Annotated in this window: 53 protein-coding genes (1 of these 53 running past the window's edge); 19 read left to right on the top strand and 34 right to left on the bottom strand. The window is 55.0% G+C overall.

Annotated features, from left to right (window positions below; all coding sequences use genetic code 11):
• Positions 1–198 carry the 5' portion of a zinc-dependent alcohol dehydrogenase family protein gene (locus E0L16_RS15550; protein WP_131637294.1) on the bottom strand. It extends 828 nt beyond the left edge of the window, so the window shows 198 of its 1026 coding nt (coding positions 1–198); its start codon is at positions 196–198; the stop codon falls past the left edge of the window.
• Between the two features lie 113 nt (positions 199–311).
• Here E0L16_RS15550 and E0L16_RS15545 point away from each other — a divergent pair, with 113 nt between their 5' ends.
• A complete protein-coding gene (locus tag E0L16_RS15545) occupies positions 312–1247 on the top strand; it encodes a LysR family transcriptional regulator (protein ID WP_131637292.1) in 936 nt (311 codons plus the stop codon).
• A gap of 33 nt (positions 1248–1280) precedes the next feature.
• Here the strand turns inward: E0L16_RS15545 and gyrB are convergent, their stop codons facing one another.
• The 4 genes from gyrB to dnaA are packed head-to-tail and all read right to left on the bottom strand — an operon-like array spanning position 1281 to position 7293.
• Positions 1281–3692, bottom strand: coding sequence for a DNA topoisomerase (ATP-hydrolyzing) subunit B (gyrB, locus tag E0L16_RS15540; RefSeq protein ID WP_063452049.1), 2412 nt, complete (start codon positions 3690–3692; stop codon positions 1281–1283).
• 28 nt (positions 3693–3720) lie between these two features.
• A complete protein-coding gene (gene recF, locus E0L16_RS15535) occupies positions 3721–4794 on the bottom strand; it encodes a DNA replication/repair protein RecF (protein ID WP_059294145.1) in 1074 nt (357 codons plus the stop codon).
• A complete protein-coding gene (gene dnaN / locus E0L16_RS15530; protein ID WP_003861122.1) occupies positions 4794–5894 on the bottom strand; it encodes a DNA polymerase III subunit beta in 1101 nt (366 codons plus the stop codon). The genes recF and dnaN overlap by 1 nt, the downstream gene beginning before the upstream one ends.
• A gap of 4 nt (positions 5895–5898) precedes the next feature.
• The gene (gene dnaA / locus E0L16_RS15525) at positions 5899–7293 is read right to left on the bottom strand and encodes a chromosomal replication initiator protein DnaA (protein ID WP_131637290.1); all 1395 of its coding nucleotides are present in this window, start codon (positions 7291–7293) and stop codon (positions 5899–5901) included.
• A gap of 637 nt (positions 7294–7930) precedes the next feature.
• Between dnaA and rpmH the strand changes: the two genes are divergently transcribed.
• From rpmH to E0L16_RS15480, 9 genes are all read left to right on the top strand, one after another.
• Positions 7931–8071 carry a 50S ribosomal protein L34 gene (gene rpmH, locus E0L16_RS15520; protein WP_000831330.1) on the top strand — a complete coding sequence of 47 codons (141 nt, stop codon included), beginning with the start codon at positions 7931–7933 and terminating at the stop codon, positions 8069–8071.
• A 16-nt stretch (positions 8072–8087) separates the two neighbouring features.
• The gene (gene rnpA / locus E0L16_RS15515; RefSeq protein ID WP_006808764.1) at positions 8088–8447 is read left to right on the top strand and encodes a ribonuclease P protein component; all 360 of its coding nucleotides are present in this window, start codon (positions 8088–8090) and stop codon (positions 8445–8447) included.
• Positions 8411–8668: a membrane protein insertion efficiency factor YidD gene (gene yidD, locus E0L16_RS15510; RefSeq protein ID WP_001307474.1), complete on the top strand. Its 258-nt coding sequence runs from the start codon at positions 8411–8413 to the stop codon at positions 8666–8668. The genes rnpA and yidD overlap by 37 nt, the downstream gene beginning before the upstream one ends.
• A 2-nt stretch (positions 8669–8670) precedes the next feature.
• Positions 8671–10314: a membrane protein insertase YidC gene (yidC, locus tag E0L16_RS15505; protein WP_003861138.1), complete on the top strand. Its 1644-nt coding sequence runs from the start codon at positions 8671–8673 to the stop codon at positions 10312–10314.
• A gap of 72 nt (positions 10315–10386) precedes the next feature.
• Positions 10387–11751 carry a tRNA uridine-5-carboxymethylaminomethyl(34) synthesis GTPase MnmE gene (gene mnmE / locus E0L16_RS15500; protein WP_063868610.1) on the top strand — a complete coding sequence of 455 codons (1365 nt, stop codon included), beginning with the start codon at positions 10387–10389 and terminating at the stop codon, positions 11749–11751.
• A gap of 112 nt (positions 11752–11863) precedes the next feature.
• On the top strand, positions 11864–13039 hold the full coding sequence (locus E0L16_RS15495; protein ID WP_063868608.1) for an MFS transporter: 1176 nt from the start codon (positions 11864–11866) through the stop codon (positions 13037–13039).
• Complete coding sequence (gene yidZ / locus E0L16_RS15490) at positions 13008–13979, top strand: HTH-type transcriptional regulator YidZ (RefSeq protein ID WP_063868605.1); 972 nt, start codon at positions 13008–13010, stop codon at positions 13977–13979. The genes E0L16_RS15495 and yidZ overlap by 32 nt, the downstream gene beginning before the upstream one ends.
• A gap of 122 nt (positions 13980–14101) precedes the next feature.
• The gene (locus tag E0L16_RS15485) at positions 14102–14848 is read left to right on the top strand and encodes a 4'-phosphopantetheinyl transferase family protein (protein ID WP_131637288.1); all 747 of its coding nucleotides are present in this window, start codon (positions 14102–14104) and stop codon (positions 14846–14848) included.
• Between the two features lie 36 nt (positions 14849–14884).
• A complete protein-coding gene (locus E0L16_RS15480; RefSeq protein ID WP_131637286.1) occupies positions 14885–15451 on the top strand; it encodes an NADPH-dependent FMN reductase in 567 nt (188 codons plus the stop codon).
• A 91-nt stretch (positions 15452–15542) separates the two neighbouring features.
• Here the strand turns inward: E0L16_RS15480 and adeP are convergent, their stop codons facing one another.
• A complete protein-coding gene (gene adeP, locus E0L16_RS15475) occupies positions 15543–16880 on the bottom strand; it encodes an adenine permease AdeP (RefSeq protein WP_139152660.1) in 1338 nt (445 codons plus the stop codon).
• 165 nt (positions 16881–17045) lie between these two features.
• On the opposite strand from adeP, the gene yieH reads away from it, so the two are divergent.
• Positions 17046–17711, top strand: a complete 666-nt coding sequence (gene yieH / locus E0L16_RS15470; RefSeq protein ID WP_131637284.1) for a 6-phosphogluconate phosphatase — start codon at positions 17046–17048, stop codon at positions 17709–17711.
• A 45-nt stretch (positions 17712–17756) separates the two neighbouring features.
• On the opposite strand, the gene phoU is transcribed toward yieH, so the two are convergent.
• The 24 genes from phoU to asnC form a co-directional block, all read right to left on the bottom strand.
• Complete coding sequence (gene phoU / locus E0L16_RS15465) at positions 17757–18482, bottom strand: phosphate signaling complex protein PhoU (RefSeq protein WP_003861153.1); 726 nt, start codon at positions 18480–18482, stop codon at positions 17757–17759.
• A 26-nt stretch (positions 18483–18508) separates the two neighbouring features.
• The gene (gene pstB / locus E0L16_RS15460) at positions 18509–19282 is read right to left on the bottom strand and encodes a phosphate ABC transporter ATP-binding protein PstB (protein WP_003861154.1); all 774 of its coding nucleotides are present in this window, start codon (positions 19280–19282) and stop codon (positions 18509–18511) included.
• 47 nt (positions 19283–19329) lie between these two features.
• A complete protein-coding gene (gene pstA, locus E0L16_RS15455; protein ID WP_003861156.1) occupies positions 19330–20220 on the bottom strand; it encodes a phosphate ABC transporter permease PstA in 891 nt (296 codons plus the stop codon).
• Positions 20220–21179 (bottom strand): phosphate ABC transporter permease PstC, encoded by a 960-nt coding sequence (gene pstC, locus E0L16_RS15450; RefSeq protein WP_022649877.1) that lies wholly within the window; start codon positions 21177–21179, stop codon positions 20220–20222. Before pstC ends, pstA begins: the two co-directional genes overlap by 1 nt.
• A gap of 127 nt (positions 21180–21306) precedes the next feature.
• The gene (gene pstS / locus E0L16_RS15445) at positions 21307–22347 is read right to left on the bottom strand and encodes a phosphate ABC transporter substrate-binding protein PstS (RefSeq protein ID WP_063452042.1); all 1041 of its coding nucleotides are present in this window, start codon (positions 22345–22347) and stop codon (positions 21307–21309) included.
• A gap of 245 nt (positions 22348–22592) precedes the next feature.
• On the bottom strand, positions 22593–23666 hold the full coding sequence (stgD, locus tag E0L16_RS15440; RefSeq protein ID WP_242672230.1) for a fimbrial protein StgD: 1074 nt from the start codon (positions 23664–23666) through the stop codon (positions 22593–22595).
• 9 nt (positions 23667–23675) lie between these two features.
• Complete coding sequence (locus tag E0L16_RS15435; protein WP_131637282.1) at positions 23676–26198, bottom strand: fimbria/pilus outer membrane usher protein; 2523 nt, start codon at positions 26196–26198, stop codon at positions 23676–23678.
• A 17-nt stretch (positions 26199–26215) separates the two neighbouring features.
• Positions 26216–26902: a fimbrial chaperone gene (locus E0L16_RS15430; protein WP_131637280.1), complete on the bottom strand. Its 687-nt coding sequence runs from the start codon at positions 26900–26902 to the stop codon at positions 26216–26218.
• A gap of 68 nt (positions 26903–26970) precedes the next feature.
• Positions 26971–27552, bottom strand: coding sequence for a chaperone-usher fimbrial major subunit (locus tag E0L16_RS15425; protein WP_107534301.1), 582 nt, complete (start codon positions 27550–27552; stop codon positions 26971–26973).
• A 443-nt stretch (positions 27553–27995) separates the two neighbouring features.
• Positions 27996–29825, bottom strand: a complete 1830-nt coding sequence (gene glmS, locus E0L16_RS15420; protein WP_063452041.1) for a glutamine--fructose-6-phosphate transaminase (isomerizing) — start codon at positions 29823–29825, stop codon at positions 27996–27998.
• A 348-nt stretch (positions 29826–30173) separates the two neighbouring features.
• Positions 30174–31544 (bottom strand): bifunctional UDP-N-acetylglucosamine diphosphorylase/glucosamine-1-phosphate N-acetyltransferase GlmU, encoded by a 1371-nt coding sequence (gene glmU, locus E0L16_RS15415; protein WP_063868585.1) that lies wholly within the window; start codon positions 31542–31544, stop codon positions 30174–30176.
• Positions 31545–31682: 138 nt separating this feature from the next.
• Positions 31683–32102, bottom strand: a complete 420-nt coding sequence (locus tag E0L16_RS15410; RefSeq protein ID WP_003862360.1) for a F0F1 ATP synthase subunit epsilon — start codon at positions 32100–32102, stop codon at positions 31683–31685.
• 20 nt (positions 32103–32122) lie between these two features.
• Positions 32123–33505: a F0F1 ATP synthase subunit beta gene (atpD, locus tag E0L16_RS15405; protein WP_015570150.1), complete on the bottom strand. Its 1383-nt coding sequence runs from the start codon at positions 33503–33505 to the stop codon at positions 32123–32125.
• A gap of 31 nt (positions 33506–33536) precedes the next feature.
• Positions 33537–34400: a F0F1 ATP synthase subunit gamma gene (atpG, locus tag E0L16_RS15400; protein WP_063452039.1), complete on the bottom strand. Its 864-nt coding sequence runs from the start codon at positions 34398–34400 to the stop codon at positions 33537–33539.
• 51 nt (positions 34401–34451) lie between these two features.
• The gene (gene atpA, locus E0L16_RS15395) at positions 34452–35993 is read right to left on the bottom strand and encodes a F0F1 ATP synthase subunit alpha (RefSeq protein ID WP_063452038.1); all 1542 of its coding nucleotides are present in this window, start codon (positions 35991–35993) and stop codon (positions 34452–34454) included.
• A gap of 12 nt (positions 35994–36005) precedes the next feature.
• Positions 36006–36539, bottom strand: coding sequence for a F0F1 ATP synthase subunit delta (gene atpH, locus E0L16_RS15390; protein ID WP_003862369.1), 534 nt, complete (start codon positions 36537–36539; stop codon positions 36006–36008).
• 14 nt (positions 36540–36553) lie between these two features.
• On the bottom strand, positions 36554–37024 hold the full coding sequence (gene atpF / locus E0L16_RS15385; RefSeq protein WP_003862370.1) for a F0F1 ATP synthase subunit B: 471 nt from the start codon (positions 37022–37024) through the stop codon (positions 36554–36556).
• Between the two features lie 48 nt (positions 37025–37072).
• Entirely contained in the window at positions 37073–37312 is a 240-nt protein-coding gene (gene atpE / locus E0L16_RS15380) for a F0F1 ATP synthase subunit C (RefSeq protein WP_000429386.1), read from the bottom strand.
• Positions 37313–37361: 49 nt separating this feature from the next.
• Positions 37362–38177: a F0F1 ATP synthase subunit A gene (atpB, locus tag E0L16_RS15375; RefSeq protein ID WP_014881883.1), complete on the bottom strand. Its 816-nt coding sequence runs from the start codon at positions 38175–38177 to the stop codon at positions 37362–37364.
• A gap of 8 nt (positions 38178–38185) precedes the next feature.
• Positions 38186–38566, bottom strand: a complete 381-nt coding sequence (gene atpI, locus E0L16_RS15370) for a F0F1 ATP synthase subunit I (protein WP_003862375.1) — start codon at positions 38564–38566, stop codon at positions 38186–38188.
• 616 nt (positions 38567–39182) lie between these two features.
• Positions 39183–39806: a 16S rRNA (guanine(527)-N(7))-methyltransferase RsmG gene (rsmG, locus tag E0L16_RS15365; protein ID WP_063452037.1), complete on the bottom strand. Its 624-nt coding sequence runs from the start codon at positions 39804–39806 to the stop codon at positions 39183–39185.
• A 106-nt stretch (positions 39807–39912) separates the two neighbouring features.
• Positions 39913–41802 carry a tRNA uridine-5-carboxymethylaminomethyl(34) synthesis enzyme MnmG gene (gene mnmG, locus E0L16_RS15360; protein WP_107534297.1) on the bottom strand — a complete coding sequence of 630 codons (1890 nt, stop codon included), beginning with the start codon at positions 41800–41802 and terminating at the stop codon, positions 39913–39915.
• 374 nt (positions 41803–42176) lie between these two features.
• Positions 42177–42626: an FMN-binding protein MioC gene (mioC, locus tag E0L16_RS15355; protein WP_063452035.1), complete on the bottom strand. Its 450-nt coding sequence runs from the start codon at positions 42624–42626 to the stop codon at positions 42177–42179.
• A gap of 90 nt (positions 42627–42716) precedes the next feature.
• Positions 42717–43175, bottom strand: a complete 459-nt coding sequence (asnC, locus tag E0L16_RS15350; RefSeq protein WP_003862383.1) for a transcriptional regulator AsnC — start codon at positions 43173–43175, stop codon at positions 42717–42719.
• A 151-nt stretch (positions 43176–43326) separates the two neighbouring features.
• Between asnC and asnA the strand changes: the two genes are divergently transcribed.
• Positions 43327–44319: an aspartate--ammonia ligase gene (gene asnA / locus E0L16_RS15345; RefSeq protein WP_107534295.1), complete on the top strand. Its 993-nt coding sequence runs from the start codon at positions 43327–43329 to the stop codon at positions 44317–44319.
• On the opposite strand, the gene viaA is transcribed toward asnA, so the two are convergent.
• On the bottom strand, positions 44320–45771 hold the full coding sequence (gene viaA, locus E0L16_RS15340; RefSeq protein ID WP_107534293.1) for an ATPase RavA stimulator ViaA: 1452 nt from the start codon (positions 45769–45771) through the stop codon (positions 44320–44322).
• Positions 45765–47261 (bottom strand): ATPase RavA, encoded by a 1497-nt coding sequence (gene ravA / locus E0L16_RS15335; protein WP_131637278.1) that lies wholly within the window; start codon positions 47259–47261, stop codon positions 45765–45767. Before ravA ends, viaA begins: the two co-directional genes overlap by 7 nt.
• 222 nt (positions 47262–47483) lie before the next feature.
• Here ravA and kup point away from each other — a divergent pair, with 222 nt between their 5' ends.
• From kup to rbsR, 7 genes are all read left to right on the top strand, one after another.
• Positions 47484–49352, top strand: coding sequence for a low affinity potassium transporter Kup (gene kup / locus E0L16_RS15330; RefSeq protein ID WP_006808744.1), 1869 nt, complete (start codon positions 47484–47486; stop codon positions 49350–49352).
• A gap of 196 nt (positions 49353–49548) precedes the next feature.
• Entirely contained in the window at positions 49549–49968 is a 420-nt protein-coding gene (rbsD, locus tag E0L16_RS15325; protein ID WP_063868573.1) for a D-ribose pyranase, read from the top strand.
• A 7-nt stretch (positions 49969–49975) separates the two neighbouring features.
• Positions 49976–51481: a ribose ABC transporter ATP-binding protein RbsA gene (gene rbsA, locus E0L16_RS15320; protein ID WP_131637276.1), complete on the top strand. Its 1506-nt coding sequence runs from the start codon at positions 49976–49978 to the stop codon at positions 51479–51481.
• Positions 51482–51485: 4 nt separating this feature from the next.
• Positions 51486–52451, top strand: coding sequence for a ribose ABC transporter permease (rbsC, locus tag E0L16_RS15315; RefSeq protein ID WP_131637274.1), 966 nt, complete (start codon positions 51486–51488; stop codon positions 52449–52451).
• Positions 52452–52478: 27 nt separating this feature from the next.
• On the top strand, positions 52479–53369 hold the full coding sequence (rbsB, locus tag E0L16_RS15310; RefSeq protein ID WP_003862397.1) for a ribose ABC transporter substrate-binding protein RbsB: 891 nt from the start codon (positions 52479–52481) through the stop codon (positions 53367–53369).
• Between the two features lie 108 nt (positions 53370–53477).
• A complete protein-coding gene (gene rbsK, locus E0L16_RS15305) occupies positions 53478–54407 on the top strand; it encodes a ribokinase (RefSeq protein WP_112792440.1) in 930 nt (309 codons plus the stop codon).
• A gap of 3 nt (positions 54408–54410) precedes the next feature.
• Positions 54411–55403 (top strand): ribose operon transcriptional repressor RbsR, encoded by a 993-nt coding sequence (gene rbsR, locus E0L16_RS15300; protein ID WP_003862402.1) that lies wholly within the window; start codon positions 54411–54413, stop codon positions 55401–55403.
• On the opposite strand, the gene mdtD is transcribed toward rbsR, so the two are convergent.
• Complete coding sequence (mdtD, locus tag E0L16_RS15295) at positions 55369–56802, bottom strand: multidrug transporter subunit MdtD (RefSeq protein WP_063452027.1); 1434 nt, start codon at positions 56800–56802, stop codon at positions 55369–55371. The genes rbsR and mdtD overlap by 35 nt on opposite strands.
• Positions 56799–57506: a FadR/GntR family transcriptional regulator gene (locus E0L16_RS15290; protein WP_064910073.1), complete on the bottom strand. Its 708-nt coding sequence runs from the start codon at positions 57504–57506 to the stop codon at positions 56799–56801. Before E0L16_RS15290 ends, mdtD begins: the two co-directional genes overlap by 4 nt.
• Positions 57507–57671: the final 165 nt, after the last annotated feature.

The following is a 57671-nucleotide window of genomic DNA, read 5'->3' as shown; positions in this document are numbered from 1 at the left end:
AGACGCCGGGGTAAACGGGAAGGAAAGCGGAATCGGCATCGTGCCTTCGATAACCATTTTATCCCGGTAGTTGAGCGCAACGGCATTTACCCGTACGCGGACCTCACCCGGGCCTGGCTGTGGAACAGGCTCCTGAACAAGCTGAAGGCTCTCGCGCCCAAGGGCGTTCATTGACCAGCGCTGCATTGTTTCTGTCATTTTTTTCTCCTGTCATCAGATGATTTTCAGTTCTGACAGTCTACCGTTGACACTGTGTCGCCAGTGGCGATAAGTTTTCCCACTATTGATGACCAAAAAGATACAATCAGTTCATGACCGATACGCTGAAAGATATTCCCGTTTTCGTTGCCTCCGTAGAAGCAGGAAGTTTTGCGCAGGCCGCCGTCCGTCTGCATTTGTCGCGCTCGGCGGTAGGAAAAAGTATTGCTCGTCTTGAAGAGAGGCTGGGGGTTCGTCTGTTTCATCGGACCACGCGCAGTCAGAGGCTGACCGATAACGGCGCGCTTTTTTATGAACGCTGCCTGCGCGCGCTGGAGGAGATTCGTGGCGCTGAATCGCTGCTTGAAACCGGAAATCATCAGGTCAGCGGACGGCTGCGGGTTGCCATGCCGGTGCTGTTTGGTCGTCAGTGTATCGCCCCGCTACTCACAGAGCTGACGCAGGAACACCCCGGACTTGAGCTTGAAATGTCCTTCAGCGACCGCATCGTGGATCTCGTAGAAGAAGGGTTTGATATGGCGGTGCGCAATGGCACCCTGGCTGACAGCGCCGTGCTGGTCGCCAGAAGGCTGGGTGAGCACCGAATGGTTCTGTGTGCCGCGCCGGATTATCTGCATAAGAATGGCCAGCCGCAGGCCGTTGATGATTTACGCCAGCATACGGCCATTAACTACACGCGTGCGGGCAGAGTCTTACCCTGGCAGCTGATGGATTATGATGGCACGTCGCGCACGTTTATTCCCCGCTCATCACTCAATATGGATGATTTACAGGCGATCTGCGACGCGGCGCTGGCCGGCCACGGCCTTGCGTGGTTACCCTGCTGGATGGTCATCAAAGAAATTCAGCAGGGGAACCTTGTCCCGCTCTTAAATCAGGCCCCGGATGTACGCTTCGACGTTCATGCCGTCTGGCAGCAGACGCCGCACCTGCCGCTAAGGGTTAGAATTGCCATAGATAAGCTGGCGAGCCGTTTACCGGCAGTGATGTCGCTGGACTTTCCTGCGTCCATAAAAAAGCCGCGCTAAAGCGCGGCCAGTTATGTTGCCGTAAAGCGACGATTAGATATCGATATTCGCCGCCTTCAGGGCGTTCTCTTCGATGAACGCACGACGTGGTTCAACCGCATCGCCCATCAGGGTGGTGAACAGCTGATCCGCTGCAATCGCGTCTTTAACGGTGACGCGCAGCATGCGACGGCTTTCCGGATCCATGGTGGTTTCCCACAGCTGATCCGGGTTCATTTCGCCCAGACCTTTATAACGCTGAATAGAGAGGCCACGACGGGATTCTTTCACCAGCCATTCCAGCGCCTGCTCGAAGCTGGCTACCGGCTGACGACGCTCGCCACGTTCGATAAACGCATCTTCTTCGATCAGACCACGCAGCTTCTCGCCGAGGGTGCAGATACGGCGGTATTCCGGACCGGTCACAAATTCGTGCTCCAGCGGGTAGTCGGTATCGACGCCGTGGGTACGCACGCGCACAATCGGCTCGAACTGCTGTTCAGCGTTCTGCTGAACGTCGAACTTCCACTGGCTGCCGTGCTGCTCTTTCTCGTTCAGCTCGCTCACCAGGGTATTCACCCAGCGGGTTACGGCCTGCTCGCTGCTCAGATCGGCTTCGGTCAGGGTTGGCTGATAAATCAGCTCCTTCAGCAGCGCTTTCGGATAGCGGCGCTCCATGCGGCCAATCATTTTCTGCGTGGCGTTGAACTCGGAGACCAGACGCTCCAGCGGCTCGCCGGCCAGCGCTGGTGCGCTGGAGTTCGCGTGCAGGGTCGCGCCGTCAAGGGCGATCGCGATTTGGTACTGATCCATCGCCTCGTCATCCTTAATGTACTGTTCCTGCTTGCCTTTTTTCACCTTGTACAGCGGTGGCTGCGCAATGTAGACGTGACCGCGCTCAACGATTTCCGGCATCTGACGATAGAAGAAGGTCAACAGCAGCGTACGAATGTGCGAGCCGTCGACGTCCGCATCGGTCATGATGATGATGCTGTGATAGCGCAGCTTGTCCGGGTTGTACTCGTCGCGCCCAATGCCGCAGCCGAGCGCGGTAATGAGCGTCGCCACTTCCTGAGAAGAGAGCATCTTGTCGAAGCGTGCTTTCTCAACGTTAAGGATTTTACCCTTCAGCGGCAGGATCGCCTGGTTCTTACGGTTACGGCCCTGTTTCGCAGAACCGCCCGCGGAGTCCCCTTCCACGAGGTACAGTTCAGACAGCGCCGGGTCGCGTTCCTGGCAGTCAGCCAGCTTGCCCGGCAGGCCTGCCAGGTCCAGCGCGCCTTTACGACGGGTCATTTCACGGGCTTTACGCGCCGCTTCACGGGCACGTGCCGCATCAATAATTTTGCCCACCACGATTTTCGCGTCGGACGGGTTTTCCAGCAGGTATTCGCTCAGCAGTTCGTTCATCTGCTGCTCAACCGCCGATTTCACCTCAGAAGAGACCAGCTTGTCTTTGGTCTGAGAGGAGAACTTCGGATCCGGCACCTTCACGGAGACCACGGCAATCAGGCCTTCACGGGCATCGTCGCCGGTGGCGCTGACTTTCGCTTTTTTGCTGTAGCCTTCTTTGTCCATGTAGGCGTTCAGGGTACGGGTCATCGCCGCGCGGAAGCCCGCAAGGTGAGTACCGCCGTCGCGCTGCGGAATGTTGTTGGTAAAGCAGTAGATGTTTTCCTGGAAACCGTCGTTCCACTGCAATGCCACTTCGACGCCGATACCGTCTTTTTCGGTAGAGAAGTAGAAGATATTCGGGTGAATTGGCGTTTTGTTCTTGTTCAGATACTCAACGAACGCCTTGATACCGCCTTCGTAGTGGAAGTGGTCTTCTTTGTTGTCGCGTTTGTCGCGCAGACGAATCGACACGCCGGAGTTCAGGAACGACAGTTCGCGCAGGCGTTTCGCCAGGATGTCGTACTCAAACTCGGTAACGTTGGTGAAGGTTTCGAGGCTCGGCCAGAAACGCACCATGGTGCCGGTTTTATCGGTATCACCCGTCACGGCCAGCGGAGCGTCAGGCACGCCGTGCTGGTAGATCTGACGGTGAATTTTGCCTTCGCGCTGGATAACCAGCTCCAGCTTCTGCGACAGGGCGTTTACCACGGAAACGCCTACGCCGTGCAGACCGCCGGAAACCTTATAGGAGTTATCATCGAACTTACCGCCTGCGTGCAGCACGGTCATGATCACTTCCGCAGCCGATACGCCCTCTTCCGGGTGAATACCGGTTGGGATGCCACGACCGTCATCGGTAACGGACACGGAGTTGTCCGCATGGATCGTGACCACGATGTCTTTACAGTGACCCGCGAGCGCTTCGTCGATAGCGTTATCTACCACCTCGAATACCATGTGGTGCAGACCGGTGCCGTCATCCGTGTCGCCGATATACATACCCGGGCGCTTACGCACCGCATCCAGCCCTTTCAGGACTTTGATACTGGAGGAGTCATAAGAATTCGACATCAACGTTTCTCGCTCATTTCAACTTGGGTTAATCCGTTATTTTACCCTTTTCCACGGTAAACATCTTCGAATTTTCGTCCGACATGTCCATAACGTGTTCAGCGCTAATGGCGCTGACGAAAACCTGCGACTGCGTGGCTTTTAAGCGGCTGGCAAGCAGCCCGCGCCGCGCGTCGTCAAGTTCCGAGGCAAAATCATCTATCAGGTACAGGCAGCGTCGCCCGCTTTCGCGGGTGAGGAACTCACCCTGCGCCAGGCGTAGCGCGCACATCAGGAGCTTCAGCTGCCCGCGCGACAGCGTATCTTCCACCGGCGCACCGTCAGCACGAATGCGGAAATCCGCCTTGTGCGGGCCGTGCGCGGTGTAGGTCAACATGCGGTCGCGCTCGAAGCTTCTCTCTAACACCTCGGCATAATCCGTCTCTTTCTCCCAGCCGCGCTGGAAGGAGAAGGTAAGAGAGAACTCGGGTAAAAACTGTTTGCAGGTGTCGGCCATGTCTTCGGCGATACCTGCGCTGTATTCGGCACGCCAGCGGCTGATCTGTTCCGCGAGAGGGATGAGTTCCATGTCCCACGGACGCAGCTGGGCATAGCGCGTGACCTGGCGCAACGCGGCGTTACGCTGTTTAAGCAGACGCTTCAGGTTGCTCCAGGCGTTAAAGAAACCGGCTTCATTGTGAAAGCATCCCCAGTCGAGGAACGCTCTTCTGTATTTGGGGCCGCCGTTGAGTAAAGTAAACCCCTCGGGCGTAATCAGCTGCATTGGCATCAGTAGCGCCAGCTCCGCCACCTTGTGGCCGTCGGTGCCATCGATGCGCACCTTGCTGTCGCCCTGCTTGTCTTTGGTCAGGCCGATGGCGGTTTCCCGCTCTGCGCCCTGCAAACGCCCGTGCAGAACAAAAGAGTCCTGCTCGTGGCGAATCACGCGACCAATTTGCAAACTGCGAAACGCCCGGCCATGGCCGAGCGTATAGATGGCTTCCAGCACGCTGGTTTTGCCGCTGCCGTTCGCGCCAACCAGGAAGTTAAAGCCGGGGGATAAAGCGAGATCCGCGCTTTCGATATTGCGAAAGTCGCGGATCAACAGACGGGTGAGCGACATTACAGTCTCATTGGCATGACAACATAAGCCGCGCTTTGGCTGGCCGCATCTTCAATCTGTACGCTCGAAACGGAGTCGGTCAGCAGAATACGCACATTCTCGCATTTCAGTGCATTGAGCACATCCAGCACGTAGCTGACGTTGAAGCCGATTTCCATCTCAGCCCCGGCGTAGGTGACGTCCAGAATCTCTTCTGCCTCTTCCTGCTCCGGGTTGTTGGCGGTGATTTTGATCTGGTTTTCACTCACGTACAGACGTACGCCGCGGAATTTCTCGTTCGAGAGAATGGCCGCGCGGGCAAACGCCTGCTTAAGGATATCGCAGCCCGCTTCCAGCGTTTTATCCGGGTTCTTCGGCAATACACGGCGATAATCCGGGAAACGACCGTCAACCAGCTTCGACGTAAAGACAAAATCACCCACGTGGGCACGGATGTTATTGCTGCCAATCTGCACCCGCAGCGGCGTGTCACCGCCGTCGAGCATACGCATCAGTTCAATCACGCCTTTACGCGGCACGATCACCGAATGGTTCGGCAGCGAGTCGCCAATCGGCATGGAACAGACCGCCAGACGGTGGCCGTCGGTGGCCACGGTACGCAGCTCTTCACCTTCGGTTTCGAACAGCATGCCGTTTAAGTAGTAACGAACGTCCTGATGCGCCATGGAGAACTGCGTGGCTTCAATCAGACGCTTCATCGTCGCCTGCGGCAGGGTAAATTCAACTTCGCTCTGCCAGTCGTCCAGGTTCGGGAAATCCGCAGCGGGCAGCGTGGAAAGGGAGAAACGGCTGCGGCCAGAGCGCACCAGCATGCGGTCGCCCTCCAGCTGCACGGCGATTTCAGCGCCTTCCGGCAACCCACGGCAGATATCAAAGAATTTACGTGCCGGAACCGTGGTCGCGCCCGCGTCGTGCGGCTGAGTCAGCGTAACGCGCGCGATCATTTCCATTTCCAGATCTGTGCCGGTCAGCGACAGCGTACCGTCCGCGACCTGAAGCAGCAGGTTTCCAAGAATAGGCAGCGTTGGGCGGCCGCCTAACGGGCCACTCACCTGTTGCAGCGGCTTTAATAAATGTTCACGTTCAACGGTAAATTTCATAGCGTCACGATGATAATGTTCTGATTAAATTGGAAAAATCTTCTTTTATGTCGTGGCTTTCTTCGCGTAACTGCTCAATCTTGCGACAAGCGTGCAGCACGGTCGTATGGTCACGGCCACCAAACGCATCGCCGATTTCCGGCAGGCTGTGGTTGGTTAGCTCTTTTGCCAGCGCCATCGCCATCTGACGCGGACGCGCCACCGAGCGGGAACGACGTTTAGACAGTAAATCTGCCACTTTGATCTTGTAGTACTCAGCCACCGTCTTTTGAATATTGTCGATAGTGACCAGTTTTTCCTGCAATGCCAACAAATCGCGCAGCGCTTCACGCACAAAATCGATGGTGATCGCACGACCGGTGAAATTGGCGTTAGCGATAACGCGGTTCAGCGCGCCCTCCAGCTCACGAACGTTGGAGCGCAGGCGCTTGGCAATAAAGAACGCCACTTCGCCCGGCAGGCGAATGTCGTTCTCGTCGGCTTTTTTCATCAGGATCGCGACGCGGGTTTCCAGCTCCGGTGGCTCGATCGCCACGGTCAGGCCCCAGCCGAAGCGGGATTTCAGACGATCTTCAACGCCGTTGATCTCTTTAGGATAACGATCCGAGGTCAAAATGATCTGCTGATTGCCTTCCAGCAGGGCGTTAAAGGTGTGGAAAAACTCTTCCTGCGATCGTTCTTTATTGGCAAAGAACTGAATGTCATCGATCAGCAGCGCATCAACGGAACGGTAGTAGCGTTTAAACTCTTCGATCGCATTGTTTTGCAGGGCTTTTACCATGTCCTGAACGAAGCGCTCGGAGTGCATATACACCACTTTCGCATTCGGCTTACGCGCCATAATGCCGTTACCCACCGCGTGCAGAAGGTGCGTTTTACCGAGACCCGTGCCGCCATAAAGAAACAGCGGGTTATACGCGCCACCGGGGTTATCAGCAACCTGGCGAGCCGCCGCGCGCGCCAGCTGGTTCGACTTACCTTCAACGAAGTTATCGAACGTGTGCTTCACGTTCACGTTAGAGCGGTAGGTAGGCTCAGCGGGGGCAGGAACGTTATCCCAGCCCTGACGAGCCGGTGCAACGCGGGGCGCTGGAACGGGCGCCGCCTGTGCAGGGGCTGCCACATTGACAACTTCACGAACGGTTTGGGTGACCGGCTTTGTGCCCACTTCAAAACGCAGCTGTGGGGCATCTGACCCGCAAAAATCGTTCAGCAGTCCATTGATGTTATTAAGGTATTTATCCCTTACCCAATCGAGCACGAAACGGTTTGGCGCATACAAAGCCAGCGTGTTATCGCTCAGTTCCGCCTGCAACGGGCGGATCCACATACTGAATTCTGTGGCTGGTAACTCATCCTGCAATCGGGCAAGACACTGCTGCCAAAGCGAAAGTGACACGGCGGACTCCACTCGAACAATAAAAGAAAACTATTGAATATTCATGATTGTTGGCGCACATCGACATGACCCCATCAGGGTGATGTGCGAACCGCTATCTGCGGTTATACACGCTATCGTTGATACAACCTGAACGATGTTGTGTTTATGCCCGACCAGGATCGCTGGATCCCGATCGGGACCGCGGATCATAGCCTAAACTGAGCCAGAGATCTTCTGTTTCTCACAGATTCTTCCCGATTTATCCACAGGATGATCCGGAATCGGGTAAGTGTAAACGATCCTGACGCGAGTGCCCCGCGATTTAGCCCGCATATTGGAAAATTTAATGAGCACAGACGATTTTTGGCTTAAATGATCTAACGAAGATCCGGGACGATCCTTGCGCTTTGTGGATGACTCCGTATAATCCTCGACCCGGCGCGTGATGCTCATCTTCCTGCGTCGTCCGTTGCTCATTTTCCACGCGAAATCGTGCGGAAATACGCGGGAAATAAGGAAAGAGAATTGACTCCGGAGTGTACAATTATTACAATCCGGCCTCTTTAATCACCCACGGCTTCGGCGTCCGTCATTCGAAACTCGGTCGGGCATCCGCAAAAGTCATGAATTTTTTCAAGTTTAGGTAGAAATCGCCATGAAACGCACTTTTCAACCGTCTGTACTGAAGCGCAACCGTTCTCACGGCTTCCGTGCTCGTATGGCTACTAAAAATGGTCGTCAGGTTCTGGCACGTCGTCGTGCTAAAGGCCGCGCTCGTCTGACCGTTTCCAAGTAATAAAGCTAACCCCTGAGTGGTTAAGCTCGCATTTCCCAGGGAGTTACGTTTGTTAACTCCCACTCATTTCACTTTCGTCTTCCAGCAGCCATTACGGGCTGGCACGCCGCAAATCACCATCCTCGGCCGCCAAAATTCGCTGGGGCATCCCCGTATCGGTCTCACAGTCGCCAAGAAAAACGTTAAGCGTGCGCATGAACGCAACCGGATTAAACGTCTGACGCGTGAAAGCTTCCGTTTACGTCAGCACGAACTGCCTTCTATGGATTTCGTGGTGGTGGCTAAAAAAGGGGTTGCCGACCTCGATAACCGTGCTCTCTCGGAAGCGTTGGAAAAATTATGGCGCCGCCACTGTCGCCTGGCTCGCGGGTCCTGATAGCCCTTATCAGGGTCTATCAACGCCTGATTAGTCCGCTACTCGGGCCACATTGCCGTTTCACCCCTACGTGCTCAAGCTACGGAATTGAGGCATTGCGCAGGTTTGGAGTGATAAAAGGCAGTTGGTTGACGGTGAAACGCGTATTAAAATGCCACCCTTTACACCCAGGTGGAGACGACCCCGTCCCTCCAGGACCCTTTGATACCAGAGAACACTAACGATGGATTCGCAACGCAATCTTCTTATCATCGCTTTGTTGTTCGTGTCTTTCATGATCTGGCAGGCATGGGAGCAGGATAAAAATCCTCAACCCCAGCAGCAGACCACGCAGACCACGACCACCGCAGCGGGTAGCGCCGCCGACCAGGGCGTACCGGCCAGTGGCCAGGGGAAACAGATTACGGTTAAGACCGATGTGCTTGAGCTGACTATCAACACCCGTGGTGGTGATGTTGAGCAGGCGCTGCTGTTGACCTACCCGAAAGAGCTGAAGTCTACCGAACCGTTCCAGTTACTGGAAACCACGCCTGAATTTATCTACCAGGCACAGAGCGGCCTGACCGGTCGTGATGGCCCGGATAACCCGGCTAACGGTGCGCGTCCACTGTATAACGTCGAAAACGACACGTTTGTGCTGGCTGATGGTCAGAACGAACTGGTTATTCCGATGACCTACACCGACGCGGCAGGCAACACCTTCACCAAAACCTTCACCCTGAAACGCGGTGAGTATGCGGTGAACGTGGGCTACAGCGTGCAGAACGCCGGTGCGAAACCGCTGGAAATCTCTACCTTTGGTCAGCTGAAGCAGTCCATCAATCTGCCGTCTCACCGTGACACCGGAAGCAGCAACTTTGCGCTGCATACCTTCCGTGGCGCGGCATACTCCACGCCAGATACCAAGTACGAGAAATACAAATTCGACACCATTGCCGATAACGAAAACCTGAACGTCAGCTCTAAAGGCGGCTGGGTCGCAATGCTGCAACAGTATTTCGCGACGGCGTGGGTACCGAACAACGACGGTACGAATAACTTCTACACCGCGAACCTCGGCAACGGTATTGCAGCCATCGGCTACAAATCTCAGCCGGTTCTGGTACAGCCGGGTCAAACCGGTAAGCTGGCAAGCACCCTGTGGGTCGGTCCGGAAATCCAGGACAAAATGGCTGCCGTTGCGCCGCACCTGGATCTGACCGTTGATTACGGTTGGTTGTGGTTCATCTCTCAGCCGCTGTTTAAGCTGCTGAAGTTCATCCACAGCTTCCTGGGTAACTGGGGCTTCTCCATCATCGTTATCACCTTTATCGTTCGTGGCATCATGTACCCGCTGACGAAAGCGCAGTACACCTCCATGGCGAAGATGCGTATGCTACAGCCGAAGATTCAGGCTATGCGTGAGCGTCTGGGCGATGACAAACAGCGTCAAAGCCAGGAGATGATGGCCCTGTATAAAGCAGAGAAAGTAAACCCACTGGGTGGTTGCTTCCCGCTGCTGATTCAGATGCCAATCTTCCTTGCGCTGTACTACATGCTGATGGGTTCCGTTGAGCTGCGCCACGCGCCGTTCGCCCTGTGGATCCATGACCTGTCCGCACAGGACCCGTACTACATCCTGCCGATCCTGATGGGCGTGACGATGTTCTTCATCCAGAAGATGTCTCCGACCACCGTGACCGACCCGATGCAGCAGAAGATCATGACCTTTATGCCGGTCATCTTCACCGTGTTCTTCCTGTGGTTCCCGTCAGGTCTGGTGCTGTACTATATCGTCAGCAACCTGGTGACCATCATCCAGCAGCAGCTGATTTACCGTGGTCTGGAAAAACGTGGCCTGCATAGCCGCGAAAAGAAAAAGTCCTGATTCGGTAAGTTAACGCTAAAATAAGGGCGGTCGATTGACCGCCTTTTTTATTTGTATTGAACGAGAGCAACCATGAGCCATAACGACACTATCGTCGCCCAGGCAACCCCACCGGGACGCGGTGGTGTAGGCATTCTGCGTATCTCCGGCCTGAAGGCGCGTGAGGTGGCCGAAGCGGTGCTGGGTAAACTGCCAAAGCCGCGCTACGCTGATTATCTGCCGTTTAAAGATGCCGACGGCACCCCGCTGGACCAGGGCATCGCGCTGTGGTTCCCCGGCCCGAACTCCTTTACCGGCGAAGACGTGCTGGAACTTCAGGGCCACGGCGGTCCGGTGATCCTCGACCTGCTGTTAAAACGTATTCTGACCCTGCCTGGCCTGCGCATTGCGAAGCCGGGCGAATTCTCCGAGCGTGCGTTCCTGAACGACAAGCTCGACCTGGCGCAGGCCGAAGCGATTGCTGACCTGATCGACGCCAGCTCCGAACAGGCGGCCCGCTCCGCGCTGAACTCGTTGCAGGGCGCGTTTTCTGCACGCGTAAATCATCTTGTGGAAGCACTTACTCACCTGCGAATCTATGTCGAAGCGGCTATCGACTTCCCGGACGAGGAGATCGACTTCCTTTCTGACGGCAAAATCGAAGCCCAGCTGAACCAGGTGATGAACGATCTGGATGCTGTCCGCGCCGAAGCGCGCCAGGGCAGCCTGCTGCGTGAAGGCATGAAGGTGGTCATTGCCGGACGCCCTAACGCCGGGAAATCGAGCCTGCTGAACGCCCTGGCGGGCCGTGAAGCGGCGATCGTCACCGACATCGCCGGCACCACCCGCGACGTACTGCGCGAGCATATCCATATCGACGGCATGCCGCTGCACATCATTGATACCGCCGGCCTGCGCGATGCGAGCGATGAAGTCGAGCGTATCGGCATCGAACGCGCCTGGCAGGAGATTGAGCAGGCCGATCGCGTGCTGTTTATGGTAGACGGCACCACGACCGACGCCGTAGACCCGGCAGAGATTTGGCCGGACTTTATTGCCCGTCTACCTGCCAAACTGCCGATCACCGTAGTGCGCAACAAGGCAGACGTGACCGGCGAAACGCTGGGCCTCAGTGATGTGAATGGTCACTCACTTATTCGCCTGTCGGCCCGTACCGGGGAAGGCGTAGAAGACCTGCGTAACCATCTCAAACAGAGCATGGGCTTCGACACCAGCATGGAGGGTGGCTTCCTGGCGCGTCGTCGTCACTTGCAGGCGCTGGAAGAGGCGGCTCGCCACCTTGAGCAGGGCAAAGCCCAGCTGATCGGCGCGTGGGCCGGTGAGCTGCTGGCGGAGGAACTGCGTCTGGCGCAGCAGAATCTGAGCGAGATCACCGGGGAATTTACGTCCGACGATCTGCTGGGACGGATTTTCTCAAGCTTCTGTATTGGTAAGTAATTCCCGTTAGTACAGGGTGATTTCCTCCAGGGAAATCACCATTGTCCAAATGGCAACTCGCTTTATTCCCTCCATGCCCCCTATCCTGCATGCCTGCATCCATGGGGGATTTATGGCTCGTTTTCTGTTCTGTAGTTTTGCACTCGTTCTGCTTTATCCATCCGGCATTGATATGTATCTGGTGGGGCTACCGCATATTGCCCGCGATCTGGGGGCCAGCGAGGCGCAGCTGCACATCGCGTTTTCGGCTTACCTTGGGGGGATGGCGTCGTCGATGGTGTTTGCCGGGAAAATCGCGGATAAAGCCGGTCGTCAGCCCGTCGCCATTACGGGTGCGGTTATCTTTGCGCTGGCATCGGTCCTGTGTTCAATGGCTCAGGAAAGCACAATGTTCCTGGCAGGGCGCTTTATTCAGGGCATTGGCGCGGGTGGATGCTACGTGGTGGCGTTTGCCATTCTTCGCGATACCTTAAGCGCCCAGCGCCGCGCCAGGGTGCTGTCGATGCTGAACGGCATTACCTGCATCATCCCGGTGCTGGCGCCGGTCGTGGGCTACCTGATCATGCTGAAATTTCCATGGCAGAGCCTTTTCTGGACCATGGCCACCATGGGCACTATCGTCTTTATTCTGTCCGTGACGGTGCTGAAAGAGACCCATCCCGGTTCGCAGCAGATGCACCACGCTGCTACCTTTCATCCGGCTGAAAAGCTTCTGAATCGCTTTTTCCTGAGCCGCCTGACCATCATCACGCTCAGCGTGGCGGTGATCCTCACCTATGTAAACGTTTCCCCGGTGTTATTGATGGAAACGATGGGCTTCGATCGCGGTGAGTATTCGACGATGATGGCGCTCAATGCAATGGTCAGCATGGTGGTTTCATTCTCGATGCCCTTTGCACTCAATATTTTCCGCCAGCGCACGATGATGCTCACTTCACAGACGCTGTTTCTCGCCGCCGGCGTGATTCTGGCGACCGCCACCTCACACGCGCTGATGCTGGTGAGTATGACCCTGATCTGCGCCGGATTCTCCGGCGGCTTCGGCGTGGCGATGAGTCAGGCGCTTGGTCCGTTCTCACTGCGGGCTGGCGTGGCAAGCTCGGTGCTGGGCATTGCGCAGGTCTGCGGTTCGTCGCTGTGGATTTGGCTGGCGGCAGTGATCGGCCTTCACGCGCTGAATATGCTGATCGGGGTGCTGATTGGCTGTAGCATACTTAGCATTATCTTACTTATGGTCATCCAGCCCGCGGCGCACTATGAAGAAGCCCATCAGCAGTCTCGATCTTAATCTTTTACTTTGCCTGCAACTGTTGTTGCAGGAGCGCAGCGTCACCAAAGCCGCGAAGCGGATGAACGTGACGCCGTCCGCGGTGAGTAAATCGCTGGCGAAGCTGCGCGACTGGTTCGACGATCCGCTGTTTGTAAAAACGCCTTTAGGACTACTGCCCACGCCGCTGACGGTGAGCCTGGAACAGGACCTGGCCGACTGGATGCAGATTGGTAATCAGATCGTCGATAAATCTCACCACAGCTCTCCTGGCGGGCTCAAGTTTGTGCTCGCCGCCGAAACGCCGCTGATGCTGATTCGCTTTAACACCCTGCTGGAGCAGGTGAATCAGCGCTACCCGCAGGCGACGGTGAAGTTGCGCCAGTGGGATTACGATTCGCTGGACGCCATTACGCGCGGGGAGGTCGACCTCGGTTTTACCGGCCGCGAAACGCACCCGCGCTCCCGCGAGCTGCTGAAGCTGATGCCGTGGTTTATTGACTACGAAATCCTGTTCAGCGACCGTCCGTGCGTCTATTTGCGAGAAGACCATCCGGCACTTCGCGAAGCGTGGAACCTCGAGACGTTTCTGCGCTACCCGCACATCAGCATCTTCTGGGAGCGCAGCGATACCTGGGCGCTTGATGAAGTGCTAAAGGAGATGGGCCGCGAGCGCAACGTCGCCATGTGCCTGCCCGGCTTTGAACAGTCGATGTTTGTGGCGGCCCAGCCGGACCACAACTGCATTGCCACTGCGCCTTACTACTGCCATCACTACAATCAACTCCACCAGCGTAAACTGGTCTGCCTTCCCATTCCCATCGATGAGGCACAGGCAGAAAAGTTGACCGTCCCCTTCACGCTCATCTGGCATAAGCGGAACAGCCATAATCCGAAAATTATCTGGCTGCGCGAAACCATAAAAGCCCTGTATACCGCGCCAGGTCAGGTTTTTGCCTAAGATAATGTAAAGTTCGGTCCTCAGGCTTCTCTTATTTCTATTTACTGATTAAAACAGAAGCTGAGTTAAGCGATAATTATGTAACCGTTTAACCGACTACGACCATTATCAAGGAGCGAAAAATGGCTACGCACTTTGCACGAGGAACATTAGCGGAAGGGCATCTCGTATCGGCCAGAATGTCTTCAGCCTGCCACAGTGAGGCGCTCAAGCTACCTGAACACCGCAGGACGCGGTTTTTAGCATCCAGAGCACTTCTCGCAGAACTGCTTTTTATGCTGTACGGCACCAGCGAATTACCGGACATACTCAACCAGCCAGAAGGTCGCCCGGTTTTTGCGGACCCGGCACTCCCCCATTTTTCCATTGCGTACACCGGCAACATTGTTGGCGTCGCGCTGACCACCGAAGGCGATTGCGGGCTGGATATGGAGTTGCAACGCGTCACGCGCAGCTTCCACGGGGCTAACGCGCTTGATGAATACCCGCTCTCAAGCAATGAAATGCTGTGGATACGTAACCAGAACGACCCCGTTGAAGCCAGAGCGCAGCTCATTACCCTTCGCCAGAGCATCCGCAAACTGAGCGGTGCGGCGTCAGACGACGCCAGCCTGTTGCAGCTGCTGCCTGGCTCCGGACGCCTGCGGGCCACAAAAGCCTCGCTGGTAGAGGCGCTCAGCGACGCTGAGGACGTGTTGATCTGGTCTGTTGCGGTGAGTCCCGCCATCGAACGGCTGAAAATCTGGGAATTTGACAGTATTCGCGGTTGGCGTAGTCTTCCGGATGTCCCCGAGCGCGCCAACGAGCCCGCCGCGCGCCTGATGCGATTAACCAGTTTACCGGCAGAAAAAGCATACACCCATAGCTGATCCGTCCAGGATCATCATGATGAAACAGGAGTAATCATGTCTGATACGTTGAAAGTTGTTACGTTACTGGGAAGCCTGCGCAAAGGTTCTTTTAACGGGATGGTTGCCCGTACGCTGCCGCAGCTGGCGCCTGCGGGAATGGAAATCAGTGCCCTGCCGTCTATTGGCGACATCCCGCTTTATGATGCTGACGTTCAGCAGGAAGAAGGGTTTCCGCAGAGCGTGGAAGCGATAGCCGAGCAGATCCGCCAGGCTGACGGCGTGGTGATTGTAACGCCAGAATATAACTACTCGGTGCCGGGTGGCCTGAAGAACGCGATTGACTGGTTATCCCGTTTACCGGAGCAGCCGCTGTCAGGCAAACCGGTGCTGATCCAGACCAGCTCTATGGGCGCTATCGGCGGCGCGCGCTGCCAGTATCACCTGCGTCAGATCCTGGTATTCCTGGATGCGATGGTCATGAACAAGCCGGAATTTATGGGCGGTGTGATTCAGAACAAGGTCGACCCGCAGACGGGTGAAGTGGTGGATCAGAGCACGCTTGACCATCTCTCTGGCCAGCTGACCGCGTTTGGGGATTATATTAAGCGGGTTAAAGCCTGATAAAAAAGCCCGGTGGCGCTAGCGCTTACCGGGCCTACACGCGTCAGTAGGTCAGGTAAGCGAAGCGCCACCTGACACCACAAACCGCACCTTAGTGCGCGTCAATAAACACAATCTTCAGCACAAACAGCAGCGCCACAATCATCACGCACGGGCTGAGTTCGCGGAAGCGACCGGTACCGATCTTCATCACACAGTAAGAGATAAAGCCCAGCGCGATCCCTTCGGTGATCGAGAAGCTGAACGGCATCATCACGGCTGTAATAAAGGCTGGCACCGCTTCGGTTAAATCTTCCCACTTCACGCGCGCCAGGCTTGAGGTCATCAGCACGCCGACATAAATCAGCGCACCCGCCGCCGCGTACGGTGGCACCATCCCGGCGAGTGGAGAGAGGAAGATCACCAGCAGGAACAGCAGACCCACCACCACCGCCGTCAGGCCGGTACGGCCGCCCACGGAGACGCCGGAAGAGGATTCAATGTAAGCGGTAACAGACGAGGTGCCGATGAAAGAACCCGCAACGGAAGAGATGCTATCCACATACAGCGCCTGCTTCATGCGCGGGAATTTGCCTTTCTCGTCCGCCAGACCCGCTTTGTCCGTCACGCCAATCAGCGTACCGGAGGAGTCAAACAGGTTGACCAGCATGAAGGAGAAGATCACCCCCGCCAGGCCCAGGTTCAGAGAACCCGCCAGATCAACGTGACCAATCACGGTAGAGACGCTCGGCGGCGCAGAGACAATACCGCTGTAATGCACGTCACCCAGCATCCAGCCCAGCAGCGTGGTCACGATGATAGAGACCAGCACCGCAGCGTGGATGTTGCGCGACGCCAGGATCGCGATGATGAAGAAGCCCAGCACGCCCAGCAGCACGCTGTGCGAGGTCAGGTTACCGATGCTCACCAGCGTTTCCGGGTTCGCCACGATCACACCGGCGTTTTTCAGCCCCATCATGCCGATGAACAGACCGATACCGCTGGTGATACCCACGCGCAGGCTCACCGGGATATTGGCAATCATCCAGTAGCGGACACGGAAGATGGTCAGCAGCAGCAGGCCGACCGCACCCCAGAAGATAGCGCCCATCCCAACCTGCCACGGCAGGCCCATCGCCTGAACCACCACGAACGCGAAGAACGCGTTCAGACCCATCGCCGGGGCCAGCGCCACGGGCAGGTTAGCGAAAACGCCCATCAGAATGCTGCCAAGGGCCGCGATCAGACAGGTGGTAACAAAGACGGCGCTGGTGTCCATGCCAGCCACGCCCAGAATTTGCGGGTTCACAAAAACGATGTAGACCATCGTCAGGAAGGTAGTAAAACCGGCGATCACTTCGGTGCGTGCCGTTGTGCCGTGCTCGCGCAGTTTGAATACGCGCTCAAGCAGACCCTGACCAGATGTCTGGGTTGTGTGTTGTTGACTCATCATCAATTTCCGAACAAGGAGGGAAAATTCGTCGCTATCCTATACCAAAATGCGACAATAGTGGCGGTTACGGGATACTTTTTTCATTGATTTTGCTTATACGGCAACGATTGCGTCTCGTAAATCTGTCGTACGTAAACGTTAAACTTGTTAAAAGGGAAGGGCATGTCCGGAATTGAAGCGGTATTTTTCGACTGTGACGGTACGCTGGTCGACAGTGAGGTCATTTGTTCCCGCGCGTATGTCGCCATGTTCCATGAATTTGGCATTACGCTCGATCTCGAAGAGGTGTTCAAACGCTTTAAGGGCGTGAAGCTGTACGAGATCATCGACATCATTAACGAAGAGCACGGGGTGGATCTGGCGAAAGCGGATCTGGAACCGGTGTACCGCGCCGAGGTCGCACGCCTCTTCGACGCCGAGCTGGAGGTTATCGCCGGCGCTAACGCGCTGCTGGATGCGATGACGGTGCCGATCTGCGTGGTCTCTAACGGCCCGGTCAGCAAAATGCAGCATTCGCTCGGCAAGCTGGACATGCTGCACCACTTCCCGGAAAAACTGTTCAGCGGCTACGATATCCAGCGCTGGAAGCCCGATCCGGCATTGATGTTCCACGCGGCGAAGGCGATGAACGTCAACGTGGAGAACTGCATTCTGGTGGATGACTCGTCTGCGGGCGCGCAGTCGGGGATTGATGCAGGAATGGAAGTGTTTTACTTCTGTGCCGACCCGCACAACAAGCCGATCGATCATCCAAAAGTGACGACCTTCACCGACCTGGCGCAATTGCCAGAGTTGTGGAAGGCGCGCGGGTGGGATATTACGCGTTAAGCTAACGTAGGGCGGGTAAGCGCCTAGCGCCACCCGCCACAAACATCACTCTTTCGGATCTTTACCCGCCAGCAGCTTGTCCAGCTCGTCGCCGCCCACGTGACGGAAGTCCTGCCCCTTCACGAAGTAGAAGATGTATTCGCAAATGTTCTGGCAGCGGTCGCCAATACGCTCGATTGAGCGCGCGCAGAACAGCGCGGTCAGCACGCTTGGAATGGTACGGGAATCTTCCATCATGTAGGTCATCAGCTGACGCACAATGCCTTCGTATTCCTGGTCAACTTTCTTGTCTTCACGGTAGATACGCACCGCTTCGTCCAGATCCATGCGCGCAAAGGCGTCCAGCACGTCGTGCAGCATCTGCACGGTGTGGCGACCGAGAGACTCCAGGCTGACCAGCAGCGGCTGGTGCTGCTGAGAGAATTTCTCCAGCGCGGTGCGGCAGATTTTATCCGCGACGTCGCCAATACGCTCCAGCTCGGCGATAGTTTTGATGATCGCCATGACCAGACGCAGGTCGCTCGCGGTCGGCTGACGCTTGGCAATGATGCGCACACACGCTTCGTCGATGGCGACTTCCATCATATTGACGTTGTGATCGCCTTCGATAACGCGCTTCGCCAGCTCGCTGTCCTGGTTGTGCATCGCCGTGATCGCATCAGAAAGCTGCTGCTCGACCATGCCGCCCATGGTCATCACCTGGGTGCGAATGCTTTCCAGCTCTGCGTTAAACTGGCCGGAAATGTGTTTATTAAGATTGAGGTTGTCCATGGTTTCTCCACATGCACTAAGGCAAATCAACCGTAGCGGCCAGTAATGTAATCTTCGGTTTGTTTCTTCGCGGGCCGGGTGAACAGCGCGTCCGTATCGCTGAACTCAATCAACTCGCCCAGGTACATAAACGCCGTGTGGTCAGAACAACGGGCAGCCTGCTGCATGTTGTGGGTGACGATCACCACGGTGTAATCCTGCTTCAGCTCGGTGATCAGCTCTTCAATACGCCCGGTTGAGATCGGGTCCAGCGCTGAGCACGGCTCATCCAGCAGCAATACTTCCGGGCGAATGGCGATACCGCGCGCAATGCACAGACGCTGCTGCTGACCACCGGAGAGAGAGTACCCGCTCTGGTGAAGTTTATCTTTGGTTTCGTTCCATAATGCGGCCTTGGTCAATGCCCACTGCACGCGCTCGTCCATGTCCGCACGGGAGAGCTTTTCAAACAGTCGCACGCCAAAGGCGATGTTGTCATAGATCGACATCGGGAACGGCGTGGGTTTCTGGAACACCATCCCCACCTTCGCGCGCAGCAGGGCGATATCCTGGGTATTGGTCAGGATGTTGTCACCGTCCAGCAGAATTTCACCTTCCGCACGCTGCTCCGGATAGAGCGAATACATTTTGTTGAAGGTGCGCAACAGCGTGGATTTACCACAGCCAGACGGACCGATAAATGCCGTGACCTGGTTCTTCGCGATATCCAGGTTGATATTCTTCAGGGCATGGAATTTGCCGTAGTAGAAGTTCAAATCACGAACCTGAATCTTACCCGGGGCAGTATCAACCATACTCATTGACTCATTTCCTCATTCGGCGCCGCGATGTGCCGCGCCGTAAAAATTTAACCGTGTTTCTTCTTCGCGAAAATGACGCGCGCCAGAATGTTCAGCAACAGTACGCAAAGGGTGATGATCAGCACCCCGGCCCAGGCCAGCTGCTGCCATTCCGCGAATGGGCTCATCGCAAATTTAAAGATCGTCACCGGCAGGTTGGCGATCGGCTGCATCATGTCCGTGCTCCAGAACTGGTTGGAGAGCGCGGTAAACAGCAGCGGTGCGGTTTCACCGGCGATACGGGCGATAGCCAGCAGGATACCGGTCATGATCCCCGAGACGGACGCTTTCAGGGTGATCGCCGAAATCATCTTCCATTTCGGCGTGCCCAGCGCGTAAGCCGCTTCACGCAGGCTGTCCGGCACCAGTTTCAGCATGTTTTCAGTGGTACGAATAACGATAGGCACCTGCAACAGCGCCAGCGCAATCACACCCGCCCAGCCGGAGAAGTGTTCCATTTGAGCCACCACGATGGTGTAAACAAACAGACCCACAACAATCGATGGGGCAGACAGCAGAATGTCGTTAATAAAGCGGATGACTTCAGCGATCCAGGATTTACGGCCATACTCCGCCAGATAGATACCCGCCATGATGCCCAGCGGCGTACCGAAAACGGTCGCCCACAGGATCAGCAGGCCGCTACCCGCCAGGGCGTTTGCCAGACCACCGCCCGCCGTGTTCGGCGGCGGCGTCATCTCGGTGAACAGCGCCAGGGACATTCCATCGATGCCGCGGGTGATGGTGGACATCAGGATCCAGATCAGCCAGAACAGGCCGAACGCCATCGTGGCCATGGAAAGCGTCAGCGCAATGCGGTTTTTAATCCGGCGCTTTGACTGCATTTTGCGACGGGATTCCGCAAGCTGAGCGGTGTTTTGCATGTCGAGAGTCGCCATTAGCGTGCCCCCTCGTTTTTAGCCAGACGCATAATCATCAGCTTGGAGATAGCCAGTACGATAAAGGTGATAACAAACAGGATCAGGCCCAGCTCCATCAGCGCGGCAACGTGCAGCCCGGATTCCGCTTCGGCGAATTCGTTCGCCAGCGCAGAGGTAATGCTGTTGCCCGGCATGTACAGAGAGACGCTGTCGAGCTGGTAGGTGTTGCCGATGATAAATGTCACCGCCATGGTTTCACCCAGCGCGCGGCCTAAGCCCAGCATGATGCCGCCGATCACCCCATTTTTGGTGAACGGAAGGACGATGCGCCAGATAACCTCCCAGGTGGTGCAGCCGATACCGTAGGCCGACTCTTTCATCATCACCGGGGTTTGTTCGAAGACATCGCGCATAACCGCCGCAATGTACGGAATAATCATGATGGCGAGGATCACGCCAGCCGCCAGAATACCGATACCGAATGCCGGACCGGAGAACAGGGCGCCCACAAACGGAACGGCAGAAAGCACGTTACCGACCGGCTCCTGGAAGTACGTTGCAAACAGCGGAGCAAAGATAAACAGGCCCCACATGCCGTAAACGATACTTGGAATGGCCGCCAGCAGTTCGATGGCGATACCCAGCGGGCGTCGCAGCCAGCCCGGCGCCAGCTCTGTCAGGAACAGGGCAATACCGAAGCTTACCGGCACCGCAATCAGCAGGGCGATAAAGGAGGTTACCAGCGTGCCGTAAATCGGCACCAGCGCACCGTAGATATCGTTCGGCGCATCCCACTCTTTGGTCCACAGGAAGGCGAAACCAAATTTCTGAATGCTCGGCCAGGAGGAAAAGATCAGGGACACGATAATGCCGCCCAGCAGCAATAGCACAATCAGCGCAGCCAGTTTCACCAGGGCGCTGAAAATCATGTCACCTTTTTTACCCGGAGGGTTAAATGCAGGCTTGGTTGCAGCCATAAATTACTCTTCTTTTTGAGACGTCTTACGAATATGCCCGGTGGCGCTGACGCTTACCGGGCCTACAGGATGAACCGTAGGGCGGGATCGCTGCGCGCCACCCGCCATCTTCGTCAAAAATATCCTGTTAGTACAGCGCTTTACCGCTGCTGTCTTTCACGTTGGTTTTCCATGCAGCGCGAATCTGCTCAACCACGCTGTCCGGCAGGCTGGCGTAGTCCAGGTCGTTAGCCTGTTTGCCGCCGTTTTTGTATGCCCAGTCGAAGAATTTCAGTACTTCTGCACCCTGCTCAGGTTTCTTCTGATCTTTGTGGACCAGAATGAAGGTGGTAGAAGTGATTGGCCACGCATCGTCGCCTTTCTGGTTAGTCAGGTCCTGCGCGAAGGATTTGCTCCAGTCTGCGCCTTTTGCGGCGTTAGCGAAGTTCTCTTCGGTCGGGCTAACCGGTTTGCCGTCAGCAGAAACCAGTTTGGTGTAAGCCAGGTTGTTCTGCTTCGCGTAAGCGTATTCTACGTAACCGATAGAGCCCGGCAGACGCTGTACGAAGGCAGCGATGCCGTCGTTACCTTTACCGCCCAGACCGGTTGGCCAGTTAACGGTAGAGCCGGAACCGACTTTGGATTTCCACTCTTCGTTCACTTTTGCCAGGTAGCTGGTGAACACGAAGGAGGTACCGGAACCGTCAGCGCGGCGAACCACAGCGATGTTCTGCGAAGGCAGCTTAACGCCCGGGTTCAGCTTAGTGATGGCTTCGTCGTCCCATTTTTTGATTTTGCCCAGGTAGATGTCGCCCAGGGTTTTGCCGTCCAGCACCAGCTCGCCTGATTTCAGGCCAGGGATGTTAACGGCCAGCACAACGCCGCCGATCACGGTCGGGAACTGGAACAGGCCTTCCTGATTCAGTTTTTCATCAGACAGCGGGGCGTCGGATGCGCCGAAATCAACGGTATTCGCGGTAATTTGTTTTACGCCACCGGAGGAGCCGATACCCTGATAGTTAACCTTGTTACCGGTTTCTTTCTGGTAGGTATCCGCCCATTTGGCATACACCGGCGCAGGGAAGGTTGCACCAGCGCCAGTCAGGCTTGCTGCTGCGAAGGCAGAGAAAGCGCTCAGGGATAAGGTCGCGGCGACAACAGTTGCGACAGTGGTACGCATAACTTTCATAATGTCTCCTGCAAGGATTTCGTAAATCATTGTTTAAGTGGCTACGATGAGCAAAATAGGACAAACAGGTGACAGATAAATGTACGAATTATGACAGTTTTATGACAATCAACGCATTTGCGTTAAGTGCATGATTTAAAAATAAATAAAAACACATCCTTGTCATGAGAATGTCACACTGAGATGCGTTAAGCCTGGTTCAAAGACGGGAATATGACAACGGCTGTCATAAACAGCCGTCGTCATTAATTCAGAATTTCGAGGGTAAGGGTTGCCCAGGCTTCAAACGCGCCGGGCTTCGGGATACTCCCCGTCGCGCTGGCCGGGGCGGCAGAGAAGGTGAGCGAGTTAACCTCGGCGCCCCCCTGGTTGGTTCCCATATCCATCTCCATATTTCCCCCGTTAACGTTGACGACGCGATCCCATTTATCATAAATAACGATCCCTACGTCATCATTGCCGTTCACTTTCATCATCGCGGTATCGGCGTCAACGGGTTCGGCATGGAAAACGGATCGGACGATGTTCTCATCCAGCATGCCGGTACATTTCACCTGAATCATCTTGCGGATTTTATGGCTACCGACCGCCTCGCCTTTGGTGGCAGAAAACGCGCTGGCGGGAATGTCTCCAAAATCAATCTCCAGCGACTGGCCCGGCGCGATCTCGCAGTTTTGCGGTACCACGATGTCCCCGACGATTTTTATTTCGGCGAGCTTCTCGGTACTTGCCAGAGAGGACGCTTCATCGATACCGCCATAGAGCGTGGCAATCGTCGTCCCCGGAATGGTAACTTTTCCAATAAAGGGCTTGTCGATCAAAAACGATATTTTTACCTGAGAGCCGGTATCAAGCGTTGCCTCTGAGCCCTCTACACTGGAGGCATAACAGTAGATACCGGACGTCACCCGGTTGGGCTCCGCCTCAAAGGGAACGGGCAGATAGTCACGTCCCAGCACGTGAATAGAGGACGCAATACTGAGGTGATCGTTCAGCGTGTAGTAGGTATAGCCGTTTTTAAGAGTATTCACGCTTAAGGGCGAACGCGCGGTGAAATAGACGCTGCGAAACGTGGTGGTGAAATGGGTCAGGCAGTTACATCCCAGTTTATACCGGGAAGGCGATTGCAGAGTCTTCAGATCGCGCACCTCCGTTCCCGCCTGGTTTTTATCTGCCGGTATTTCTGCCCCGTTAAGATTCAGGTTGAAAATATAGGTGCCGCCGATGGCGAAGCACACCCCGCCTTCTGTGGTCGCGGCGTAGGTAAAAGGGGTAAAAAACAGCATGGCGACTGCTAAAAAAGTGATACGTCGTTTCATCTCATTTCCCTATTGGCACACTACCGCTGTTTGAACCAGTTCAACGCCCGTTGGTTTGGGGAACTGATAATGGACCTCGCAAGGTTTTGTCTTTTCACTCCCCCACTTCAGCGTGAACGTTCCCTCTTCCGGCATGCCCGAAAGATACAGCTCGCCATCCTCGCCGGTGATGCCCGACACGCTGCCCGTCGCCAGTTCGGCAGACGCCACTGCGCCAAAGGGAACCGGTTTGCCGTTAGACTGTGTGACCTCAAAGAGCACGCGATAGCCCACGTGGGTGATAAATTCGGCCCGCACTACCGCACCTCGCGTGGGGATGACGTTAAGCACGCTGTTCTCCAGCTCGACGTTTGCTTTTTCAAAATAGCCGCTCTCAATTTCCACACGGTTTTCATCGTAAGCGTTTAGCTGCGTTTGAACGGTATAGCCTCGCCAGTCCGTTGCCGTACCGGTGCCATTTTCCATTGCCAGACCGGCTGCGCCGGGTGCTTTTATCAGCGCCACGGTTTCTCCCATCTCCTGCGAGAACGTCACCCCATCGCCGTGCAGCAGAACCCCACCGCGCGCGCCGTAGTTGAGCCGCTGACTCTCCTGGTTGTAGTCATAGCTGCCGTTAACCGAACCATAGGTTCCGTCATATCCCACCCCTGCGCTGCTGCTGTACACCCTGTCATCCGCATCCCAGGACTGCTGGAGGTTCCAGGAGAGATTTCGGTTATCAAGCGCCGTACCGTTAAAGCCAAGCTGGTGCATCCCTTTTCCCCTGTTGTTCTGCGTAAGGCCGTAGCTCACATAGCTGTCCGGCAGCAGTTCAGACAGTGGCACCGATAACGACAGCATAAATACCTGTTCGCTTTCTCGTTCGTCGCTATCTGAATACTCCGCGCTCTGCGCCGTCGTGATGGAATCGCTATAGTTCCAGGAGAGGTTCCAGGAAAGCGCCCGCCAGACATTGCTGTAGCCAAGCTGAACCAGGCGTTCAACTTCGTCGGTTTGCCAGTACTGCTGACGGCTCAGCGTGAAATAAATGTTCCCCATGCCATCGCCGAAATTCTGCGTCCAGGTTCCTTCAAGCCGGCTGCGCCGGTTGCCCGTTACCCAGAAATCGCGCTGATTGTTCTGGCGTGATGCCCATTCATTGAGGGTGTAGTAGCCCTGCGTTGAATAGCGATACCCCACCAGCCGCAGCGTGGTATCCGTTTCATCAAACCGTTTCGAATAGAGAAAACGCCAGGACTGGCCGGACTCCTCTGAGCCCTCGTCCGTAAACTGCGCGCGAGCCTGGGTGATATCGACGGAAAACGCGCCCGCTGCGCCCACATCTTTGCCGATCCCCACCGCTGCCGAGCGATAGTCTTCTGCGGCCTGCACGCCACCGTATACCGTTATCCCGGCAGGAAAGCCGTGCAACACCTGCGCCTGAAAAACGTTGGGCTGGAAATCGCTTTGATCGCGCAGTTCGCCCGCGCTGATATCGACGTCGGTCTGATCTTCACGCCTGAGGATAGCCAGCGAGGCGTAAGGCTGCGTGAAGTGTTGCTCGCTGCCGTCTTCTTCTTTGATGGTCACGTCCAGGTCGCCGCCGGAGCTGGTGGTGTTTAAATCCTTAAGCGCAAACGGGCCCTGCGGTACGGCAGACTGATAAATGATGTAGCCGTTCTGCCGGATAATCACGGTAGCATTGCTTTTCGCCACGCCCCGAACGACCGGCGCAAAGCCCGTCAGGCTGGAAGGAAGCATTTCATTATCGGTATACAGGCGCATGCCCCGCACTTGGGTACTGTCGAAGACATCGCTTGCGGTCCAGGTATCACCCAGCATGATCTGGCTGCGTAACGCCGCGAGGTTACGCTGCACATAGGTGCTGATGGAATGGTAATCCGAATGACCGTCAACGATATTTAGCGTGCTGTAGTTGCGTAAACGCCACGCACCGACGTTGGCTCCGTTTCGCAGGTTCAGATAGTAGAACTCGCTGTTGTTGTCATCATCGGACTGCAACGTGCTGGAGCCGGAAAAGTCATAGTTCATCATCAGCGCATTAATGCCCTCATCCCAGCGCGCAGGATTGATGGTGCCGCGGGCGGTGGTATCAATGTAAATCTGCGGTAACGTGACGTTGAGCAGCAGCTTATCGGTATCAAACGTCCATGTGGCGCCAGGGATCAGCGGTGTGGGATCCACACAGGCATTCTCGTCCAGGCGATCCAGCGAGGCGATCGCCGCCACCTTAGCCCCGAATTCTGCAAGCACCGTCCTGACGTGTGTAAAACAGGGATGCAGCCCATCGCCAGCCTCATTTTCAACGAAGGCGACGTCCCGGCTATCGATAAATTCATCGTTAACATGAATATCAACCTTATAAGACCCGGCAGGTAACATATTGACGCGGTTAAACTGGTGGATATCGACATCCACCGGATGGTCAATTTCGAGAAGCGCAGGGTTAAAGATATCTTTTGCCAGCGTCACGCCTGAAAAGCCGAGAGATACCCCCGATGCCAGCGCAATGAAAAAACGGAAATACCCCATATAAAACATCCCTATATTTACAGCGTGACGTGAATTTCCTGACTGATTGCACCAAAATCGTTAACGAAACGCCAAATGAGCGCGCGACCGTTAATCCCTTCCGGGAGCGGCAAACGCACGGTGTCAAAAGGGGGAATAATATTTAACGTAACGTCTTTGCTGTCGACGGTAACATTCATAACGTTAATATGTAGCGGGCTCGGATTTTCAATAACGAGCTGTCTGTTTTGAATGCTCCATTTAACCTTTGCCGCAGCCCGTTCAGTCGTCATATTCAGTTTCGCCGGACGCCAAAAAAGTTTTATCCGCGTCTTAATCGCAATTTCGAGCGAATTAGGGTTTGAACTGGACGGCGGAATATTTTTGATGTTGAGCCAAAACAGCGATTCCCGATCGTCAGGCAGTTCGCCCTTCACCTTCATGATGCGTAATATTTTTTCCTGCCCGGCCTCTAGCCTTGAAACGGGCGGAATAACGGTAAAAGGAGGCTTATGCGCCGATGTCTCTTTCTTGAAAGGATCGACCCACGTCTGTATGAGATAAGGCGTGGTTGATTCATTATTTTTTATGCTGATTGTCGCATCGGATTTATCACTACTATAAATAACGCGGGTTCCACCAATAATGACGCCGGCGGTCGATAAGGGTGTCAAAAATGAAAAAAAGATCATGATTAACGGGGTCAATAAACGCCTTGAATACATCAGTTATCCTCACATCCTGTGGAGGAGCCTGCAAAATGATAAAACAGGCTCCCGGCGAACAGCTGAGATTATTTCAGGTATTCAATGGTGAACTGGGAATCCGCGTTTGCAGTACCCGGCGTAACCGTAGCCAGCGTCTGCACAAACTTCGCTTTGAAGCCCATGTCCGCTTTGCCGTCGGTAATAGCGACATAGTTTGAATTGTTGTACAGCGGGATCGCCGTATCATCATTCAGGTTGAAGAGCTTGATGGCAACGCCGGTAGCCGTAACGGCTTCACCTTCGCCGGTGTAAATACCGTCAGTACCCGTTTCGCCGTTAACAGGCGTGCCAATAGACAAATACCCTTTGCCGATGGTGTCTTTATCTTCTGTTCCGTCAAAGCGAACCGCTGCCTGAGTATAGGTTGCAGGGCATTTTTCCAGTTTAATATGGAAATCTTTTACTGACGCCGTTGAGTCAACGCCGGTGAACGCCGTTTTCGCAACGCGGCCAATATTCACCGTCTGGTCGACGGTATCAGACGTAACTTCACACGTTGAATCAATAACCTCTCCGCGGAAATGAACCGTACCATCCGCAGCCAATGATTGCCCTGCCATTAACGCCGAAGCGAGTGCAATCGCCACCGTAATTCCAGTGTTTTTCATGTTAACTCCATTAATTAAATAAATATTGCGCTTATCATAAAGACAACGCCATCCCAAATGCGGGGAAATCATATTCTCCGGGGATAAAGTTCTTCAAGGGGAGATTTTAAATTAATGGAATAATGAAAAAGCCTGTATGGAATAATAATAGAGAAAGTTAAATACAATATTATTTTAGTTAAACCATCAATATTTCTTTTCAGTATACACATAAAAAGAAGTCAGCTTTTATCAACGGGCTATTTTTAGGATTCCGTTAATAAAAGCTGATCGTTTAGTGATCAAAATAAAGATCATTTATGCACAAACGTCATTTCGATCGTTATTCATACAATAAAGTAACGAAATACATCAAAATAAGATAATTGATAGCAAACGGAGAGATTATTTGAAAAAGAGTAAGGGAATAATGGCTACACAACGTGTAGCCATTAACATGAGGGTTATTCTACGGTAACGGACTTCGCCAGGTTACGCGGCTGGTCAACGTCGGTGCCTTTGATCAGCGCCACGTGATAAGCCAGGAGTTGCAGCGGAACGGTGTAGAAGATCGGCGCAATCACCTCTTCCACATGCGGCATCTCGATGATGTGCATGTTGTCGCTACTGACGAAACCGGCGTCTTTATCCGCGAAGACGTACAGCACGCCGCCGCGGGCGCGGACTTCTTCGATGTTAGACTTCAGTTTTTCCAGCAGTTCGTTGTTTGGTGCAACAACGATCACCGGCATATCCGCGTCAATCAGCGCCAGCGGACCGTGCTTCAGCTCGCCTGCCGCGTAGGCTTCCGCGTGGATGTAGGAGATCTCTTTCAGCTTCAGTGCGCCTTCCAGCGCGATAGGGTACTGATCGCCACGGCCCAGGAACAGAGCGTGGTGCTTATCAGAGAAGTCTTCAGCCAGCGCCTCAATGCGTTTGTCCTGAGACAGCATCTGTTCGATACGGCTCGGCAGCGCCTGGAGACCGTGAACGATGTCATGCTCAACGGAAGCATCTTCGCCTTTCAGACGCGCCAGCTTCGCCACCAGCATCAGCAGAACGGTCAGCTGCGTGGTAAACGCTTTGGTGGAGGCCACGCCGATTTCGGTACCCGCTTTGGTCATCAGCGCCAGATCGGATTCACGCACCAGCGAGGAGCCCGGTACGTTACAGATGGCCAGAGAGCCCAGGTAACCCAACTCTTTAGACAGACGCAGCGCCGCCAGGGTATCCGCCGTTTCGCCAGACTGGGAAAGGGTGATCATCAGGCTGTTACGGCGCACAGCGGATTTACGATAGCGGAACTCAGACGCGATTTCGACATCGCACGGCACGCCCGCCAGGGATTCAAACCAGTAGCGAGAGACCATACCGGAGTTGTATGAGGTCCCGCAGGCCACAATCTGAATATGCTCAACCTTGCCGAGCAGTTCGTTGGCGTTTGCCCCCAGCTCGCTCAGATCCACCTCGCCGTGGCTGATGCGCCCGGTCAGGGTGTTTTTGATGGCGTTAGGCTGCTCGTAGATCTCTTTCTGCATGTAGTGACGGTAAGCGCCTTTGTCGCCCGCGTCGTATTGCAGGTTAGATTCGATCTCCTGACGCTTCACCTGCTCGCCTTTGGTATCGAAGACGGTCACGCTGCGGCGCGTCACTTCCGCGATATCGCCCTCTTCCAGGAAGATAAAGCGACGGGTAACCGGCAGGAGCGCCAGCTGATCGGACGCGATAAAGTTCTCGCCCATGCCCAGACCGATAACCATCGGGCTACCGGAACGCGCGGCCAGCAGCGTGGACGGATCGCGGGAATCCATGATCACCGTACCGTAGGCGCCGCGCAGCTGAGGAATAGCACGCAGCACTGCCTCACGCAGCGTACCGCCCTGTGCCAGTTCCCAGTGTACGAGGTGAGCAATCACTTCGGTGTCGGTTTCAGAGACGAAGGTGTAGCCGCGCGCTTTAAGTTCTTCGCGCAGCGGTTCGTGGTTTTCGATAATGCCGTTATGCACCACCACGATGTGTTCAGACACATGCGGGTGCGCGTTGCCTTCAGACGGTTCACCGTGCGTCGCCCAGCGGGTGTGCGCAATACCGGTTCCCCCGTGCAGCGGATGTTCTTCCGCGGCCTGGGCCAGCATCTGCACTTTACCGAGACGGCGCAGACGGGTCATATGACCTTCTGCATCCACGACAGCCAGACCGGCAGAGTCATAGCCACGGTATTCCAGACGACGTAAACCTTCGAGAAGGATTTCAGCAATATCACGCTGCGCAACTGCGCCAACAATTCCACACATAATTTAGATTCCGAATTTAGGCATTATGCCTGCGTTGTCGCTGACCTGTATTCACCCTGCGTCTTTCACGCTGCGGCTGCGTTGGCTTCTCGTACTCGCCACGGTCACTTACTTAAGTAAGCTCCCATGGACTCATACGCTTGCCGCCTTGCCACAACGCGAAATCCTTTGGGTAACGCCCTTTCCGGGCACCCCGAGCCTTGTAGAGAGTGGGGTTATTTTTATGGGTACTGCTTGTGGGGGGAGATATATCTTTATCTCCTCTCCCGGGTTTGCCTGATGACGGCTACGCCTTATCAGGCCTACTCAATCGTAGGGCGGGTAAGCGCAGCGCCACCCGCCTTAGGGTTACTTTTTCTTCACCGGGCGTTTCCAGCCCTGCTTGCTGACCTGCGGCACGCGGCTTAACACCAGCTCGTTATCCGCTACGTCGCGCGTGACGGTCGTTCCGGCGGCAATGGTCACACCGTTACCCACGGTGACGGGCGCCACCAGCTGCGTGTCAGAACCCACAAACACATCATCGCCGATGATGGTTTTAAACTTATTGGCACCGTCATAGTTACAGGTGATGGTACCTGCACCAATATTCACGTTGTCGCCAATTTCTGCATCGCCCAGATAGGTTAAATGACCCGCTTTGGAGCCTTTACCCAGACGCGCTTTTTTCATTTCAACGAAGTTACCAACATGTGCGCCTTCCAGCAGCTCAGCGCCCGGGCGCAGACGCGCAAACGGGCCGATGGTACATGCCGCATCAAGACGCGCGTCTTCCACCACGCTGTACGGGCTGATTTCGCAGTCGTCGCCGATAACGCTGTTTTTAATCACGCAGCCAGCGCCGATTTTGACGCGGTTACCCAGCGTGACGTTACCTTCCAGGATAACGTTAGTATCAATTTCAACGTCGCGTCCGTGGGACAGCGTACCGCGCAGATCGAAACGCGCCGGATCGCGCAGCATGACGCCTGCGAGCAGCAGCTTCTCTGCCTGCTCGGACTGGTAAATGCGCTCCAGACGGGAAAGCTGAAGACGGTTGTTTACCCCGTCCGTTTCGCTGATGCGTGCCGGGTGAACGGCGGCAATCTCACGCCCTTCCTGGTACGCCATCGCAATAATATCGGTGATGTAATACTCACCCTGTGCGTTGTTGTTATTCAGCTTAGACAGCCAGCGCTTCATATCAGCACCGTTCGCAATAAGGATGCCGGTGTTGATCTCCTGAATCTGACGCTGCGCTTCGCTGGCATCTTTATGCTCAACAATCCCCGTCACGTTGCCGTTTTCACGGGTAATGCGGCCATAGCCACTCGGATCGTCCAGCACGACGGTTAACAGCCCAATGCCGCCCTGCGGTTTGGCTTCACGCAGACGAGTGAGGGTTTCAACGGAGATCAGCGGGACGTCGCCGTAGAGCATCAGGATGTCTTCATCATCAGAGAAGAAGGGGGCAGCCTGCTGCATTGCATGACCGGTACCCAGCTGTTCTGCCTGTAGCACCCAGTTGAGATTGTCGTCACGCAGCGTTTTTTTCAGCAGATCGCCGCCGTGTCCATAAACCAGATGCACCTGGCGGGCGCCTAATTCATTAGCTGCATCAATAACATGCTGCACCATTGGCTTTCCTGCCAGCGTGTGGAGCACCTTAGGCAGATCGGAATACATGCGGGTACCTTTGCCTGCGGCAAGGATCACCACGCTCATCGCACTGTTTAACATACGCATCCTGACGGTAGTTTGTGTGAGAAGTAAAAACGTTTGATGCTTAAAATTCTACATCTTTTTCATCATGAATTAAGGCCGAAAAAAAAAGCCAGCCTGGGATCCAGACTGGCTTTTGTGCTTTTCAAGCCGGTGTTACATCGCTTTTTTGGTCAACTCGATAACGCGCAGTTTCGCGATCGCTTTGGCCAGCTCCGCAGACGCCTGAGCGTAATCCACGTCACCATGAGAGCTGTTAATGTGCTCTTCAGCCTTACGCTTCGATTCCAGGGCTCGCGCTTCGTCGAGATCCTGGCCACGAATAGCGGTATCGGCCAGAACGGTCACACTGCCAGGCTGCACTTCAAGAATGCCGCCGGACAGATAGATAAACTCTTCGTGACCGAACTGTTTAACGATGCGGATCATACCAGGCTTAATGGCGGTGAGCAGCGGTGCGTGACCCGGGAAAATACCCAGTTCACCTTCACTACCCGTTACCTGGATTTTCTCGACCAGACCAGAGAACATTTGTTGCTCTGCGCTGACGACGTCCAGGTGGTAAGTCATTGCCATATCACCCTCCGATTAAGGCGTTAAAGTTTTTTGGCTTTTTCCACGGCTTCTTCGATGGAACCAACCATGTAGAACGCCTGCTCTGGCAGGTGATCGTATTCGCCTTCCATGATGCCTTTAAAGCCACGGATGGTGTCTTTCAGGGAAACGTATTTACCCGGCGCACCGGTGAATACTTCCGCAACGAAGAACGGCTGGGACAGGAAGCGCTGGATCTTACGCGCACGTGCTACCACCAGTTTGTCTTCTTCAGACAGTTCATCCATACCCAGGATGGCGATGATGTCTTTCAGTTCCTGGTAACGTTGCAGCAGGGACTGTACGCCACGCGCGGTGTCGTAGTGTTCCTGGCCAACAACCAGTGGATCCAGCTGACGGCTGGTGGAATCCAGCGGGTCAACGGCCGGGTAGATACCCAGAGACGCGATCTGACGGCTCAGTACCACGGTTGCGTCTAAGTGCGCAAAGGTGGTGGCTGGAGATGGGTCAGTCAAGTCATCCGCAGGTACGTATACCGCCTGAACGGAGGTGATAGAACCGGTTTTGGTCGAGGTGATACGTTCCTGAAGAACACCCATCTCTTCCGCCAGCGTAGGTTGATAACCTACCGCTGAAGGCATACGACCCAGCAGTGCAGATACTTCGGTACCGGCCAGGGTGTAACGATAGATGTTATCAACGAACAGCAGAACGTCACGGCCTTCGTCACGGAATTTCTCAGCCATTGTCAGGCCAGTCAGCGCAACGCGCAGACGGTTTCCTGGTGGCTCGTTCATCTGGCCGTAAACCAGGGATACTTTATCCAGAACGTTGGAGTCGGTCATTTCGTGGTAGAAGTCGTTACCCTCACGAGTACGCTCACCTACGCCCGCAAACACGGAGTAACCGGAGTGCTCGATCGCGATGTTACGGATCAGCTCCATCATGTTTACGGTTTTACCTACACCCGCACCGCCGAACAGACCAACTTTACCGCCCTTCGCGAACGGACACATCAGGTCGATAACTTTGATGCCGGTTTCCAGCAGTTCCTGAGAGCTGGACAGCTCTTCGTAGGAAGGTGCCGCGCGGTGGATAGCCCAACGCTCTTCTTCACCGATGTCGCCTTTCATGTCGATTGGCTGACCCAATACGTTCATGATACGACCCAGCGTTGCTTTACCTACCGGGACTTCGATCGGGTGCTCAAGGTCTTTAACTTCCAGACCACGACGCAGACCGTCGGAAGAACCCATGGCGATGGTACGCACGATACCGCCGCCGAGCTGCTGCTGAACTTCCAGCACCAGGCTCTCGTTACCATTCTGTACCTCAAGCGCGTCGTACACGCGTGGTACGGCGTCCTGAGGGAACTCGACGTCCACCACGGCGCCGATTACCTGGACAATCTTTCCAGTAGCCATCTTGAATCCTCTACGTAATTCGTAAACCTGGTTAAACCGCGGCGGCCCCCGAGACGATCTCGGTGAGTTCCTGAGTAATGCTGGCCTGACGAGCTTTGTTGTAAACCAACTGCAGCTCTTTAATCAGGCTGCCGCCATTATCGGTCGCGGCTTTCATCGCCACCATTCGTGCGGCCTGCTCGCTGGCCAGGTTTTCTACAACGCCCTGATAAACCTGAGATTCAACGTAACGACGCAGCAGGGTATCCAGCAGCGGTTTCGGATCGGGTTCATACAGGTAATCCCAGGCTTTCTGTTTCAGCTCGTCATCTTCTGATGCCGGTAACGGCAGCATCTGAGTGAGCGTAGGCACCTGAGACATGGTGTTAATAAATTTGTTGCTGACAACGTACAGTCTGTCCAGACGGCCTTCATCGTAGGCCTGCAACATCACTTTAACCGGGCCGATCAGTTCGGACAGGGACGGGTTATCACCCATACCGGTCACCTGAGCGACAATGTTGCCGCCAACGGAGTTAAAGAAAGAGACGCCTTTAGAGCCAATCAGTGCCAGATCGCACTGAACGCCTTTATCGGACCAGACTTTCATATCCGCCAGCAGTTTTTTGAACAGGTTAATGTTCAAGCCGCCACACAGACCACGGTCAGTCGACACCACCAGGTAGCCCACGCGCTTAACGTCGCGTTCTTCCAGGTAAGGGTGCTTATATTCCAGATTACCGTTTGCAAGGTGACCAATCACTTTGCGCATGGTCTCTGCATAAGGACGGCTGGCCGCCATGCGATCCTGCGATTTACGCATTTTGGAAGCGGCGACCATCTCCATCGCTTTAGTGATCTTTTGCGTGTTCTGGACGCTTGCGATCTTACTACGTATCTCTTTTGCGCCGGCCATGAGCTTCTCCTCAATGCCAGACGGCTTGTCCTGAGACAAGCCGCCGGACGATTACCAGGATTGGGTTGCTTTGAAGGAATCGAGGATAGCTTTCAGCTTGCCTTCGATTTCGTCGTTATAGCCACCGGTCTGGTTGATCTCTTGCATCAGCGGAGCGTGATCACGGTCAGCGTAAGCCAGCAGAGCGGCTTCGAAGCTACCGATTTTCGCCAGTTCCACATCTTCGAGGTAACCGCGTTCAGCCGCGAACAGCACCAGGCCCTGCTGAGCAACAGACATTGGCGCGTACTGTTTCTGCTTCAGCAGCTCGGTCACTTTCTGACCGTGGCTCAGCTGTTTACGGGTTGCTTCGTCCAGATCGGATGCGAACTGAGAGAACGCAGCCAGTTCACGATACTGTGCCAGCGCGGTACGGATACCACCGGACAGTTTCTTGATGATCTTGGTCTGAGCAGCACCACCCACACGGGATACGGAGATACCCGGGTTAACTGCCGGACGAATACCGGAGTTAAACAGGTTGGTTTCCAGGAAGATCTGACCATCGGTAATGGAGATTACGTTGGTCGGAACGAACGCAGAAACGTCACCCGCCTGGGTTTCAATGATCGGCAGCGCGGTCAGAGAACCTGTTTTACCCTTCACTTCACCTTTGGTGAAGTTCTCGACGTATTCCGCGTTAACGCGGGAAGCACGCTCCAGCAGACGAGAGTGGAGGTAGAATACGTCGCCCGGGAATGCTTCACGTCCTGGTGGACGACGGAGGAGCAGGGAAACCTGACGATAAGCAACGGCCTGTTTAGACAGGTCATCGTATACGATCAGTGCATCTTCACCGCGGTCACGGAAGTATTCGCCCATTGCGCAACCGGCGTATGGCGCCAGGTATTGCAGTGCAGCAGATTCAGACGCGGTTGCTACCACAACGATGGTGTTAGACAGTGCGCCGTGCTCTTCCAGTTTACGAACCACGTTGGAAATGGTGGACGCTTTCTGGCCGATAGCCACGTACACACATTTGATGCCGGAGTCACGCTGGTTGATGATGGCGTCGATTGCCATCGCGGTTTTACCGGTCTGACGGTCACCGATGATCAGTTCACGCTGACCACGACCGATTGGGATCATGGCATCAACGGACTTATAACCCGTCTGCACAGGCTGATCAACGGACTGACGGTCGATAACGCCCGGTGCGATAACTTCGATTGGCGAGAAGCCATCGTTATCAACCGGACCTTTACCGTCGATTGGCGCACCCAGGGTGTTAACAACGCGACCCAGCAGGCCACGGCCAACCGGCACTTCCAGAATACGGCCAGTACACTTAACCTTCATGCCTTCGGCGAGGTCAGCGTATGGACCCATCACAACGGCACCTACGGAGTCGCGCTCCAGGTTCAGTGCGATAGCGTAACGGTTACCCGGCAGGGAAATCATCTCACCCTGCATACAATCGGCCAGGCCGTGGATGCGGATAACACCGTCACTTACAGAAACAATAGTACCTTCGTTGTGAGCTTCACTCACAACACTGAACTGAGCAATGCGCTGCTTGATCAGTTCGCTGATTTCGGTGGAATTCAGTTGCATGCTCCAGTCCCCTTAAGACTGCAAGACGTCTGCAAGGCGCTCAAGACGGCCGCGTACGCTGCCATCAATGACCATATCACCCGAGCGGATGATTACGCCTGCCATTACAGACTTATCGATTTTGCAATTCAGCTTAACTTTGCGTGACAGACGTTTTTCCATCGCGGCGGTGATTTTCGCAAGCTGTTCATCACTCAGTTCAGTTGCGGAAGTTACTTCAACTTCAGCGGTAGCTTCACTGAGGGCACGTAAGTGCTCAAACTGCTCGAGAACATCCGGGAGCACACGGAGACGACCATTTTCTGCCATGACCTTAATCAGGTTCTGGCCGTTGGCATCCAGTTGCTCTCCGCACACGGCGATAAACGACGCGGCGAGGGTTTCAGGCGCTAACGCACCGGAAAGCAACTCGGCCATTTGTTCGTTTTTCGTCACCTCAGCGGCAAACGCCAGCATATTCTGCCAGCGATCGACATTTTGGTGTTCGACAGCAAAGTCAAAAGCTGCTTTGGCGTAGGGGCGAGCTACCGTAACAAATTCAGACATCAGCCCCTCCCTCCTTACAGTTCAGCGACAAGTTTGTCCACGATGTCGCTGTTAGCAGCTTCATCCACGGAACGTTCGATGATCTTCTCGGCGCCAGCAACAGCCAGAATCGCAACCTGCTTACGCAGTTCTTCACGAGCACGTTTACGCTCAGCTTCAATTTCAGCCTGAGCCTGTGTCACGATCTTAGTACGTTCCTGTTCTGCTTCAGCTTTGGCTTCGTCCAGGATCTGAGAACGGCGTTTGTTAGCCTGTTCAATGATTACCTGAGCTTCAGCTTTCGCTTTTTTCAGCTGGTCTGTCGCGTTGGCCTGTGCAAGGTCCAAATCTTTCTTAGCGCGTTCTGCGGAAGCCAGACCGTCAGCAATTTCTTTCTGACGTTTTTCGATGGCAGCCATTAAAGGCGGCCATACATACTTCATGCAGAACCAGACAAAGAGAATAAACGCGATGGCCTGGCCGAGGATTGTTGCGTTCATGTTCACAGCACAATACCTCTTAAATTTCTGTGGCTTGGGGTTTTAAAACAACTACTACGCGACAGCAAACATCACGTACAGACCCAGACCTACAGCGATCATTGGGATTGCATCCACCAGACCCATAACGATAAAGAACTGAGTACGCAGCAGAGGAATCAGATCAGGTTGACGCGCAGCGCCTTCCAGGAATTTGCCCCCGAGGATGCCGATACCGATCGCAGCACCGATAGCCGCCAGACCCATCATCACAGCGGCAGCCATGTACAGCAGATCCATATTCAGGTTTTCCATGACAGTCTCCAGTTTGTTTCAATTAAAACGTAGTAGTGTTGGTAAAAAATCAGTGCTCTTCAGACGCCATCGACAGATAGACGATCGTCAGAACCATGAAGATAAAGGCTTGCAGCGTAATGATCAGGATGTGGAAAATGGCCCATGGCACATTCAGAATCCACTGTGACCACCACGGCAGAAGACCCGCGATCAGAATGAAAATCAGCTCACCCGCATACATGTTGCCGAACAGTCGCAGACCCAGTGAAACAGGTTTGGACAGCAGGCTAACGCCTTCCAGGATCAGGTTGACCGGAATAAACGCCCAGTGGTTGAACGGCTGCAAGGTAAGCTCTTTCACAAAGCCGCTTACGCCTTTCATTTTGATGCTGTAGAAAAGAATCAGGATAAACACGCCCAGCGCCATCGACAGGGTGATGTTCACGTCCGCAGACGGTACAACACGCAGCGCAGGCAGGCCGAAGATGTGCTCGCCGATGAACGGCAGCAGGTCAATTGGCAGCAGGTCCATCAGGTTCATCAGGAAGACCCAAACGAACACGGTCAGGGCCAGCGGAGCAATCAGCTTGCTCTTACCATGGTACATGTCTTTCACGCTGCCATGGACGAAGCCGATGATCATCTCAACGAACGTCTGGAATTTCCCTGGAACACCGCTGGTCGCCTTTTTAGCAACGCTGCGGAACATGGCCAGGAACAGAAGACCCAAAACCACCGAGAAGAACATGGAGTCGATGTTGATCGTCCAGAAGGTGGCCGGGGGGTTATGTGGATCCACCAGCGAGAATGTACGCAGGTCCAGCTGAAGGTTATTCAGATGGTGACCTATGTAATCCTGCGGCGTCATATTTTCTGAAGCCATGATGCCTTTTACCCTTTGTTATTGATTACAGCTGGAGCCAGAACTTGTACCACCAGCACCAAAACCCACGTTGCTATCAGCGGCATGAATACCACTTTCAAAACCGCCAGCGCCATCACCAGTAGAGCAAAGGTCAGCAACACCTTACACACTTCGCCGAGAGCGAAGGACCAGGCCACGCGGCCTTTGGCGGGTGTATGCGCCTGATGACGCCAGGCAAAAATCATAAACAACACGTTTGGCAGCACAACCGCCAAACCTCCGCACGCGGCGGAGATGCCCCAGAAGGGGTCTTTGAGGCTAAACAGCAGTCCACTTGCTATTACCGCCAGAAACTGAATGAACAGAAGCTTACGAGCAACGTTTCTACTCAAGAGCGACACAGACATCACGTTTTTACTCCTGCTCCCTTCGAGGTATGCCGCGTGTCGTATAAAACGTCCTTTAAGGCTCAGAGTCAAGCATCAAAAAGCGGTCAAATTATACGGTGCGTACCCGTGATTTCAAACATTAAGTAGCGAAAAGGTGAATAAATGTTTAAATATTTTTCCCCAGCGCTATTTTTCAACTTTTGACCAATGCGTCGACCTTCAGGCGAAACTGCAAACAGCGCGAAAACGTTGGCGATAAAGCGTGCACGAGATCACAAAATGCACATTTGCGATAAAGCGGTAATTATCAAACACGTAAAACGTTTTATTTCATCTTCATGAATTTAAAGCCAAAAAATCGCAACTATTTCTAAAACAGCCCTATATACAACAAAAACCTTTTATTGACATTTTTAATAAATATTTAACATTGCATTCTGGTTGCTACAGCCCACTTTTAGCAGACTGATATTTTCATAGTTGATTATCATTAAGGTGAATGAATCAGCTCAGGTTAACCGCAAGAAAAACCATGGTGAACACAAGGTTAAAATGACTTCAGAATTATCCTCATAGGTGTGCTGTTTTTTAACACAATAAGAACAGCACAAATTCCCCATTTTTTATTTAATTTTTAAAATTTGTTTGGCTTAAGAATCACCAAATGCCGTTCACCGTCGAGATGAGGAACCTGTAACTTCTCGATTGATTCAACAGCAAAATCCGCTGGCAGCTGTTGAATCTCATCTTCAGGCACCAGCCCTTTCAGGGCATAAAAGCGGCCATTTTCCGCCGGCAGGTGTTTACACCAGCTCACCATGTCGTTGAGCGATGCAAAGGCACGGCTGATAACGCCGTCAAACGGAGGCTCTGCCGGGAACGCCTCTACCCTGCTCTGCACCGGCGTGATGTTTTCCAGCTTCAGCTCATGCTGTACCTGGCGTAAAAAGCGCACGCGCTTGCCCAGGCTGTCCAGCAGCGTGAAATGGCTCTCCGGGCGGACAATAGACAACGGGATCCCCGGCAGCCCCGGACCGGTGCCAACGTCGATAAAACGTTCACCTTTCAGGTACGGCGCCACCACGATGCTATCGAGAATATGGCGAACCAGCATCTCGTTGGGATCGCGCACCGAGGTCAGGTTGTACGCTTTGTTCCATTTGTTCAGCATATCGACATAGGCCACCAGCTGGTTTTTCTGGTGATCGGTGAGCGAAATACCTGCTTCATCCAGCAGACGAGAGAGTTTATTGAGCACGGTGGATACCTGTTGAGATACTTACTGGCGGGTGGCGCTTCGCTTACCCGCCCTACGGGGTTCTGTAGGCCCGGTAAGCGCAGCGCCACCGGGCAATGTTCAAACGTTACGCGCTGCGGCGCAGCATACCCTGCTTTTTCAGCCACACCAGCAGAATTGAAATCGCGGCAGGCGTGACGCCGGAGATCCGCGAGGCCTGGCCAATCGACACCGGTTTATGATCGTTCAGCTTAGCGATCACTTCGTTGGAAAGGCCCGTCACCTGTCGATAGTCCAGCATTTCCGGCAGCAGCGTATTTTCATTACGCTGCTGTTTTTCGATCTCATCCTGCTGACGCGCAATGTAGCCTTCGTATTTCACCTGAATCTCGACCTGCTCAGCCGCTTCAGCGTCTTCAAGGCCCGGTGCGAACGCGGTCAGTTTGACCAGATTCTCGTAGGTGACTTCAGGACGGCGCAGCAGATCTTCGCCGCTGGCTTCGCGCGAAAGCGGCGCTGTTAAGTGAGCGTTCACTTCGGCAGCGGTTTCCGCCTGCGGGTTTACCCAGGTGGTTTTCAGGCGCTGACGTTCCTGTTCAATGCGTTCCAGCTTCTCGTTGAAGCGCGCCCAGCGTTCGTCATCCACCAGACCCAGCTCTCGACCCATTTCGGTCAGACGCAGATCGGCGTTGTCTTCGCGCAGCATCAGGCGATATTCCGCGCGGGAGGTAAACATGCGGTACGGTTCTTTGGTCCCCAGCGTACAGAGATCGTCGACCAGTACGCCCAGGTACGCCTGAGAGCGCGCCGGCGCCCAGCCCTCTTTCTCGGCAGAGAAGCGGGCGGCGTTCAGACCGGCCAGCAGCCCTTGCGCAGCGGCTTCTTCGTACCCGGTGGTGCCATTAATCTGGCCCGCGAAGAACAGACCGTGGATGAATTTGCTCTCCAGGGTTGGCTTCAGGTCACGCGGATCGAAGAAATCGTACTCAATGGCGTAGCCAGGACGAACGATTCTCGCGTTCTCCATGCCCTGCATTGAGCGAACAATTTGCATCTGCACGTCGAACGGCAGGCTGGTGGAGATGCCGTTCGGGTAAATTTCGTTAGAGGTCAGTCCTTCCGGCTCCAGGAAGATCTGGTGCTGGTTACGATCGGCAAAGCGCATCACCTTGTCTTCGATCGATGGGCAGTAGCGCGGGCCGATCCCTTCGATCACGCCCGCGTACATTGGACTGCGATCGAGGTTATTGCGGATCACGTCGTGCGTTTTCTCATTGGTGTGCGTGATGTAGCATGGCACCTGCTGCGGATGTTGTGCCGCATTGCCCATGAACGAGAACACCGGCATTGGGTTATCGCCGTGCTGCTGTGCCAGCACGCTGAAGTCGATGGTGCGCGCATCAATGCGCGGCGGTGTACCGGTTTTCAGGCGGCTTACGCGCAGCGGCAGCTCACGCAGACGACGAGACAGCGGAATGGACGGCGGATCGCCAGCGCGGCCACCGCTGTAGTTGTCCAGACCGATATGGATTTTGCCGTCCAGGAATGTCCCGACCGTCAGCACAACCGCTTTTGCGCGGAACTTGAGGCCCATCTGGGTCACAGCGCCGACAACACGATCGTTCTCCACGATAAGATCTTCTACCGCCTGCTGAAAGATCATCAGGTTCGGCTGGTTCTCCAGCGCGGTGCGGACAGCCTGACGGTAAAGCACGCGGTCTGCCTGCGCACGAGTGGCGCGGACAGCAGGGCCTTTACTCGCGTTTAGTATCCTAAACTGAATGCCCGCATGATCGATCGCTTTCGCCATCAGGCCGCCAAGTGCATCCACTTCTTTTACCAGGTGTCCTTTCCCAATGCCGCCAATCGCCGGATTACAGGACATTTGTCCCAGCGTGTCGATATTGTGTGTCAAAAGCAGGGTCTGCTGGCCCATTCGCGCTGCGGCCATTGCGGCCTCAGTGCCTGCATGACCCCCGCCAATGATGATGACGTCAAAAGGATCCTGATAAAACATGGTGGTCTGCCTCGCGTAAAGCGGTATGAAAATGGATTGAAGCCCGGGCCGTGGATTCTACTCAACTTTAGTCTTTCGAGAAAGCATTGGGATCCTGGGCTATTAAAAAGAAGATCTTTTTATTTAGAGATCTGTTCTATTGTGATCTCTTATTAGGATCGCAGACCTTTGTGGATAAGTCCGATCCCATAAATAAGATCATGCAGTTAGGAAGGATCGTTTGCTGTGAATGATCGGTGATCCTGGACAGTATAAGCTGGGATCAGATCGCCGCTTTATCCACAGGTCAAAAACTAAACCAACGTTGTTCTTTGGATAACTACGGGTTAATACGAGCTTTTAACCAGAGTTATCCACATCTGATCGCACGATCTTTAATCGTTTTTGAGTAAATTTTTCCATTCTGCGAGCCAGATCTCGGCTGGATCTTCCGGAATATCATGATCGAGGATGTTGATCTTCAGGGTTTCACCCAGCTGTTTTGCTCCGCAGGCGGTTACAGCGGCTTCTACTTTCTCTATTGCACCGCAGAAGGTGTCATATTCACGGCTGCCGATCCCGATCGCACCAAACCGGACGTTTGACAGACTGGGCTGCTGTTCCAGCAGTTCGTCATATAAAGGTTGCAGGTTATCCGGCAGATCGCCCGCGCCGTGCGTGGAGGTGATCAGCAGCCAGACCCCATCAGTCGGGAGATCTTCCAGCAGCGGGCCGTGCAGGGTTTCCGTTGAAAAGCCCGCGTCTTCCAGCTTCTCAGCCAGATGTTCCGCTACATATTCCGCACCGCCCAGGGTGCTGCCGCTGATAAGAGTAATGTCCGCCATTGATCGCTCGCTCAGATAAAGAGGCGGCCATTGTACGCTGTGAACGAGCTGGGATCTACCTGTGGAAAATGTGGGAATGAAATTGCCCGATCACGGGCGGATGGTACGCATGATCGGGTTTTGCAGGGAGATCAGGGTTTCGGTGGACTGAATTTCATCGATTGTTTGGATCTTGTTGATAAGTACCTGCTGGAGGGCATCGATGGATCGGCACATTACCTTAATAAAGATGCTGTAATGCCCGGTGGTGTAGTACGCCTCGGTGACTTCATCCAGCGCGTTCAGCTTCTCCAGCGCGGAGGGGTAATCTTTTGCACTTTTAAGAATGATGCCAATGAAGCAGCAAACGTCGTAGCCGAGCTGCTTCGGACTGACGTCAATGCGTGCGCCGGTGATGATCCCGGCCTGCTTCATTTTCTCTACGCGGACGTGAATTGTCCCCGGGCTGACGCCAAACTGTTTCGCCAGTTCGGCATACGCGGTGCGCGCATTGGCCATCAGCGCCTCCAGGATGCCGCGGTCCAGATTGTCGATCTGATAATTTTCCATAGCTTTTTCTTATGAAGATTGATGAATCCCTCTATTCTAGCGGCTAATTTTATCGAATCAAAAGTGAAGTCGGCTTTTTGTTGATGGGTTATTGAATAAGGTGCCATTTTTGTTGCTTAATCAATACCAACAGGACGCAGGAGTATAAATAATGAAAACCGCTTACATCGCAAAACAACGCCAGATCAGTTTCGTAAAATCCCATTTTTCCCGCCAGCTGGAAGAGAAGCTTGGCCTTATTGAAGTTCAGGCGCCGATTCTGAGCCGCGTGGGTGACGGGACGCAGGATAACCTGTCTGGTTGCGAAAAAGCGGTACAGGTAAAAGTGAAAACACTGCCAGACGCCCAGTTCGAAGTGGTGCATTCCCTGGCGAAGTGGAAGCGTCAAACCCTGGGACAACACGACTTCAGCGCGGGCGAAGGGCTTTACACGCACATGAAAGCCCTTCGCCCCGATGAAGACCGTCTCTCCCCAATTCACTCTGTCTACGTTGATCAGTGGGACTGGGAGCGCGTAATGGGTGACGGCGAGCGTCATGTTGGTACGCTGAAATCCACCGTAGAGGCGATCTACGCGGGGATCAAAGCAACCGAAGCAGCCGTGAGCAAAGAGTTTGGTCTGGCACCGTTCCTGCCGGAAACGATCCACTTTGTTCACAGTCAGGAATTGCTGAGCCGTTATCCGGATCTGGATGCCAAAGGCCGTGAACGCGCGATCGCCAAAGCGCTGGGCGCGGTATTCCTGATCGGCATTGGCGGAAAACTGTCTGACGGTAAACGTCACGACGTCCGTGCGCCGGATTACGATGACTGGAGCACCGTGGGCGAAAGCGAATATGCCGGACTGAACGGCGATATTCTGGTCTGGAACCCGGTTCTGGAAGATGCGTTTGAACTCTCTTCAATGGGGATCCGCGTGGATGCTGAAGCACTGAAGCGTCAGCTGGCCGTGACCGGTGATGAAGATCGTCTGCAACTGGAGTGGCACCAGGCGCTGCTGCGTGGTGAAATGCCGCAGACCATCGGCGGCGGTATTGGCCAGTCTCGTCTGACCATGCTGCTGCTGCAACTGTCCCACATTGGTCAGGTGCAGTGTGGAGTCTGGCCGCAGCAGGTACGTGAAAGCGTCGGTTCTCTTCTTTAATTAACGTCGCCAGCGTCTGAGCAGGCGGCTACGCAACCCGGTATCAAAGCGCCAGATGTGATCGAAGATGCGCATGATGCCGGGTTTTCCATGTGCGGACATCGCCACGGCATGAAAGCGGTGCTGGTGCACGCGCTGCATCTCCTTCACTTTACTCACCACGTCGTCCGGCAGCCGCTGGGCAATGAAATCGGAAATCACCACCGCATCTGCGTCGTACCAGTCGCCGCCCTGCATACGCTCAATGATGCTGCGAAAACAGCTGGCCAGATCGGTGCCGCCGCGAAAGCGTTGGCTTAAAAAGCGGATCGCCTGCTCCAGCCCCTGTGAGCCGGTCAGTTCATATCCGACCACTTCGCTGGAAAATAACATGATGTAGCAGCGACGACGATCGGCGAGCGCCACGCGCATCAGGGCCAGGCAGAACGCTTTTGCGCACTGTTCATTAAACCCTCCCATCGATCCGGACGTATCGACGCAAACAATGAACGGGCCGCGCGGTTGCTCATCAAAGTCCTGATGCACCACCGGACGCTGGCTGATCTTCTCGCGCCAGGCTTCGCCGTGCAGCCGATAGGTGAGCAGCTGTTTTTCCACCAGCCGACGATAAAATTCATACTCCAGCTCGGTCATTCCCAGCGTGCTGAGTTCCGTGGGCAGCAGGCGCAGGATGTCATCGCTTTGCTGTAGCCCGTCAACCTGCTCCGGCACGGTGGAGGGTTCACGCACCAGGGTGCGGAAGGTTTCCATCGGCGCATCGTTCTTTGGGACCGATTTTGCCTCCCGGGAGCGCCCAAGCTGTTCCGCGAGCTTCATCAGCTCCGGCTGTTGCGCCAGAAAGTCGCCGTACCTGACGATCAGCTGATAGTCGCCGCGCTTTAGCTGTCCGGCACTCATATCCCAGAGGCGTCCGGCAGCGTTTTCATTCTCCACCAGCACCTGTTCTAGCTGACCGCTTAACGTCATCCGCTCCTGAACCTCGCTCAACAGCTGTTCGCGCTCTTCGTCCAGCAGTTGCTGGTTGAGCGAGGTGGCCTGAACGACAAGGCTGAGCCGCCAGCGCTGTAAAAACAGGGTGTGCAGGGCGGGAGTAAAGCTCGGGTTGTCCGTGACCAGCGCTCTGGCCTGGCTGGCAAACGGGGAATGAACGTTATCAAGCAATGTCAGGGTTTGCGGAAGCTGGGCAATAAACTGCGGCGTTGAAAGCCGCTGGCACTGCTGGTAACCAGCCACTTCCTCTGTCAGTTCCGGCGGGACTTCTGTCTCCTTAAACCGCTGTCGCAGGCTATCGCGCCAGCGGGGAAGATCGTCCGTCATTGCCTTTCTGAGCTTCGGGAATTTTTCAAAAAAGGCCGCCAACTGCGGTGAAGCGAGCAGGGTAATGACGACCTCTTCGATTAAACCGTCCTCGCTAACCGCCAGCATAACGTTGAGCGTATCCAGCGTTAGCATTGACGCGCCTGTTTGATCTGCGCGCTGACATCCTGCAAGCTGGCTTCAATACGGCCTAACCAGTCGCTATTAATAAAGAGGCATTTCTGCTGCTCGCTGAAGCGCGTGTGCTGCTGATGCCATTCGTTATCCAGCGCGTCAAGCTGCTGCTTGATTTCCTCCGGAAGGCTGTCCGAGGCCGTTCCCGGCAGCGCCAGGCGCGATCCCTGAAGGCTGACGTCGCGGATCACCAGATGCTGGCTGCTATCGACTTCCAGCGACAGCGGCTGTGCAAAGCCGATACCGTTGAGTTTACCGCGGATCTCACCGCCCTTATCCAGCCACTGAACCAGCGCAACGCGTTCGATCGTCACGTGCACCACCTGCATATCATGAAGCTTAAGCGGCTGCTGGAGGAGGAGCGTGAGCGAGGCGTCAGTCAGCCCGGCGGGCAGTTCGTAGTGTGGCTTACGGGCAAACATCCCGCCGAGACGGTTCACCTTCAGCGCGGTTTTGTCACTTTGCTGCTGCTGGAGCTGAAGGCGACGTTGGGCAATCGCCCCCAGCTGATTGAGCATCGACTGCTGGCCCCACGCGTGTCCGGTCATCAAAACGTCCAGCTGCTGCTGCATCAGATTCATCCCTTCTGCGTCGTGCCACAGACAGTCTTTCAGCAGGATCAGATCGACAGGGGCAACAGCATCGCGGCCGCTGAACAGGGCGCTTGCCTGGAGCAGGCGAATGGCTTTTTTCCAGCGACGGTCGGAGACGTACGGCGCGGAAGGCAGTAAATCAAGCTGCTGGCGCAGCATGAAGATCAGCTCAAATACGGTATCAGGCAGTTTTATCTTGCCGATATCCTCCTGCCACTGGTGATATTCCTCGTCCGTGACCTGTAACGATGTTGCCACCGGGTTTTCGTTTTCGTCCTGCTGGCTGACCAGCATTGAACGGAAGTTCGATTTATCCTGGACCTTATCCAGCCACAGGCGGATCAGCATGCGGTCATACAGCGCTTCCAGGCTGCTGTCGGCTTCGGGCAATTCGTTAGACGCGGCCACCAGCAGGCGCATGGGGATCTTCTCTTCGCTCGCGCCGTTGCGGAAGCGGCGTTCGTTGATTGCCGTCAGCAGGGTGTTCAGAATGGCCGGGCCGGCTTTCCAGATCTCATCAAGAAAGACGATTTCCGCTTCCGGGAGATAGCCCGCCGTCAGACGCTCGTAGCGTCCCTCGTCTTTTAACGCCTGAATGGAGAGCGGGCCGAAAACTTCTTCCGGCGTGGAGAAGCGCGTCATCAAATACTCAAACGCGCGAGCGTTCTGGAAAGCGAACTTGAGGCGGCGTGCGATCAGACTTTTGGCAATGCCCGGCGGGCCCAGCAGAAACACGCTTTCCCCGCTCAACGCCGCCAGTAAACAGAGGCGAATGGCGTGGCTACGCTCGTAAAGGCCTTTCTCCAGCGCGCTGCTGAGGCGGGAAATTCTTTCTGCTAATAAATGTGAGTGAGCCATAATAGTTTTGCATCCTTTCACCGTGGTGGCGGCTAATTGAAGCGAGTATAGACGTTTCGGTCTGGCCTGGTAATAGGCTGAAGTGCGGCGCTATTTTCTTTGCGCTACATTAATGCGGCTGCATTTAGGGGTACGATTTTGCATTGAATCGTGCATACTGTGCGCTTTTTGTGGGCCAAGGGACTAAGCACACATTTGTTATTCAAACGAAAAGACTAGTCTATGAGCACTGATAATAAGCAATCATTACCCGCAGTAACGCTTGCGGCGATCGGGGTTGTCTACGGTGATATCGGCACCAGCCCGCTTTATACGCTTCGTGAATGTCTGTCCGGTCAGTTTGGTTTTGGTGTAGAGCGTGACGCCGTATTTGGTTTTCTCTCGCTCATCTTCTGGCTGCTGATCCTGGTGGTCTCCCTGAAGTATCTCTCCTTCGTTATGCGGGCTGATAACGCGGGCGAGGGCGGTATTCTGACCCTGATGTCCCTTGCCGGGCGCAATACCTCTGCAAGAATGACCTCCGTGCTGGTCATTATCGGCCTGATTGGCGGCAGCTTCTTCTATGGGGAAGTGGTGATTACGCCGGCGATTTCGGTGATGTCGGCCATAGAGGGGCTGGAGATTGTCGCGCCGCAGCTTGATACGTGGGTCGTGCCACTCGCTATTATCGTGCTGACATTGCTGTTTGCCATACAAAAACACGGTACCGGGCTGGTGGGTAAGCTGTTTGCGCCTATTATGCTGGCCTGGTTCCTGATCCTGGCGGCGCTGGGCTTGCGCAGCATTATTGCCAACCCCGACGTCCTGCACGCGCTGAACCCGATGTGGGCAGTTCATTTCTTCCTTGAATATAAAGTGGTGTCGTTCGTAGCGCTGGGCGCGGTGGTGCTTTCCATTACCGGTGTTGAAGCGCTGTATGCGGATATGGGCCACTTCGGGAAACTCCCTATTCGCGTCGCCTGGTTTAGCGTTGTCCTGCCTTCACTGGTGCTGAATTACTTCGGCCAGGGCGCGCTGCTGCTTGCCCATCCTGAAGCGATTAAAAACCCGTTCTTCCTGCTGGCGCCGGACTGGGCGCTGGTTCCGATGCTGATCCTGGCGACGCTGGCGACGGTCATTGCCTCTCAGGCCGTTATTTCCGGCGTCTTCTCCCTGACGCGTCAGGCCGTGCGTCTGGGGTATCTCTCGCCAATGCGCATTATTCATACCTCTGAGATGGAGTCAGGCCAGATCTACATTCCGTTCGTCAACTGGCTGCTCTATTTCGCGGTTGTGATTGTTATCGTCAGCTTCGAGCACTCCAGTAACCTGGCGGCGGCGTACGGTATCGCGGTGACCGGAACGATGGTGTTGACCTCTATTCTCTCCACCACCGTGGCGTACCGTAACTGGCACTGGAATAAGTTCCTCGTGGGGCTGATCCTGGTTGGCTTCCTCTGCATCGACGTGCCGCTGTTCTCTGCGAACCTCGACAAGATTGTCTCCGGTGGCTGGCTGCCGCTGACGCTGGGTCTGGTGATGTTCATCGTGATGACGACGTGGAAGAGCGAACGTTTCCGCCTGCTGCGTCGTATGCATGAGCACGGTAATTCTCTGGAGGCGATGATCGCCTCGCTGGAGAAATCCCCGCCGGTGCGCGTGCCGGGCACGGCGGTGTATATGTCTCGTGCGCTGAACGTGATCCCGTTTGCACTGATGCATAACCTTAAGCACAACAAAGTGCTGCACGAGCGCGTGATCCTGCTGACGCTGCGCACCGAAGATGCGCCGTACGTTCACAACGTGCGCCGCGTACAGATCGAGCAACTGTCGCCAACCTTCTGGCGCGTGGTGGCGAGCTACGGCTGGCGCGAAACGCCGAACGTAGAAGAAGTATTCCACCGCTGCGGTCTGGAAGGGCTGAGCTGCCGCATGATGGAGACGTCGTTCTTTATGTCCCACGAGTCGCTGATCATCGGCAAGCGCCCATGGTATCTGCGTCTGCGCGGTAAGTTGTATCTCATCCTGCAACGTAACGCCCTGCGTGCGCCTGACCAGTTTGAGATCCCGCCTAATCGCGTGATTGAGCTGGGTACGCAGGTCGAGATTTAAGTCCTTCTAAAAATGCCGGGTGGCGCTGCGCTTACCCGGCCTACCAGATCCGCAACATACCCGCCAAAATCACCTCAATATTTCACTTAGCGAAACGTTTCGACGTTGATCACAAATCCGTTACGTCATGATGGTTTTCTGAACATTTTTGCGGCTACACTGTTTTTAGCGAAACGTTTCGCTAGTGGAGCAAAAAATGAAGAAAGGCACGGTACTCAACTCAGAAATCTCATCGGTTATTTCCCGTCTTGGGCATACCGATACGCTGGTGGTTTGCGATGCAGGCTTACCGGTTCCGCGCAGCACAACCCGTATCGATATGGCGTTAACGCAGGGCGTGCCCTCGTTCATGCAGGTACTGGAGGTGGTGACCGCGGAAATGCAGGTTGAGACGGCCATTCTCGCCGCGGAAATCAAACAACATAATCCGCAACTTCACGAAACGTTGCTCAGCCATATTGAGCAGCTGCAACAACGCCAGGGAAACACCATAGAAATTCGTTACACAACGCACGAGCAGTTCAAACAACAAACCGCAGACAGTCAGGCGGTGATTCGCAGCGGGGAGTGTTCCCCGTATGCGAATATCATTCTCTGTGCTGGCGTCACCTTCTGAGGCCATCATGGACGCATTACTCCAACTCAAAGGGATCGATAAGTCGTTCCCGGGCGTTAAAGCCCTCTCCGGCGCGGCGCTGAACGTCTATTCCGGTCGCGTAATGGCGCTGGTGGGCGAAAACGGCGCCGGCAAATCCACCATGATGAAAGTGCTGACCGGTATCTACCAACGCGATGCCGGTTCGCTCTTATGGCTGGGCAAAGAGACCACCTTCAGCGGCCCGAAATCCTCACAGGAAGCGGGCATCGGCATTATTCACCAGGAGCTAAACCTGATCCCGCAGCTGACCATTGCGGAGAACATCTTCCTGGGCCGCGAGTTCGTGAACCGGTTTGGCAAAATCGACTGGAAAACCATGTATGCCGAAGCGGACAAATTGCTGGCGAAGCTGAACCTGCGCTTCAAGAGCGACCGCCTGGTGGGCGACCTCTCCATCGGCGATCAGCAGATGGTGGAAATCGCGAAGGTGCTGAGCTTTGAATCGAAGGTCATCATTATGGATGAACCGACCGACGCCCTGACCGATACCGAAACCGAATCCCTGTTCCGCGTGATCCGCGAGCTGAAAGCGCAGGGGCGCGGCATTGTCTATATCTCTCACCGCATGAAAGAGATCTTCGAAATTTGCGACGACGTGACCGTCTTCCGCGACGGGCAGTTTATCGCCGAGCGTGAAGTGGCGACGCTGACCGAAGATACGCTGATCGAAATGATGGTGGGACGTAAGCTCGAGGACCAATATCCGCATCTGGACAAAGCGCCGGGCGAGATCCGCCTGAAGGTAGATAACCTCTGCGGTCCGGGCGTTAACGATGTGACCTTTACCCTGCGCCAGGGCGAGATCCTGGGCGTTGCGGGTCTGATGGGCGCGGGCCGTACCGAACTGATGAAAGTGCTGTATGGCGCACTGCCGCGCACCAGCGGTTACGTTACCCTTGACGGTCATGAAGTGATCACCCGCTCGCCGCAGGACGGGCTGGCGAACGGCATCGTCTATATCTCCGAAGACCGCAAGCGCGACGGCTTAGTGCTGGGCATGTCGGTTAAAGAGAACATGTCCCTGACCGCGCTGCGCTATTTCAGCCGCAGCGGCGGCAGCCTGAAGCACAAAGACGAACAGCAGGCGGTCAGCGATTTTATCCGTCTCTTCAACGTTAAAACGCCGTCGATGGAGCAGGCGATTGGCCTGCTGTCCGGCGGGAATCAGCAGAAAGTGGCGATTGCCCGCGGTCTGATGACGCGCCCGAAAGTGCTGATCCTCGACGAGCCAACCCGCGGCGTGGACGTGGGCGCGAAAAAAGAGATCTATCAGCTGATTAACCAGTTCAAGGCCGACGGTCTGAGCATCATTCTGGTCTCTTCCGAGATGCCAGAAGTATTAGGCATGAGCGATCGCATTATCGTCATGCATGAAGGGCATCTCGGCGGTGAATTCACTCGCGAGCAGGCCACCCAGGAAGTTCTGATGGCTGCCGCTGTGGGCAAGCTTAATCGCGTGAATCAGGAGTAAGAAGATGACTATCCAGGCTGTTTCTGGTCGCCGCTATTTCACAAAGGCATGGCTGATGGAACAAAAATCGCTGATTGCCCTGCTGGTGCTGATCGCGATTGTCTCGACCATGAGCCCGAACTTTTTTACCGTCAATAACCTGTTCAATATTCTTCAGCAGACTTCCGTCAACGCCATTATGGCGGTGGGGATGACGCTGGTGATTCTGACCTCGGGTATCGATCTGTCCGTCGGTTCCCTGCTGGCGCTCACTGGTGCGATTGCCGCGTCGATTGTCGGCATTGAAGTTAACGCGCTGGTGGCCGTTGCCGCTGCCCTGGCTGCAGGCGCAGCGATTGGCGCCGTCACCGGTGTGATAGTAGCGAAAGGTCGCGTTCAGGCGTTTATCGCCACGCTGGTGATGATGTTGCTGCTGCGCGGCGTGACCATGGTGTACACCAACGGTAGCCCGGTGAATACCGGATTTACGGATAACGCCGACCTGTTTGGCTGGTTCGGTATTGGACGCCCGCTGGGCATCCCGACGCCGGTCTGGATCATGGCTATCGTTTTCCTGGCGGCGTGGTACATGCTGCACCATACCCGCCTGGGCCGGTATATCTATGCGCTGGGCGGTAATGAAGCGGCCACGCGTCTGTCCGGCATCAGCGTCAATAAAGTCAAAATTATCGTTTACTCCCTGTGCGGCCTGCTGGCCTCTCTGGCGGGCATCATCGAAGTGGCGCGCCTCTCTTCCGCACAGCCAACGGCGGGAACGGGATACGAGCTGGATGCCATCGCGGCGGTGGTTCTGGGCGGTACGAGCCTTGCGGGCGGTAAAGGTCGCATTGTTGGGACATTGATCGGCGCACTGATCCTCGGTTTCCTGAATAATGGTTTGAATTTGTTAGGTGTTTCCTCCTATTACCAGATGATCGTTAAGGCAGTGGTGATTTTGCTGGCGGTACTGGTAGACAACAAAAAACAGTAACTGACGACACTACAGGACATCTTAGATATGAACATGAAAAAACTGGCTACCCTGGTTTCTGCTGTCGCGCTGAGCGCAACCGTAAGTGCTAACGCCATGGCGAAAGATACCATCGCGCTGGTTGTCTCTACCCTGAACAACCCGTTCTTCGTCTCTCTGAAGGACGGTGCGCAGAAAGAAGCAGACAAACTGGGCTACAACCTGGTGGTGCTGGATTCACAGAACAACCCGGCGAAAGAGCTGGCTAACGTTCAGGACTTAACCGTACGCGGTACGAAAATCCTGCTGATCAACCCAACGGATTCCGACGCGGTCGGTAACGCCGTGAAGATGGCAAACCAGGCGAAGATCCCGGTGATCACCCTGGACCGTCAGGCGACGAAAGGCGACGTGGTCAGCCACATTGCGTCTGATAACGTACTGGGCGGAAAAATCGCTGGTGACTACATCGCGAAGAAAGCCGGTGAAGGCGCGAAAGTGATCGAATTGCAGGGTATCGCCGGTACTTCCGCGGCCCGTGAACGTGGTGAAGGCTTCCAGCAGGCTGTCGCGGCGCATAAATTTAACGTACTGGCGAGCCAGCCGGCAGACTTCGACCGTACTAAGGGTCTGAACGTTATGCAGAACCTGCTGACCGCGCATCCAGATGTGCAGGCGGTATTTGCACAGAACGACGAAATGGCGCTCGGTGCGCTGCGTGCGCTCCAGACTGCGGGTAAATCAGATGTGATGGTTGTCGGATTTGACGGCACGCCGGATGGAGAAAAAGCAGTAAATGATGGCAAACTGGCTGCGACCATCGCTCAGCTGCCTGAGCAGATTGGCGCGACTGGCGTGCAAACTGCCGATAAAGTGCTGAAGGGCGAAAAAGTTCAGGCCAAATACCCTGTTGACCTGAAGCTGGTCATTAAGCAGTAAAGGCGATTCAGGCAGTCGCTGGCTGCCTGAGGGACACCAAATAAAAGAAAAGTGTGGCATACGCCACCGGGTAATACCGGTGGCGCTCTCAGATGGACACCTCAATACATGAAAACCGCAGGCAACCTCGTCGTCCTTGGCAGTATCAATGCCGATCACATTCTTAACCTTGAAACGTTCCCCACGCCGGGCGAAACCGTCACCGGCAATCAGTATCAGGTCGCGTTCGGCGGTAAGGGCGCAAACCAGGCGGTTGCCGCCGGGCGCAGCGGGGCGAATATCGCGTTTATCGCCTGTACGGGTGATGACGATACCGGCGAGCGCGTACGTAAACAGCTGGCAAGCGACAACATCGATACTGCACCCGTCAGCGTTGTTGAAGGGGAATCTACCGGCGTGGCGCTGATCTTCGTCAATGCGGAAGGTGAGAATGTCATCGGTATTCATGCGGGGGCTAACGCCGCGTTAACGACTGAGCGCGTCGAAGCGCAGCGTGGGATCATCGCCGGAGCGGAAGCCCTGCTGATGCAGCTGGAGTCTCCGGTTGAAAGCGTGCTGGCCGCCGCGAAAATTGCGCATGAAAATCATACCACTGTCGTACTTAACCCTGCGCCTGCCCGTGTATTATCAGACGAACTGCTGGCGCTGGTGGATATCATCACCCCGAACGAAACCGAAGCGGAAAAGCTGACGGGTATCCGTGTCGAAAATGATGACGATGCAGCGCGCGCGGCGCGTGCGTTGCACGAAAAAGGCATTGGAACCGTGATAATCACCCTCGGCAGCCGTGGGGTGTGGGCTAGCGTCAATGGCGAAGGCCGTCGCGTACCGGGCTTTAAGGTCAAAGCTATTGATACCATCGCCGCAGGCGACACCTTCAACGGTGCGCTGGTAACGGCATTGCTGGAAGGAAAAGCAATGGATGACGCGATCCGCTTTGCGCATGCCGCCGCCGCGATTGCAGTGACGCGTAAAGGCGCTCAGCCTTCTGTTCCATGGCGTAAAGAGATTGATGAATTCTTAAGTCAGCAGGGGTAATGCTTGGCCACAATGAAAGATGTCGCCCGTATGGCGGGCGTTTCTACCTCGACCGTCTCCCACGTTATCAATAACGATCGCTTCGTCAGCGAGGCGATTCGGGAGAAAGTTGACGCTGCAATTAAAGAGCTCAACTATGCGCCGTCCGCGCTGGCGCGCAGCCTGAAGCTTAACCAGACGCGCACCATCGGCATGCTGATCACGGCCAGTACCAACCCTTTCTATTCTGAACTGGTGCGCGGCGTGGAGCGCAGCTGCTTCGAGCGCGGCTATAGCCTGGTACTGTGCAATACCGAAGGGGACGAGCAGCGCATGAACCGTAACCTGGAGACGCTCATGCAAAAACGCGTCGACGGATTGCTGCTGCTCTGTACCGAAACGCATCAGCCCTCGAAAGAGATCATTCAGCGCTACCCTTCAATTCCCACGGTAATGATGGACTGGGCGCCGTTCGACGGAACCAGCGATCTGATTCAGGATAACTCCCTGCTGGGCGGCGATATGGCGACGCAGCACCTGATTGATAAAGGTCATACCCGCATTGCCTGTATTACCGGCCCGCTGGATAAAACCCCGGCGCGCCTGCGTCTGGAAGGCTATCTTTCAGCAATGGAGCGGGCAGGGCTTGCCATTCCTGATGGCTATCGCATCACCGGCGATTTCGAATTTAACGGTGGATTTGAAGCAATGCAGAAACTGCTGGCGCAAGAGCCGCGCCCGCAGGCCGTGTTTATTGGTAACGATGCGATGGCATTCGGAGCTTACCAGGCGCTGTATCAGGCGGGGTTACGTGTTCCGGACGATATGGCGATCGTCGGTTACGATGATATCGAACTGGCGCGCTACATGACGCCGCCGCTGACCACGATCCATCAGCCGAAGGATGAACTGGGTGAGCTGGCCATCGACGTGTTGATCCACCGTATGGCGCAGCCCACGCTGCAACAGCAACGTTTGCAGCTTACTCCTGTTCTGATGGAACGCGGTTCGGTTTAGCCTTTTCTTTGTGACGCTCTTTAATCAGGTTCCGGCCGTCTTTCGGCTTTAACAACATAAAGACCACCGCCGATACCACGGTAAGCGCGCCCATAGTGATAAAGGTATAGTGGAACTGCTCAACGGTATTCGTACCGTCAAACCCTTCATAAAACCGCAGCACCGCCGCGCTCACGGCTACCCCGAGGCTAATCGACAGCTGTTGGGTCACTGCCAGTACGCTGTTGCCGCTGCTGGCGTTCTCATCGGTGAGATCCGCAAGCGTAATCGTGTTCATCGACGTGAACTGCGTCGACATAGCCATCCCCAGCACAAACAGCGGCAGGATCAGCATCCATATCGGTAACGCCGCAGATTGCAGGGAGAACTGCGCAATCATCAATCCGATAAATACCGTCACGCCAACCAGCGTCTTACGATAGCCAAACCAGCGCAGCACCTGCGTGACCGTCGATTTTGCCAGGATCGAGCCCATCGCCGTGGGGGCCATCATGCAGCCGGCAATCAGCGCCGGATAGCCAAAACCAACCTGAAGCATCAGCGGCATCAGGAAAGGCACACAGCCCGTGCCGAGACGTGAAGCTATATTGCCCGCGATCCCGACGGAGAACGTTCGGGTGTTAAAGAGAGATAAAGAGATAAGCGGCGTCGGGTGGCGGCGCGCATGGCGTATATAAAGAAGGAACAGCAGTATACCGCTGAGGATGACGGCCAGCGCCAGCCACGTCGCTACGATTTTCTCGCCAAACAGCTCCATCCCGCTGGAGAACAGGACCAGGCTCAGGCCAAACAAGAAGAAGCCGCCCATATCGAAGCTGCGCCGTGGCGTGGTGAAGTTCGGCATATATTTGCGGGCGTAAATCAGCCCTGCCACACCAATCGGAATGTTAATCAGGAAGATCCAGTGCCAGCTTGCCCAGGTCACCAGTACGCCGCCGAGTACCGGGCCAAGTATCGGCCCGACCAGCCCCGGCATGGTCACAAAGTTGAGCACCGGGAGCAGTTCGCTGCGCGGATAGGCGCGCAATAACGCCAGACGCGCGACGGGCATCATCATCGCGCCGCCTATCCCCTGTAGGACGCGGAAGATAACCAGTTCCGTCAGAGAAGTGGAGAGGGCGCACGCCAGAGAACCGAGGGTGAACAGCGTCACCGCCAGCATGAACACTTTACGCGTGCCGAAACGATCGGCCAGCCAGCCGCTGACCGGAATAAGCATCGCCACCGTCAGGGTATAGCTGATGATGGCGGATTGCATCGCCAGCGGGGAGCGGTTAAGGCTTTGGGCTATGGCGGGAAGGGCGGTATTGAGGATAGTGGCATCCAGTGCCTGCATAAAGAACGCCATGGCTGCAATCCACGGCAATCCGGCCATACTGCGTGCTTTTTTCTCAGTCATTTATTTACCTGCTGGTGGGTTGGCGCGGCCAGCAACGCCTGGCACGCACTCAGGGCTCGCTGCCCGTCGCTCTCCTGAATGGCATCGACTATCGCCTGATGCAGATCCAGCTTCACCACCTCATCTTGTGTGATAGAGGTAAAGTAAGTGTGGTACACAGAATGGAATAAAGAAGCAAAGGAGGTTAGGAAAGGATTTCCGCTCATATTATAGATATGTTCGTGCCAGGCCATATCGACCTCTATCCAGCGTTCGCGGTTAAAGTGCTTTTTCAGAAACACCATCTCTTCCATTAATGTATTGAGCTGCGCTTTTTGCTCTGCCGTGCCGAGCGTGGCGGCAAGCAGGCAGGCCTGAGGCTCAAGACTGCTGCGCATGACCAGAAAGTGATCAACGACCTGATTAAAGTTATCTTCGGTCATCCACCAGGTGAGTAATTCCTGATCCAGAAAGTTCCAGTTCCCCTGAGGCATAACGCGGGTGCCAATGCGCGGGCGTGGAAGCACCATTCCTTTCGCCGTTAATGTTTTTACCGCTTCGCGAACGGCGGTACGGCTTACGCCAAACCGATCCCCCAGTTCCATCTCGCTGGGCAGGATGCTCCCTGGGGCATATTTACCCGCTAAGATCAGCTGGGCCAGCTTTTCTGCCAGCACGTACGACAGGTTTTTTTGAGCTGCCAACTGTTGTGCGCTTAATGGCATCGCTTTTATTCCTTAAATATTGATGCGGCTAATTATGCCATCTCAGGTGTGATTGTGGTTGCAGATACATCAAATAGAACAATTTGTAGCTTGATCTCATCGCTTTTGGTGAAAAAAAACACGGTCAGAAACTTTTTTTAAATTTCCTCTTGTCACTTCGGAAGA

Origin of the sequence: Enterobacter quasihormaechei, from assembly GCF_004331385.1 — a bacterium.
Classification (GTDB): domain Bacteria; phylum Pseudomonadota; class Gammaproteobacteria; order Enterobacterales; family Enterobacteriaceae; genus Enterobacter; species Enterobacter quasihormaechei.
This window is presented reverse-complemented; position numbering and strand designations above follow the sequence as displayed.

Coding starts and splice junctions, on each gene's coding strand:
- E0L16_RS15545 (WP_131637292.1), top strand. CDS start 312: ATGACCGATACGCTGAAAGATATTCCCGTTTTCGTTGCCTCCGTAGAA.
- gyrB (WP_063452049.1), bottom strand. CDS start 3,692: ATGTCGAATTCTTATGACTCCTCCAGTATCAAAGTCCTGAAAGGGCTG.
- recF (WP_059294145.1), bottom strand. CDS start 4,794: ATGTCGCTCACCCGTCTGTTGATCCGCGACTTTCGCAATATCGAAAGC.
- dnaN (WP_003861122.1), bottom strand. CDS start 5,894: ATGAAATTTACCGTTGAACGTGAACATTTATTAAAGCCGCTGCAACAG.
- rpmH (WP_000831330.1), top strand. CDS start 7,931: ATGAAACGCACTTTTCAACCGTCTGTACTGAAGCGCAACCGTTCTCAC.
- yidD (WP_001307474.1), top strand. CDS start 8,411: ATGGCGCCGCCACTGTCGCCTGGCTCGCGGGTCCTGATAGCCCTTATC.
- yidC (WP_003861138.1), top strand. CDS start 8,671: ATGGATTCGCAACGCAATCTTCTTATCATCGCTTTGTTGTTCGTGTCT.
- mnmE (WP_063868610.1), top strand. CDS start 10,387: ATGAGCCATAACGACACTATCGTCGCCCAGGCAACCCCACCGGGACGC.
- E0L16_RS15495 (WP_063868608.1), top strand. CDS start 11,864: ATGGCTCGTTTTCTGTTCTGTAGTTTTGCACTCGTTCTGCTTTATCCA.
- yidZ (WP_063868605.1), top strand. CDS start 13,008: ATGAAGAAGCCCATCAGCAGTCTCGATCTTAATCTTTTACTTTGCCTG.
- E0L16_RS15485 (WP_131637288.1), top strand. CDS start 14,102: ATGGCTACGCACTTTGCACGAGGAACATTAGCGGAAGGGCATCTCGTA.
- E0L16_RS15480 (WP_131637286.1), top strand. CDS start 14,885: ATGTCTGATACGTTGAAAGTTGTTACGTTACTGGGAAGCCTGCGCAAA.
- adeP (WP_139152660.1), bottom strand. CDS start 16,880: ATGAGTCAACAACACACAACCCAGACATCTGGTCAGGGTCTGCTTGAG.
- yieH (WP_131637284.1), top strand. CDS start 17,046: ATGTCCGGAATTGAAGCGGTATTTTTCGACTGTGACGGTACGCTGGTC.
- phoU (WP_003861153.1), bottom strand. CDS start 18,482: ATGGACAACCTCAATCTTAATAAACACATTTCCGGCCAGTTTAACGCA.
- pstB (WP_003861154.1), bottom strand. CDS start 19,282: ATGAGTATGGTTGATACTGCCCCGGGTAAGATTCAGGTTCGTGATTTG.
- pstA (WP_003861156.1), bottom strand. CDS start 20,220: ATGGCGACTCTCGACATGCAAAACACCGCTCAGCTTGCGGAATCCCGT.
- pstC (WP_022649877.1), bottom strand. CDS start 21,179: ATGGCTGCAACCAAGCCTGCATTTAACCCTCCGGGTAAAAAAGGTGAC.
- pstS (WP_063452042.1), bottom strand. CDS start 22,347: ATGAAAGTTATGCGTACCACTGTCGCAACTGTTGTCGCCGCGACCTTA.
- stgD (WP_242672230.1), bottom strand. CDS start 23,666: ATGAAACGACGTATCACTTTTTTAGCAGTCGCCATGCTGTTTTTTACC.
- E0L16_RS15435 (WP_131637282.1), bottom strand. CDS start 26,198: ATGGGGTATTTCCGTTTTTTCATTGCGCTGGCATCGGGGGTATCTCTC.
- E0L16_RS15430 (WP_131637280.1), bottom strand. CDS start 26,902: ATGTATTCAAGGCGTTTATTGACCCCGTTAATCATGATCTTTTTTTCA.
- E0L16_RS15425 (WP_107534301.1), bottom strand. CDS start 27,552: ATGAAAAACACTGGAATTACGGTGGCGATTGCACTCGCTTCGGCGTTA.
- glmS (WP_063452041.1), bottom strand. CDS start 29,825: ATGTGTGGAATTGTTGGCGCAGTTGCGCAGCGTGATATTGCTGAAATC.
- glmU (WP_063868585.1), bottom strand. CDS start 31,544: ATGTTAAACAGTGCGATGAGCGTGGTGATCCTTGCCGCAGGCAAAGGT.
- E0L16_RS15410 (WP_003862360.1), bottom strand. CDS start 32,102: ATGGCAATGACTTACCACCTGGACGTCGTCAGCGCAGAGCAACAAATG.
- atpD (WP_015570150.1), bottom strand. CDS start 33,505: ATGGCTACTGGAAAGATTGTCCAGGTAATCGGCGCCGTGGTGGACGTC.
- atpG (WP_063452039.1), bottom strand. CDS start 34,400: ATGGCCGGCGCAAAAGAGATACGTAGTAAGATCGCAAGCGTCCAGAAC.
- atpA (WP_063452038.1), bottom strand. CDS start 35,993: ATGCAACTGAATTCCACCGAAATCAGCGAACTGATCAAGCAGCGCATT.
- atpH (WP_003862369.1), bottom strand. CDS start 36,539: ATGTCTGAATTTGTTACGGTAGCTCGCCCCTACGCCAAAGCAGCTTTT.
- atpE (WP_000429386.1), bottom strand. CDS start 37,312: ATGGAAAACCTGAATATGGATCTGCTGTACATGGCTGCCGCTGTGATG.
- atpB (WP_014881883.1), bottom strand. CDS start 38,177: ATGGCTTCAGAAAATATGACGCCGCAGGATTACATAGGTCACCATCTG.
- atpI (WP_003862375.1), bottom strand. CDS start 38,566: ATGTCTGTGTCGCTCTTGAGTAGAAACGTTGCTCGTAAGCTTCTGTTC.
- mnmG (WP_107534297.1), bottom strand. CDS start 41,802: ATGTTTTATCAGGATCCTTTTGACGTCATCATCATTGGCGGGGGTCAT.
- mioC (WP_063452035.1), bottom strand. CDS start 42,626: ATGGCGGACATTACTCTTATCAGCGGCAGCACCCTGGGCGGTGCGGAA.
- asnC (WP_003862383.1), bottom strand. CDS start 43,175: ATGGAAAATTATCAGATCGACAATCTGGACCGCGGCATCCTGGAGGCG.
- asnA (WP_107534295.1), top strand. CDS start 43,327: ATGAAAACCGCTTACATCGCAAAACAACGCCAGATCAGTTTCGTAAAA.
- viaA (WP_107534293.1), bottom strand. CDS start 45,771: ATGCTAACGCTGGATACGCTCAACGTTATGCTGGCGGTTAGCGAGGAC.
- ravA (WP_131637278.1), bottom strand. CDS start 47,261: ATGGCTCACTCACATTTATTAGCAGAAAGAATTTCCCGCCTCAGCAGC.
- kup (WP_006808744.1), top strand. CDS start 47,484: ATGAGCACTGATAATAAGCAATCATTACCCGCAGTAACGCTTGCGGCG.
- rbsD (WP_063868573.1), top strand. CDS start 49,549: ATGAAGAAAGGCACGGTACTCAACTCAGAAATCTCATCGGTTATTTCC.
- rbsA (WP_131637276.1), top strand. CDS start 49,976: ATGGACGCATTACTCCAACTCAAAGGGATCGATAAGTCGTTCCCGGGC.
- rbsC (WP_131637274.1), top strand. CDS start 51,486: ATGACTATCCAGGCTGTTTCTGGTCGCCGCTATTTCACAAAGGCATGG.
- rbsB (WP_003862397.1), top strand. CDS start 52,479: ATGAACATGAAAAAACTGGCTACCCTGGTTTCTGCTGTCGCGCTGAGC.
- rbsK (WP_112792440.1), top strand. CDS start 53,478: ATGAAAACCGCAGGCAACCTCGTCGTCCTTGGCAGTATCAATGCCGAT.
- mdtD (WP_063452027.1), bottom strand. CDS start 56,802: ATGACTGAGAAAAAAGCACGCAGTATGGCCGGATTGCCGTGGATTGCA.
- E0L16_RS15290 (WP_064910073.1), bottom strand. CDS start 57,506: ATGCCATTAAGCGCACAACAGTTGGCAGCTCAAAAAAACCTGTCGTAC.